Below are 57,671 nucleotides of genomic sequence, written 5' to 3'. Positions count from 1 at the left end.
GACCGTGACACCTGTTTTCTTGGACAACTGCCCGATCGAGTACATTGACGCACCCCTTTCTTTGAGTTATCCCAAGTATAAAACAACACGTTACGTGTGATTCAAGGGAAAAATAATAAATATGTAACCAGAGGGGGATTACTAGGCATTTTCAGTAAATGTTCACAACTAGGACCGATACGAGAGGAAACGGTAAAAAGCAGCCCACGGTTTGCGAGCCGCTCTTAACCGATCAAGGAGATTCAAGGTACGTTCGCTTGATCATACTGCATTCTGTAGAACTTGGCATAGATCCCGTTGCTTTCCAGAAGCTTGACATGCGTGCCTTCTTCCGCAATCCCTTGTCCCGAGAGGACAATAATCCTGTCCGCGCTTCGGATAGTGGACAGCCTGTGTGCGATGACGAAGGTCGTGCGGTTCTTGGCCAGCTTGTCAAAGCTTTCCTGAACGACTCTCTCGCTCTCATTGTCCAGGGCGGAGGTGGCTTCATCGAATATAAGGATAGGAGGATTTTTCAAAAATACACGAGCGATGCTGATGCGCTGTTTCTGACCACCGGAAAGCTTGATCCCGCGCTGCCCGATATAGGTATCGTAACCATCCGGAAGCTCCATAATAAACTTATGGGCATTTGCATGCTTGGCAGCCTCTATCACATCCTCATCCGTAGCTCCGGGCTTCCCGTATAATATATTCTCTTTAATAGTGCCAGAGAACAAATACACATCCTGCTGTACGATCCCGATCTGGTCACGTAAAGACTTCAGCTTGATCTTTTTTATATCCGTGCCGTCAATTTCAATCGTCCCTTCGCTGGTTTCGTAGAAACGCGGAATTAAACTGCAAAGGGTCGTTTTGCCAACTCCGGATGAACCTACAAGCGCAACATATTCACCGGGATTTACCTTCAGGTTTATACGGCTGAGCACATAATGCGAACCGACGGCATACTGAAAGCCCACGTTGATAAATTCCACTTTTCCTTTTACACGGCTTGACACGAGCGCATCCGGGGCATCTGCAATATCCGGTTCAATGTTCAGAATCTCCATAAAACGTTCAAATCCGGCGACCCCATTCTGAAGATTTTGGGTAAAGTTCACTAATCTCTTCACCGGATCGATCAGGGTGTTGATGTATAGCAAGAAGGTAAGCAGTTCGGTCACAAGCAGCTGATGATAACTGATAAGAACGGCGCCCACAATCACAACGGAAATATTAATGAAGGCAGTGAACCCGGTCAAGCCATTAAAGAACAGGGCCTCTACCCAATAAGTGTTTTTCCTGCTTTCCAAAAAACGGCTGCTGCTGCTTCTGAATTTATCCATTTCGATTTCTTCGTTGGCGAAGGCTTGGACCACTCGGATTCCGGCCAGGCTGTCCTCGATTTGAGAGTTGATGTCCGCTATCCGTTCCTTGTTCTTTTTGAGAGCGTGTTTCATCTTGACGCTGTAGTGATATGCAAAAATAAGCATTATAGGTAAAATGAGGAAAATGGTTAAAGTGAGCGGCCAGTTAATGCTTAGCAAAATACAGAACGATCCTGCAATTCTCACTAGAGAAATAACCGTATCTTCCGGCCCATGGTGTGCAAGCTCCGATATATCGAATAAGTCTGTCGTTATACGTGACATGAGTTGTCCTGTTCTAGTGTTGTCGTGATAATTAAACGAAAGCTTCTGAACATGCTGAAACAAATCGCTTCGCATGTCGGACTCCATCCTGGCCCCCATCACATGCCCGAAATAGTCGGTATAGAAGTTACTGGCATACTCCACTATCATCAATAACAAAAAGATCCCGGCCATTTTAATAACCAACTCTGTAGCGATTCCCTCATCGCTTATGGCTTTGGTTGTTATTTGATTAATCAGCAAGGGATAGGCAAGCACGGTAATCGAAGCCAGCGAGGCAAAGAACAAATCCGCAAACAATACCTTTCTATACGGTTTGTAGTAGCTTAAAAACTTCCCGAGATTATTTATAAAAGATACCTCCAAACTTCAGTCTTTATTAAAAATCTTGTCCCTTCCTCATAAGAATGGCGGTGTTCAGCGCAGCGGTTATTTGATAATTTTCCATCCTTTATCACTCCAGTCATTTTTGCATTTATTCTAGCACCCCAAATACGATGCGGACAATTTAACAAATCGTTATAATGAATGATTATCATCTTTTTTTGCTAAACCCGGGGTAACCTTTAAAGGGCGGGGACGGCAAGCATTTGGTCGTCTTTGGGAAGTCGGGATATGAGATTGCACGGGAGAAAATAAATAGGAGAAAGATAATGAGGAAATTATAGAGTTGAAAAAGGAACTTGCCAAGCTGGGAATCATCGTCCGAGAGGAGGGGATCCGACAGTATTGGAGGCAAGTTCCAACGATTAAATTTTCACAATGATAGCTCGGCTTGGGCACGATACTATTCAGATAGAAGCGGCATAGTCCAATCGAGGCCGTTAGCCGCGCTTCAGGGCTGGACGCCCCGGTCTTGCCGGACAGCGTCCGTGGTCGGCTTCGCGGATGGCCGGTGCCATAAGGCGATAAGGAGAAGAACGATCGCGCTTCCCAGATAAAGATACAACATTCCGTTAGGCAGGCCGACCAACAAGTATGTCAACATCGGGCCCAGCGCGGAGCCTAGATCGGTAGCCACCGAGTAAGCGGTCATGACCGCTACGACGGAAGAGAGCCGGGCGACATCCGACGCCAAGGCGTCCAATAAAGTGGAGACGGCTGTGCTGGCCGCCATGATGAACAAGATAATCGCGCACCAAGCGTACAGCGGAAGGTTCCAAGGCACCAAGGCGTATCCGGCCGCCGAGACGACCAGCGCCAGGCAGAAGAGGGGCAGCCGACCCTTCGGGCCGTCCGAGCGCCTGCCGACCCAGGCGGCGAGGAACGGCTCCCACGCCCAGCGGGCCGCCTGGAGTATGCCTGCCAGCATCGTGCTCGTCATGACTATGCCGATCAGCATCATTGGCTGAGTATAGTTGGTTTCGATCAACAGACTTAAAGTGGCGACCATGACTGTCTGGATAAGATAAAGCAGCAGGCCGGTAGCGATGATTATGATAACTGGCTTGGTCCAAATCCTTCTGCTTATGCTCCGGTCTTCCTTCTGCATCTGCGAAGCTTCGGTATCATTTGCTTTACCGCCGGTAATGTAGAGGGCGACATAGGGAAGACCTGCCAGCATGAACAAGCCGAATACGATGGAGACGGCATCCATGCCGCACAATGGAACGAGAATGCCGCCGGCCAGCATGCCAACGAGGCTTCCGAGCCGGGATATTCCGTTAAAGCGTCCCATCAATCGCCCCCGATTCGAATCGTCGGAGTAACGGATAACGGTTAAATAGCCGCCCATACGCAGGAAAGACCAGGCTATCCCCCACAGGCCTCGGAGAATGAGCCATATGGCAAATCCATCGAAAAGTCCGTAACCGACTGTCGTTGCAGCAGCCAGCAGCACGGCAAGGAATAGTCCGATGCGTAGAGGCATTTTTCTGTAAAGCAGACCGATTAGCGGCGTCGATGGCAGGCGGATAAAACGGTTCACCGACAGGAGAACGCCGACCTCCCATAATGCACTGAGGCCGGCTTCTTTCCAGTAAATAGGCAGTACGATGTACAGCATGGAATCTCCGAGCAGACAGAGTGCGGTAACAATAGCAATGATCGTAACCGGCCGCTGCCCGTTGCCGGTCGTCGTTTCTTTCAATAAATTAAGGTTCATAGATTGTCATGAGGGTCAGAAAGGCCGTCTGTTCGTCACAGGGTACCTTGTACCTTGTGCGTAAGACCTGAAAATGCCCAACCGGTTCGATATGAAGCAAACCGAGAATGTGGGCGACCTTCATTCTTCTCCTACATGCTCCTTTTTCTGGGAAAACTTTCTTCACTCCCTTCTTTTTACCCCTTTTTAACATTTCGGTCAAGACCAGACTTATAAATAGCCGATGAAGCCTCCGTGAGGGCGCTGCTTTCCGGTGTAGTCAAACAGGGTCCGGGCCTTCGCAAAAGCGGAAAAGCGCCGAAGGAACCGGGTTGGTTCCTTCGGCGCCCAAGGCTCTTCCGATTATTCCTGCAAGCTTTCTCCCATCGGATTCTCCTTCCACATCATTGTAATCCCGAGTCCGATGGCCATAATGACAGCAGCGAAAAGATAAGGATAATGGATGTTTAAGTCAAATAATATTCCAGCGACCGCAGGCCCGACGATATTACCCAGGCTCGTATAGGTGGAGTTCATTCCCGCCACAAATCCTTGCTCTTTGCCGGCAGACCTGGATAGGGAGGTTGTCAATGCCGGACGAAGCAGGTCAAAGGCGAGGAAGATGAAGCAGGTTACGGCCAGCACGACCCAAAAGTTCGAGATTACGGTAGATACGACCGCCATTATGGCGCCAGAAATCAAACATAATTGGATCAGCTTCTTCTCACCGAGAATATCGACCATTTTTCCAAACATGAAGATTTGCACAACAACGCCGAAGATGGAGCTTATCGTAATAATGGTGGCTATGTCCTTGGGCGTAAAGCCGAATTTATGATCGGAAAAGAGGCTAAAAACCGTTTCATAGGCCGATAATCCGAAAGCAAGAACAAACACGATGATAAAGGCAATAATGTAAAGCGGATTAAGCGATTTTCTTAAATCTGTAATAAAGCTAGTATGCTTTGCAGCCGCAGAGATTTCCTTAAGCTGTTCCTTGGTAAGCTGCTCCTTTAGGATAAAAATAGATGAGATACAGGCTATGAAGGCAATCGCCGCCGCAAAGAAGAAAGGCATGCGAACGCCATATTCGGCGATAAAGCCACCGACGCCCGGCCCTATAATAAAGCCGGTGCTGATCGCCGCGGAAACGTAACCCATCGCTTTGGGTCTCTCCTCGAGAGACGTAATGTCTGCCACGTATGCAGTAACCCCGGGCATAATAAAGGCGGCGCTGATTCCTCCCAAAATCCTGGACAGGTAAAGCCACAATACCTCCGTAGCCAAACCGAAGATAAGTTCCGAAACGCTGAAAAGGAGCAGGCCGATGGTGATGATTTTCTTCCTGCCATAACGGTCAACCCATCGTCCTGCGAACGGAGATGTCAGAAGCTGTGCCACCGCGAAGATCGCTACAAGATAGCCCATCGTCTTTCCCGACAAATGCATGATATTCATAAAAGACGGCATGACGGGGATGACGAGGCCGATGCCCAGAAATGCTATGAATATATTGCTCAGAAGTATGACTAATACCATTTTTTGTTCTTTTATTGTTTTTTTCATGGATCAACACTTTCTTTCTCTAAGTATCAATGATGCGAAATTCCTCTCCAGAATACCGTCCAGGAGGCTTCCAGCTTTTCTTTCAGCCTTCTCTTATCATTGCCGTATACTAACTCAATCATTATGGAATCGACGACTCCCAAGAAGGCGAGGGTCGGTGTTTTCGCTGCCTCTCCGACAATGGCATCGGCATCGATCCAATCCCGGAATTTGCTCTCCAGTACCGCCTGTACCTTCTCCTCGAGATCAATCACTTCCTTCTCGATAGCTTGAGCCAGATGAGCCGGCGGGAAGAAGGACATCCGCAGCCAAAACGTTAACTGCTCATTTTTTTGGAAAAGATCTATGACCAGCTGCAGAAAACCATATAAATTCTGTTCAGGATGGCGGGAATCCATATTACGAAAATATTCTAACTTGGAAGACAGCTCCGTCTCTTTCGCATCACGTAAAACCTGCAGGAAAAGATCATCCTTCCCTTTGAAATGGGCGTAAATGGATTGCTTCTTCATGCCGACTTCTTCAGCGATTTGAGACAGGGAGGCTCCTTCATAGCCATGGATGGTGAAATATTTTAACGCGGCTTCTTTAATTTCATTGCTTTTCAACCCTATCACCTCAATTAACGAACGTTCGTCAGTCATCATAGCAAAATAAAAAATGATATGCAAGCAAAAAATAAGCCCGCCCGGCATATTGGACAAATGTTGCGGACATGAGAGACCTTATTTTGCCCATGGGCTATTTTGTTGAAAAATATTTGCCATACCTATTTACAAACCGACGGTCGGTTTTTATAATTAGAGTATGTAAAATGTCTGGAGGAATGATTATGAAGAATGAGGATCGCAGGAAACAAACCATCCGGCAATTACTGGATGCGACAAAACAATTGCTTAGGGAGAAAAGCTGCCACGCTATAACGATGAAGGATATTATGGATCAATCGCAGTTGTCCAAGGGGGCCATCTTCCATTATGTGAAGAGCAAGGATGAAATTTTTGCCTGGGTGCTGCAGGAACGGCTGGAGGAGATCCACGAACATTTTATGAGCGAAGTTGAGAAGGGCGGAAGAACGTTCGACGGACCGATGCAAATCATCTCGAACAATCTGGCCGGCTTGGAGGATGCAGAGGAGGTAACCAATAAGGTTCTCGTGTATTTGCTGGGCAGGGAGGATGAACCCGCCGTCGCGGAAGTGCTCCGGAGCTTCTATGAGAGATCGGTGCATCTGTCCAAACAATGGATTATGATCGGCCAACAGCACGGTGTGATACAGGAGTCGGTCGATCCGGACAAGACGGCGGAATTGTTCGTTCTGCTCGCTTTCGGTCTGCGCGTTCGGGCTTCGCTGCCAGCGCTCCCCGTTTCATTCGCTGCCGGGGATTTATCGGCGTTCATGGCCCATCTGTTGAAAAAATAATAGCTTCATAGAAAGGAAAATGCGCTATGCATTTATGGCTGTTACTGCATTTGGCCGGTGTCGTATTATTTGTCGGAAATATCGTTACGGCGGCGTTCTGGAAATTCGCGCGGACCTGCACAAAAATCCGGTCGTCATTCACTCTGCGGTCAAAAACGTCATGCTTGCCGATTTTGTGTTCACTCTGCCGGGACTCGTCCTGATCATTCTATCGGGGATTGTTATGGCTGTTCAGACGGAAATGCTCGCTCAGGGATTTAATTGGCTAATGGCGTCGTTGATCTTGTTTGCGGTTACCGGCGTAGTCTGGCTGGCGGTGCTCCTTCCCCTGCAGCGGGCCATGATCCGTTATAGCGCCGCATGTGTGGATCGCGGGTACATCACGGAGGAGTACGCCCGAGCTTCCCGTTGGTGGGCTGTCTTCGGCACCATCGCCACTCTGCTGCCGGTTGTTATTCTTTATCTGATGATTGCAAAAAGCTTCTAAATCCGGGGAGGGATAACAATGGCTCCGTTTATCGCTCTGCTTTCATCCTTTGTGCTCTTTCGGGGCATCGGCTTGCTTGGCTGGCCTTATTTCGACGGTTGGCATTCTTCCCTGCGGGCGGCTGTAGTGGTCATGCTGCTGCTTGCCGCCTCCGCCCATTGGGGCAAGAGGCGTCCTGATCTGATACGGATGGTCCCGCCTTTTTTTCCAAAAAGAGAATGGATTGTGACCGTGACCGGTTGTCTGGAAATTGCAGGGGCTATCGGCCTGCTGCTGCCGGCTTTCTCGTTTGCTGCATCTGTGTGCTTGACCGTGCTGCTTCTTGCCATGTTTCCCGCCAACGTATATGCCGCCCGGGAAAAATTGACGATCGGCGGCAAGCCTGTGCCAAAGCTGTCTTTCCGTATTGTGCTGCAGATTGTTTTCATAGCGGCGGTCCTGCTGTCATCACCGATGTTCGGTCCAGAGCTTGGATGACAGGCAGGGTTAGAACAATATCATAGGCAATCGGCTATAAGCCTCCTGGACATTCTCATTGAGAAGCTTCTCTCCATGTGATTGTAAGGGGGCTTTTATTTATGGGCATCAAAGGACGGGCATAATTTTTGCAAAAATAAAATTTGTCCCGCAAATTCCTGACAAACGGATGTCAGGGTCGTAGGTTTATACTTTTAGATAAAAAGCGAATGGGGGAGTTCCATGTCACAGCAGGAGTACATTGTCATACGGGGAGCCAGGGAAAATAACTTGAAAAATGTATCGCTTCGAATCCCCAAACGGAAAATAACGGTTTTTACCGGAGTGTCGGGATCGGGTAAATCATCGATCGTTTTCGATACGATAAGTGCGGAAGCACAGCGGCTGTTAAATGAAACATTCACGGCGTTTATCCGAAATCGTCTACCTAAACACAGCCGGCCTGATATGGATTCGATAGAAAATCTGTCCACCGCCATCGTTATTGATCAGAGACGTCTGGGGGGCAACTCTCGTTCGACATTGGGCACTATTACCGATATTTATTCGATGTTCCGCCTGCTTTACTCGCGCGTAGGCAAGCCATTCGTCGGGTACTCCCACGTCTTCTCCTTTAACGATCCGGCAGGCATGTGTCCGGGATGTCAAGGCCTCGGCAAAAAGGTGGAGCTCGATGTTCGCAAACTCTTTGATCCATCGAAGTCATTAAATGAAGGAGCGATATTATTTCCCGTGTTTTCCGTAGGGTCGTGGTATTTAAAAACATATACCTTGTCAGGTTTATTCGATAATGACAAGAAGCTTGCGGACTATACGGAGCAGGAGCGGGAGCTGCTGCTGTACGGCAAAGGCAAAAAAATAAAGCTTCCGTCCAAGGGAGGACCGATCCAGTCTGATTATGAAGGAGTCGTCCACAAATTCAACCGTCTGTATATTCAAAGAGACAGCAGCGAATTGTCCGAGAGTACCCGAAGCAAGGTGAACCGCTTCATTACCCTTGTCGCGTGTCCGGAGTGCAAGGGCGCCCGTCTTAATCAGGCGTCTTTAAGCTGCACCATCAACGGACTTAACATAGCGGAATGCTCTGCGATGGAGATAAGCGAGCTTCATAAAGTGATAAACCGTATCAAAGATCCGATCGCGGCCCCGCTCGTATCCGCTTTGGCGGAGCGGCTCCAGCATCTGATCGACATAGGGCTGGATTATCTCACCTTGAACCGTGAGAGGCGCTTGAATTTTTTGATAAAGAAGAGATACGACGCCAGCTGCAGGCTATAGATGATGTTGGTTTGCATTATTTGACACTCGGCCAACCGTTAAGCACGCTGTCCGGAGGGGAATGCCAGCGTATTAAGCTGGCGGGCGAATTGCACAGGAAAGGAAAAATCTATGTCATGGACGAGCCGACAACGGGACTTCATCTATCGGATGTGGATCATTTGTTGACCATTCTAAACCGACTTGTGGATAATGGCAGTACGGTCATTGTTATTGAACACAACCTGGATATCATCAGACAGGCGGACTGGGTGATCGACCTTGGACCGGAAGGCGGTCATAAAGGCGGACAGGTTATTTTTGCAGGAACGCCAAGGCAGCTATCTGACGCTCAGGGATCGTTAACAGGTATGTATATAGGAAAATGAAGAATGCTCAAGATGGATGAAGTACACTTGGGTGTCAGCCGTTGCTGGGATGATGGCTAAGTGGTTGACCACCGTCATGCGACGCCAAACACCGCGCGCCGGGAGTCTGGAGCGTTGCGGAAGGCTGGGGGGCCGCTCGTGCTTTTGGTCTGTTGCCGATATAATCGGGATAGGGGGGATTTTGCTTGAAGCTGGATCGATTACTTGCTATTACAATGTGTCTGCTCAGTAATAAAAGAGTGACTGCCGCCGAGTTGGCGGACAGGTTCGAGGTATCCTTAAGGACTGTCTACCGGGATATCGACGCGATTAATCAGGCTGGAATTCCTGTTGCTTCCTATCCCGGTCCGGACGGAGGGTATGAAATTATGCCGGGCTACCGGATAGATAAACAAGTATTGACGCTGGAACATTTAGTTGCGATCTATACTTCGTTGCGAGGCATTCAATCGGCAACGGATAACTCCGAGCTGACCGAGCTGCTTGAAAGAATCGGGGCTTTGATCCCGGAGGATTTCACAACCTCTGCCTCATTCAGCCTCGATTTCCGGCACTCTTCGAATGCGGATGTCAAGGAGAAGATACGGTCTCTTCAGCTTGCTGTCCGGGAGATGCATACAGTGAAATTTGACTACATGGATAGTAGGGGAGCAGAGACGTCCCGAACGGTTGAGCCCATGGGATTGTACCTGAAGCGGAGCGCTTGGTATTTATGGGGGTTCTGTCGTATCCGTTCGGCCCTCAGGGTCTTTCGTTTATCCCGCATGAACAATTTGAAGCTCTTATCTGAAAGGTTCGTCCGCCGCAACTTGACCATTGAGGATATAGATAAGGACCGCAACATAAAGCCGCCGGATGGCGTGGATGTAATGCTATGCTTTAACCCCGCGGCGAAGGCTAGGGTCAGGGAAGAGTTCGAAGCCGCCGATATTGCGGAGAATCCCGATGGAACCTTGCTGATAAAGGCCTATTATTATTCGAGGGAGAAGGCCGTACAGCATCTTTTGAGCTTTGGGATTCATGTAAGGGTGCTGGCACCGCCGGAGTTTATTGATGAATTCCGCTGCCAAGTGCTTCAAATTTCGCGTCTGTATCAGCATTGACGGTTTGGCCGTAGAAATGTTGTTGTTTATTTTATTTAAGTATTTACTTTATTAAGGAAAAGATTTAATATGAAGTCAGAAATAACCGGAAGGGAGGAAAACGACTAACGATGCCTGTCGATATATTTTCTGCACTTGCCGACCCGACCCGGCGCAGGATTCTGGAGATGCTCGCTGATCATGACGGGTTATCTGCATCCGAGATTTACGATCAATTCAAAGTCAGCCCGCAGGCGATTTCCCAACATCTGAAAATTCTTCGCGGGGCGAATTTGGTAGAGGTGGAAAAGCGGGCACAGCAGCGCATCTATCGAATCAACACTAAAGCAATGGTCCAATTCGAGGAATGGTCCAAGGGGATGAGACAGCGCTGGAGCCGAAGACTGGATACCTTGGATGCAGTATTAAAAGAAGAAATGAAGAAACATGCAAATAACCAAATTGAAAAGGAGAAACCCGAATGAATTCAAAAGAGAATCAGCAAGCCCTTGTCATTACCCGCACGTTTGAATACGGCTGGACAGTGCTTGGGCCCATGTCAGACAATGCCGTTGCCGGCATGAATCAATCGCTGGATAAGCTCGTCCAAGCCATCGCGTGAGAAGGGGAGCCGATCCCGACCGTAATTAACAAGTTTAAACATTACTACGGATTAGCTCCAGGCCAAGTATTTAAATCGATTGTCCGTTTTGTACAATGATTATGGACCTAAATATGCGATGATTTGCTGAAAAGATTAAACATCGACACAGGAGGAGAATAATGAAGCCTCGAATTTCCGTACTCACATTAGGCGTGGACGATTTGGAAAGATCATTAAAATTCTATCGGGATGGACTGGGCCTGCCGACCCAAGGGATCATAGGCAAAGAGTTTGAACACGGGGCGGTCGCCTTTTTCGACTTGCAGGCCGGTGTCAAACTGGCCATCTGGAACCGCCGTGATCTCGCCCATGAGGCGAAGGTCCCTCTGGGATCGCCGAGCCCGACGGAAATGACCATCGGCCATAATGTAGGCAGCAAGGAAGAAGTGGACAGAATTATGGAACAAGCCCGGAATGCAGGGGCTGTCATTACGGATCCCGCGCATGACGCTTTCTGGGGCGGGTACTCGGGACACTTCCAGGACCCCGATGGCCATTTATGGGAAATCGTCTGGAATCCTGCTTGGGAGATCGAGGATTGATCTATCGTCCCGCTCGCATAGGGCGGGAAAGAGCAGCCCAACTATAGGAAATAACACATAGGCAACAATACTCTCCAGACGATTGGTTGCAAACATCCATGCATGTATAATAGTAGCCAGAGGAACAAACGCATTATGCATAATGAAAAGAAGCGGAGAGGAAGAGATGAACCACTCGAGTCACGGCGGACCATACCATGTACGTCCATACCGTCAGGAAGATCGGGAAGCATGTATGGCTTTGTTTGAGAGCAATGTACCGAAATATTTTGCGCCCGAGGAGCTTAAAGATTTTGTTTCTGATCTGGATGATTTGAAGTGGCCGTATTTGGTCATGGAGGATGAGAACGGGAAGATTGTCGCCAGTGGCGGTTATGGCGCTATAGGAGAAGACGGGACCGTTGCCGCTCTCTGTTGGGGGATGGTCCGCCGGGATCTTCATCGATGCGGGCTGGGCAGGCGGCTTCTCGTCGAGCGATTGAAGAGGATCGCGGCGGAGCCGAAATTTACCAGAGTAACCATTGAAACGTCGCAGTACAGCCGCGGCTTTTTCGAACGTTTCGGGTTCGTCGCAAAGCGGGTTTGCCCGGATGGTTTTGCCCCGGGCTTGGATCTAGTAGAGATGGAGCTTGATCTTTCCCGGTTGAAATTATAGCTCGACTTTCGGTGCGAGATCGCATTAAACCTGAAAGTTGAGTATTAAGATCTTTGGGATAAGCTGCCGTGAAATTCAAAGATCATGTACGGTTACACAAAGTTGGATAACGATCCCAAATGGATCTTGTAGTACAGCATATCCAGGACTAAAGTAAAGTGCATCGTTTACTCCAGCCTATGCAGAACATTCGGATGATCCTCTTTAGCGAGAGAGAAAGCGGCCGTACCGATAATTCAGTAAAAATTACCGGCTTTCGCGGAAGCGCGAACGGCTGAGGGGTATATGGCCGAGGAATTCTTCTCTGCATGTCAAAATCGACTCTGGCGGCGGGCGGCTTTCGCTTGCCTTAACGGCGATGCAAAAAAAAGCGAGTGTTTGTGGGTACCCGACCACGAACCTCGCTCTTTTATTTTCCTTCTTCGATCATTAAACCGATTCCGCAGGCAAGTTCCCGCCATACACGTTGCGAGCGATAATTTTCGCCACTTCCGATTTATGGGCTAAATAAGCATCCGATTTGGTTTCGATAAAATCGGCTTTTCTCATTTACGTCTGTTCCTAACTATTATATAATGAGTTAAAGTCCTATATAGGTATAGCGTCTCTATATATGAGACGAACAAGATTCTCCTTTTCAGAATTCCATTAAATAAGAGCGAACGAGTCAAGACTTTTCAGAGAACTAAGAGTGGGGGATTGAATATGACCAACGCTTTGGTAAAGAGGGAAGTTATTCGTTTGGCGATGATCGGCATGGTTGATGGCAACGGGCATCCTTATTCCTGGAGCGCCATCTTCAATGGATACAATGAGAGGGCTATGCAGAACTGTCCTTATCCCGGCATTCCGGAGTATTTGGCTAAAGAGCCTAAGGAGAATTTGCGCATCAAGGGAGCTAAGGTGACTCATATTTGGACGGATTCGCCGGAAGATGCCCGGCTTGTCGCGGAGGCGTCCTTAATTCCCCATATTGCAAGCTATCCGGAGCAGGTTATTGGCCAGGTGGATGCGGTCATTATAGCAACCGACATAGGGGGAGAGCATGTGGAGCGGTGCCGGCCTTTCGTGGAGGCAGGTCTTCCCGTGTTCGTGGATAAGCCGCTGGTGGATAATGAAAGCGATTTAGCGATATTTGCCCAATGGGCGAGAGAGGGTAGGGCAATCCTGTCCTCCAGCAGTATGAGGTACAGCAAGGAATATATGCCTTATCGGCTGTCAACGGCAAATTTAGGGCAGCTGCGCTATGTAACGGTGGCTATGGCCAAGTCTTGGGAACGGTACGGTATCCATGCGCTGGAAGGAATTTATCCTATTGTGGGGCCGGGTTTCTTGACGGTGCGGAATACGGGCACCGAGGACAGGAACATCGTGCATCTTAAGCACCGGTGCGGGGCGGATATAGTGATTTCCGTTACAGCCGATATGTATGGAGCTTTCGGCCCCGTGCTTCTGTGCGGTACATCGGGGCATGCGTATGTTTCCTTTCAAGATACTTTCTATTCGTTCAAAGCCCAGCTTCAAGCTTTTATCGATTATTTGCGCACAGGCGAAAGGCCCTTTCCGTTTGCGGAGACAGCTGAATTGATGAAGCTTGTCATAGCGGGAATCCGAAGCCGCGAACAGCAGGGAGCGGAAATTGCGGTGAAGGATATAGCACCTTCCCTTGCTGGGTTAGAATGATAGAACTGCTTAATTCTGTCAGGGAATCAGGTTGTCGGCCGGGCAGCCGTTGACAGATCAACCGCCTGTTTGCCGTTGACGATCCGTCGAACGTTAGCCTGTGACGGATCAGCTTACCGTTTAGCTGGAGTTCTAGGCCCCTCAGTTAATACTTTGCTGCCAGCCATAACAACTCAATAATCAGGAGGAACCGCTATGTCCGTAAGAAAGTACGCAATGCGGCCTAGTAGAGTACTGAGAAAGCTGCATGCAGGAGAAGTAGCTTATTGCACCAAACTTAATCTGGCCGATTCCCGTTCGGCGGAAATAGCCGCTATGTCGGGCTTTGATTGTATCTGGACCGATATGGAGCATGTGCCCAATGACTGGTCTGCGGTAGAAAAGCAAATTTTGGCCGCCAAGGCTTACGATGCGGATACGATTGTCCGAGTTGCACGCGGAAGCTACAGCGACTATATCCGCCCGCTGGAAATGGACGCGGCCGGCATTATGGTGCCGCATATTATGAGCCTGGAGGACGCGCAGCGGGTGGTCCGCAGCACGAAATTCCATCCGCTTGGCATGAGGCCGGTCGACGGGGGCAACTCGGATGGAGCATACTGCAACGTGGACTTTAACGATTACATCAAGCAGGCGAATGAAGAACGCTTTTTGATTCTGCAGATTGAAGATGTGGAGCCGTTGGATGAGCTGGAGCAGATCGTTGCTTTGCCCGGGGTTAATATGATCTTTTTCGGTCCGGGCGATTTCAGCCAATCGATCGGGGCTCCCGGCCGGATGGATCATCCCCTGCTGTTGGAAACGCGGAAGCGGATAGCCGATCTTGCCAACAAATACGGGAAGTTCGCAGGCACCGTAGGGACCGTGGACAACCGCGAGGAGCTGATCGGGCTTGGTTACAGGTTCATCAGTATTGGGGCGGATGTAGTCGCTTTAAGCCAGTATTACAATGCCATTATGAAGCGGCTGTTGTCGTCTTGCGGAAGACCGGCAGACAGCATTTACTCGGAAAGCTCGAAGGAGGGAACAACATGAACGTTATGTCATCTTTTTCACTCGAGGGTAAAGTAGCTGTTGTAAGCGGAGGCAGCGGTTTGTATGGGCGGCAAATCGCCTCCGCGCTCGCTCAGGCGGGGGCGATTACCCAGGTGACTTCCCGCAATGGCGACAAGCTCGCCGAGATCGAGGCAGACTTCGCCGCTAGAGGGGTGCAGGTTACCGCCCGCCAGCTGGACCAGGCCGAGGAGCCGTCTATTCTGGCCCTAAGGGACACGCTGCTGGACGTATACGGACGCATCGATATCCTCGTCAACAATGCGGTGCTGCGTACGATGGGCTCTTGGCAGGACCCCTTGGAGACGTTCACCAAGAGCATGGAGGTTAACGCAGCGGGATTATTTGCAATGACCCGCGCTTTTGGTGATGTGATGGCCCGACAGGGAGGGGGATCTATTATTAATGTAGGTTCTATCCAAGGCATGGTGGGGCCTGACGCCGAAATATACCGCGATGTCGAATTCCATGGCTTTGTTCCCGACTACTTCTTTCATAAAGGCGGCATGATTAATTTTACCCGCTTTACGGCCAGCTATTATGGAAAGAGCGGGGTGCGCTGCAACTGCATTAGCCCGGGAGGAATGGCCTCCGAGCGTACGCCTCCGGCTTTTATTGAAAGCTACAGCAGACGGACCTTCCTCGGGAGGATGGCGGGGGAAAGCGATCTGATGGGCAGCATCGTTTTTTTGGCATCGGATGCTTCGGCTTATATCACCGGGGTCAACCTTCCCGTAGACGGCGGCTACACCGCCAAATAGCGGGTTTGGATTGCATAAGCTCAGCCCGGTAAGGTAACGACCGGCATGGATTTGATAATCGAGGAGGCTCGAAGAATGTACAGTTGCTTGTTTTCCATGGAAAACAGAACCGTTGTCGTAACCGGAGGAAGCGGTTATTTAGGTCGAGAAATCGTTCGCGCCATGTCTGATTTTGGCGCTGCGGTTGTATCGGCTGATTTGCAGCCCGCAGAGCATACGGGAGAGAGAATCGTCAGTGCGGTTTGTGATGTCTCTGATACCGAATCGATTCGCCGCCTGTTCAACGAAGCTAGGGAAACGTTCGGCCGCATCGATGTCTTGATCAACTGCGCCACTTACGGGGCCGGCTACGGGCCGCTGGGCACCGTGGAGCAGATGTCCGACGAGGATTGGGCGTACGGATTGGACGGGGCGGTGGGTACCTGCTTCCGCTGTACCCGTGAAGCTGTGCCGCATTTGGAGGCTGCGGGGGGCGGAAGCATCGTCAATATCGCTTCCATGTATGGAATGGTTTCGCCCGACCCGTCCATCTACGGAACCAGCGGGGCGAACAACCCTGCCAATTACGGAGCCGGCAAAGCGGCCGTCATCCAGTTTACCCGTTATTGTGCGGCTCATCTGGCTGCGAAGGGCATCCGCGTGAATAGTGTTACCCCAGGGCCGTTCCCGAATCCCAACATCCAGCAGGATGAAGCTTTTCTGACCCGTCTGAACAGCAAGACGATGCTTGGCCGAGTAGGACAGGCGCATGAAATCGTAGGAGCCGTACTCTACTTGGCATCCGGCGCCTCCAGCTTTGTAACCGGATCCAACATCGTAGTGGATGGCGGTTGGACCGCCTGGTAGCGTCTCGATTTCGTTGTTAGTTGTCCATTCGCAATTTTGGGATAGCAAGTAACTCCGTATTTGTTATTCACCAGCGCCCTCATTTTAGAGAATAATGCATTTGCTTTACTTATGTTCACATGCACTACTTGCATCTGTCACCGGACAGCTTGTCTTTCGAAGGGGGGTGGGGACGAGCCGACAGGGAATAAATGAACTTGATTCATTAACGGATAAATAGAAGCGATTTCGGAGCGGAGTCATCGGAACCTGCTGAATGGAAGCCCTACGCTATGGTGTCAAGGAATGCCAAATCTAATTCGGAGGATGCTCATATGAGAAAATTACCGATGATCATGCTGATGAGCTTGCTAATGTTGATGATTCCCTTGGCCGCATTGGCAGCCGTACCAAATCCGTCAGAGCCGGATGTGATTGTAGCGGCAAAGACGGCTGATGGTTACAATACCTATTTTCCTTCTATGGAGCAATTGCCGTCCGGCAAGCTTGTTGTAGTCTACTACAGTGCAACCGCACATCAAGGCACGAATGGCAGAATTGCTATGGTAGAGAGCACGGATGAAGGACTGACCTGGTCTCAACCGCGGATCATCATGGATACGCCTGAAGATGACCGCGATCCTTCCATTACCCTGTTGTCTGACGGAACGCTGCTTCTGAACTGGTTCAAACCTGATAACGGAGTCAATCAAGTATACGTATCCCGAAGCACGGATGAGGGCTTGACCTGGAGCGCGCCGACCAAGGTGCAAACGAATCTGATAAACGCTGCAGTTTCTTCCAAAATGGTTGAATTGGATACCGGAGAGCTCCTGCTGCCTATCTATGGCTCTTACGCCTCCGATCAAGGGGTTAGCCGATCGGTAGTTGTTCGCAGCTCGGACGGTGGCTTGACCTGGAATCCGTCGTTGGAAGCGACGATGGCCGAGCCGATACCCTTGCCTCAGCCGAATCTGTTTCCAGCTATCGGGTTTGTTGAACCGGTTATTGCCGATTTGGGCGGCGGGCACCTGATAAGCATGCACCGAACTTATTCAGACAGCGACAATGGGATTGCCTGGGAATCGGAGTCTTTTGATAACGGGCACACTTGGAGTGCCGCGGTCAGAACCACGATGTACGCCCACTGCTCGGATCTGCTTGTGCTCAGTAATGGTACTGTGCTTCATACGTGGGGAGACCGCAAATTTGACTTCAGCAGCGGAAGAGCTGTAGTAGGGCGGGTAATGGAGCCCGGAACCGATTGGGAGGACTGGGAGGATGCTCTAATTTATAAAAGCCCCGGCTCTACGGACATGGCTTATCCGAGTGCGGTTGAGCTTTCCGATGGGCGGATCTTTATTGTCTTCTACGATGCTCATTCCACCAAGGGCTTCATAGGCGGAAAGTATTTTAACCCGGAGGATGTAACGGTTGAGAAACGTACCGACCGTATGGAGCTGCTTGCCATGTATAATAGCGGAAGCCTGCAGATTGATACCAATATGACTTATGAGGATCCGGGTACTCCTAGCCGCGTGAATGTCAAACCAACAGGAGCCATTGATGGGGTGGCTAGCTTGAATTATGCTGCCTGGGGAAGCGTCCCCATGCCGCCGGAATCCTATTACTACACTCTTATTTTACCGAAAACTTACAAACTTAACGCTATCGGGATCAACTTGAAACCGCAAGCCGGAAGACCGGAGAGCGCGGTTGTCGAATATAAAGATGCGCAGGGTCAATGGCATTCCTTGTTTTCTTACACCGACGTTGTTCATGAGCAGGGGATTCTTGATATCCATGAATATGATCCGGGGCTTCTGGCCAAGGAAGTTAGGGTAAGAATTACGAAAGCGTCCGGGCAAGCGGTTCTGAGCGAAATAGCTTTGTACGGTGAGCCTGCGTTATCCCAGATCGATCTGCTGTCGCTATACAATAACGGCCAAATTCAAATTGATACCGATATGACTTATACATCGGGCAGGGTGGGCATTACCGGACCGCTGGACGGCAGTCTGGATTATTGGGATTCCGCCACGCGAAATTCACCTACACCGCCACCGGCATACTATACCGTTGAATTGGATACTGTGAGGGAGCTTAGTGCCATCGGGGTCAATTTGAAGCCCAGAGAGTATGCGGAGGACGCTATCGTATCTCTATCCGTAGACGGTACGACATGGACACCGGTCATTTCCTACACCGGGGCCAGGCACAACAGCGACAGTATGGAAATCCATCATTTCGACACTGTTCAAGCGGCCAAGTACGTTAAGGTGGAAATAACAAGATCCGAGGGCTGGCCTCAGCTGAACGAATTGAGGCTTTATGAAGAATACTAACACTCCTTGTAAAGATTCGTAGTTATACAACTATGGGGCAGGGGAAGAGGAGTTCCCCGTTAGGCCGGCTTTTATATAAACCATGAATAGGCTGCCTCTAATCGTCCTCTAGTCAGACAGGGCCATTGCCCCCCTAAATATTTAGGAAGACAATGGCCCTGCATTTTGTGTGGCAAAAAGACAGCGAATTTCTAGCTCGACGGTTGTTGAGTGAAGCGTAGAGGGGAGCATAATGATGAGACCAACTGCTGAACGGAAGATATCGAAGCTTACTTTGGGTACGGTGCAATTGGGGATTCCATATGGCATTAACAACCGGGAAGGCATGCTTACGGAGGAACAGGGGCTGCGGCTTCTGGAGCTGGCCTGGAGCGAGGGCATAACTTCATTCGATACTGCTGCGGGGTACGGCCGCGCGGAAGCGCTGCTTGGCCGGTTCAGCCGAGGCAAGAGTCCCTTCATTATTACCAAGCTGAAGACGGGAGTCGGCGGGAGGATTGATCCCGATAAGCTGGAGCAGAACATGCGTAAGGAGGCCATCGATTCCTTGAAACTGCTGGGTGTGTCCTCCATTCCGCTGTTAATGCTGCATAATACCGATGTTTTGAAGGAGCATGGGGACGCTATTGAGGCCGGCTTGCGATCCCTGCGTAAGGAAGGCTTAATCGAGCGTGCCGGCATTTCCGTTGCATATAACACCGAGGAAGAGTATTCGCTGATCGGCAGCCGTTTGCTTAACGATCTTTATGAAGCGGTCCAGCTGCCTATGAATTTGCTTGACCACCGCCCCTTGCGCAATGGCTGGCTGCGGAAACTGAAGGAGAGGGGAAAGCTGGTGTTTGTGCGCAGTGTTTTCCTGCAGGGTCTTATCCTTATGCAGCCGAATGAGCTTGGGAAAACGATGGCCAAGGCAAAGTCGCCGTTGATGGAGCTTCACGACCTGGCCGGGAAGTACAGGTTTCCGCTGCCCCAGATGGCGGTTTCGTTCGTCAGGGATTGCGGCAGCGTAGACAGCCTCATTATTGGTGCGGAAACAGAGGGGCAGATTAGGGAGAACCTGCGGCTGATGGCCGGACCGCCATTGCCTGAAGAGCTTAGGGAAGAGATCTTGAACCGTTTTGCAAATATAGATGATGCAGTCATCACCCCCCATTTGTGGGCGCCCCGCTAACATATAAAACTCGCCACTGTCGAAGAAACGAGACAGCGTATTTCTTTTTTTCTTTGGTTTGTGTATACTTTTATTAACCGTTTCTGCGGATTTTTATTGTATGTCATGAAGCTATTGTATATTGCACAGCTTTCACTACACTGGGGCCTTACTGAACTTATATTTAAATACAGCGGGAGCAGGTGACTTGTCATGAGTGACTCATCCATCAAATCGAAAGATTCCCCCTATTTCCTGATCCAGTCCGTGGACAGGTCGTTGACAATTCTGCAAAGCTTTATAGAGGAAAGGCGCCCTATGGGGGTAACGGAAATCGCCAAGCGGCTCGGGCTGCACAAGAGCGTCGTTCACCGTTTAATGCTGACCCTGCAGGCACATGGTTATTTGGAACAGGTTCGGGATACCGACAAATATATGGTAGGCCCGAAGGCATTTGAGCTCGGCTCCGTATTTACAGGCTCCACTTCCCTGGTAGATGAGGGCAAGCAGATACTAATGCAGGTGGTCGAGGAAATAGGCATGACTGCGCACCTGGCCATCCTTGACAGAGACTCCGTGCTGTATATGGTGAACGTGGAACCGGATCACTTCAAGTATTTATTTGGAGCCGTCGGACAAAGGAAGCAGATCTATAATACCGCCTTGGGTAAATCCTTGACTGCCTGGCTGCCGGAGGAAAAGACCAGGAAGCTGTTGGAAAACTGCAGCTTCGAGAAGCTGACAAGCACTACGATCGGATCGGTAGAGGAGTACTTGGAAGAGCTGGAGAGGGTAAGACAGAACGGTTATGCGATTGATAACGAGGAAGCGGTAGTGGGTGTGAGATGCGCATCCGCACCGGTATGTGACCGTGGAGGCGATGTCATTGCGGCAATCAGCGTCAGCGGCTATAACGTCTCGTATGAGCAGATCCATGAAATCGGGATCAAAATTAAGGGCCTCGCCGCACAATTGTCCCGCAGGCTGGGGTATTTTGGAGCAAGATAGGAATTGCAGCACCACAAGGATATGAACAACAAGCCGGAGTTCCCACAAGGAACCCGGCTTTTTTTCTAAATATAAGAAAGTATAAGCTTTAAGAGCTTATTCAGGTCATCCACCGGATTATGTAAAAGACAATCAATACAGCAGGTCTTTTTTGGAAAAAGACGCACGATGCCTAATTCTAGAGCGATAGTGCAGGTCTTTTTTGGAAAAAATCGCGAAATGCCTAATTCTAAAACGATAATGCAGGTCTTTGGAGCGATTTTTGCGGAATGGCCCCATTTTGTCAAAAAGACCTGCACATTTGAGCGTCCTTCGCTCTTTTTTGGGGAAAGGGGCGGATTTTAATGCACTTTTGCTCGTCTTTACGACTTCCTTACCGACCCGGATGCGGCATGAAGGCGATTTCATTCCGTGCTTGACACTAATTAGGGTCTATAATAGAATATAAGTAATAAAAGAGACTATGTCTCTCATTGTGATACGAACGACAATGGCATCTTTAGTCCTCCAACAACGGATCGGCCCGGTGTTCCTTTTATAGCTGCAGGTTCGCCTGTTTCTATACATTAATTATTATGACTTTTGGGGGGAGATGGATGAGAAGGTTTCGCCTACCGATTATGAGCGGACTGCTCGCGATCTTATTAATGGCCACGGCTTGCTCCGGTCAGCAGGGAAAGGGCACCGGATCAGAGGGGAATGCCGGGGGAGATGGGGACTCCAAAGAAAAGCCGGTCACAATCACTTATTGGATTGACCCGCGTTTCCAATTAATTGAGGGAATGGAAGATGAGACTAAAAATTACGGCGACTACGAGAAGATTCAAGCGCAAAAATTTATGGATCTTCACCCTCACGTAACCATCGATATTCAAACGCTTACATGGGATGATCTTCCAAAGAAAGTGCCTGTAGCTATTGCTGGCGGAACACCTCCGGATATTTTACGTGATTACCTTGGAAGAACTGCACAATACGCCTATGAAGGGGTGCTGGAGAATTTAGAAGACTTGCTGCCTAAGGAGGAGCTGGATGATTATATTCAGGATTACCTGGATTTGTATACCATCGATGGGCACCTTCATGCGCTCCCAGCCTATGCGTGGGCGGCAGGCCTTGTCGTCAACAAGGAATTATGGTCGAAGAAGGGCAAGGAGAATCTCCTGCCGACACCTGAAAACCCTTACTGGACGATAGAGCAGTTCGATGAGGCGATCCAAGCGATTGCCGAGAAGAATAAAGTCTTCCCTTATGCCGTACAGATTGCGGTTCCTCAGGGCGACCAAGGCATCCTGAACCTTCTCTGGGGCTTCGGAGCCAAGCTGTTCAAGGACGGCGATTACAGCAAGACAGCGTTAAACAGCCCGGAAGCTGTCAAGGCGCTGGAATATCTGGTCAAGCTGAACGATGAAGGCAAGCTGCAGCCGAGTGCCGTTACGACTCAAGCCGGGGAAATAGATACGCTGATGTGGCAGGGGCAGTTGGGCTCGGTTAGCGATACTTTGGCCGTCTGGGCGAGGCTGAATGCCGCCAAAGAAGAAGGCAAGACGAACGGGGAGCACGATCTGGTCATGGTCCACCAGCCTAATGACGAAGGAGTCAGCAATGGGGTTCCTGTAGGACCTACCGGATTCGCTGTATTCAAGCAAGATGACGAGTATAAATTGAAATGGGTTATCGAATTCCTGTTATACCTGAACAATACGGAGCATCAGCAGGTATATGCGAAGAGCGCTGGACAATTCCCGGTGAAGAAATCGGCCGGAGTCCCTATGAAGGATGACGCGAACTATAGGGTGCTGCAGAAAATCATTGAAGAACGAGGGCTGGAGGATATGGGCGTGACTCATCCGAAATATGCGGAATTCCGCGTTCTATTGCAGCCGGAAATTCAAGCGGTTCTATTAAAGCAGAAAACACCTGCTCAAGCGCTGGAGGATTATGAGCGGGCAGTCAATAAAATACTGGCGAAATAACATGGGGAAAAGTGTGGAATGCCTGGGTGAAGGGCATTCCTTACCCCTGTCTTAAGGTTTCGAGTGCTTAGGGGATAGAATAGGAAGGAGGGCATTAAGGTTGATCAGAAGAATCATACAGGCTAGATGGGCATATTTTTTTCTCCTTCCGGCTTACTTCTTTTTTGTCATCTTTACATTGTTGCCTTTGGTTCAAGGAGTAGGCTTCAGCTTATATGACGTTAAGCTGAACACAAGGAAATTCGTTGGACTGCAGCATTATGTTGCCCTCTATCATGACGACGCCTTCTGGAAAGCGTTAGTCAATACGCTGCTTATTACACTGGGCGTTGTTCCGGCCGTAGTCGTTATTTCTATCCTGGTAGCCGTAGTGGTTCATCCGTTAAACAAACATGTCCAGACCTTCTTCCGGATGTCTTTCTACATGCCAGTTGTAGCGAGCGGAGTAGTCCTCTCCATGGTTTGGCTTTGGATTTATAATCCCACTTACGGGCTTTTTAACTATTTAATCGGTCTGATAGGACTGGAGCCGGTTGCATGGCTGGGAACCCCCGGCAAAGCGCTCGTTTCGATTATTATAGTTGTTATTACCCTGGTGCTTGGCCAGCCTATCATTCTGTTTCTGGCTGCCTTAGGGGGAATCCCCCAAGATTTGCAGGAAGCGGCAATGATAGATGGGGCAAACAGCCGTCAGCGGTTTTTCCGGATTACGCTTCCTCTATTAAAGCCGACAACGCTGTTTGTTATGGTGACGCAGACGATAGCCGTTTTCCAGGTATTTGTCGTTATCATGCTCCTTACCAACGGGGGGCCGGCCAACGGGACGCAGACGATTGTTTACCGCATTTATCAGACGGCATTCGATTTTTTTAATTTCGGTTACGCCTCCGCGCTTGGTGTGGTTATGCTGGTCATTGTCAGCTTCCTGGCCTGGTTTAACTTCCGCTTGCTCGGACAGGACACGGAGTTTTGACTTCTGATAAGACCGCTGATGGAAAAGGAGGGCCCGTTAAGATGAATTACCGCAAAATGAGTGCGCCAGAAAAAGGCTGGAGTATATTGGGGTTGGCGGTCGTGATTGTTCTCGCCCTATTTTCCCTAATGCCGCTGTATTGGATGCTGACCGGCTCTTTTAAAATTTTGTCAGACACGATGAAGATACCTCCGGAATGGTTCCCGAAGTCACCGACGCTGGCCAACTATTATCAATTGTTTACAAATAATCCGGCCTTCCGCTGGTTGTTCAACAGCATTTTTGTTGCCGGCTGTGCGTCGATCGGGGCTATTCTTACCAGTACGACGGCGGGGTATGCTTTTGGCAAGAAGCAGTTTCCCGGGAAGAAGCAGTTGTTTTGGCTGATGCTGATCACGATGATGCTGCCGCATCAGGTTCTGTTGATTCCGCTCTACCTGCTAATCGCCGACTTGAAATGGATCAACACTTATGCCGGTCTGATCGTACCGTTTATCGCTTATCCGTTCGGGGTATTTCTGGTTAAGCAGTTTATGCAGTCCGTGCCCAACGAGCTTCTGGAAGCGGCCCGGATCGATGGAGCGGGGGAAATCCGAACGTTTATCAGCATAGTGCTGCCAATAATTAAGCCGGCGATCGGCGCACTGGGGATTTTCTCGTTCGTGGCGGTATGGAACGAGTATTTATGGCAGCTGGTCGTCACGGACAAGAGGGAAATGTTCACCCTGCCGCTTGCGGTATCGAAGCTGGCTTATGGGACGCAGAGCATTAATTTGGGGCTGGCAATGGCCGGGGCGACGGTCACTTTTATCCCTATGCTGCTGTTTTTCCTTGCTTTTCAGAGGTTTTTCGTCAAAGGAATTGCGGTAGGCGCCGTTAAAGGATAACGGTATTCCGGCTGAATCGGTGTGGCCCTTTAGAAAATACAAATTCAAGTTCAGAAGACCCCTACAAACTAACGAGGTGACGGACAGTGATAGAAACGATAGCTGGTATTCAAGCGGTTCTGGGGGAAGGGCCGACATGGGATGGACAGCGGGAAGTGCTGTATATGGTGGATATTATCGGGCAAACGATTTACGAATACGACCCGCATAGGGAGACGATACATAAGACCGCATTGAATCAGATGATCGGCGCACTCGTTCCTCGCCAGGCGGGCGGCCTGCTGCTGGCGCTTCAGCATGGGTTCCATACCTACGATCCGGATAGTGGAAAGCTGACGGCCATTCATGATCCCGAACAGCATCTGCCGGGCAACCGCTTTAACGACGGGAAATGTGATCCGGCGGGCAGATTCTGGGCCGGAACGATGTCGTTAACCGGGGAGAGCTTCCAGGGAGCCTTGTATCGCCTCGACGAAGACTGGAATGTATCGCGGATGGTGGAATCCGTATCCTGCTCCAATGGCTTGGCCTGGAGTCCGGACGGGGGCACTTTCTATTACATTGATACGCCAACGAGGGAGGTGGCTGCCTTTGACTATGAGGCGGCGACAGGAGCAATCAGCAGCAGACGGGTGGTCATCCGCTTGGAACAAGATCAGGGCTTGCCGGACGGCATGACGATTGACGAGGAAGGAATGCTTTGGATAGCTCATTGGGGCGGAGCCCGGGTGTCCAGATGGGACCCCGGAAGCGGCAGGCAGCTTGGACAGATTGAGCTTCCGGTTCCTTTGGTCACCTCCTGTACCTTTGGCGGCCCTAATTTGGATGAGTTGTATATAACTTCGGCACGAGTAGGCATGTCCGAGCAAGAGCTGGAGGAGTATCCGCTAGCGGGCAGCCTCTTCCGAACAAAGCCGGGAGTAAAAGGGATGCGAACGATTGCGTTTCAAGGATGAGAAGTTCTCAGTTAGTTAACCAACAATGCTTATATCTCCAGGAATGGTTAACCCAAGCTTTCCTGCCGTTCTCACGGCTCCTAACACTTTGTAAACATTTGCTGCGAAAATAATTGTAGGCGGGTTTGGCAGGTCAAGCCATTGGCTGGTCCCTGCCTTCCCATTTCCTCCATCTCCTGAATGACTTTGTTCAGGGTACCCCGGTAAGAAGTCCCCCTTTATCAAAAATACATACCTAACGAAATAATGACATCTTTACGTTGTTCAAAGTTTATTTCATAAGTTCCCGCCGTAAACGCTGCGCTCGATAATATCCGCCACTTCCGATTTATGGGCCAGATACGCTTCCCGAGACAGGCTGCCGTTTGCTAGACGTGCGTCCAGTTGTTCGGTCAATTCGGCGATTTGCAGATCGATGACGTTCTGTACATCGGCATTGTTAGCGGCGGCGATGTCAGCCAGTGATTTGCCATCATATAACGAATAGTAGACTTCCTCATCCGACGCAGCGCCAAGCGCATGAAGCAAAGGATCTCGAACGGCGGCGTCTTGCTGTGTTCCGTCGCCGCCGGAGATTTTGCTTAGAATTTTATATTTATCGACGCATGCTGCAGCGCTTTTCTCCTCATTCCATACGATGCCAATGGCGATGGCGGCAGCCATCGTACAGACGATCACAATTCGTTTGGAACTCATAAGTAAAAATCCTCGTTTCCGGGGCCGTATTATGTAAGCACTTTTTCCCCTGGAATACTTCTACGGATAGGATTTGATTTGGTTTCGATAAAATCGGCTGTTTTTGAAATAGGGTAAAAATATTGCACACTTCAGCTAAAATTTGAACCCGCACCGCTCTTCTTATTTCGCTAATATGGGTAGAAAGCAATGTAAGAAAGCGAAGGGAGCTTGTTATGGTGTGGAAAAAAGCGATTGAAGACGCCGTCGCCAAGACGTTAAACAACATCGACCGGTTCGGGGACCGATTCCCCCATGTCAGCCAAAACGGGGTTTACCGGCAAATCGAGAACAACGATTGGACGAACGGATTTTGGTCCGGCAATGTGCCGGGGAAAGCGGGAGCCGATAAAGTGTACGCCCGCTACGTCAAGGTCGAATTCCCGGTCAACGTCTGGGTCTTCCTTGATGAAATCGAAATTCTCGGCATTGACGGCAAGGCGAATGGAGCCGTAGTTTTGCCGCCGAGGCGGTAAAATATGATTTCCCGCGCGAGCTCAGAATTCGATGGCATCCGGCCTGACTTCCATGATATTGACTTTGGATGAGGATAGGGCATTCCATGACAAATTCTGCCGCGCCACGATTTATGCTAATTTATGTTTCGTAATAAAAGCCATGGACGCAGCGTTATTTTCACGCTGTGATCTGTGGCTTTTGCTTTTGAATCACTATATGACTGGTCCGTTATCTAGTGCAGCGGCATTGTCCCCGTTTGCTCATCGATCCGGCCAATCTCAATTGACAATGATAATCGTTATCAATTAAGATTATGGAGTCTAGAGAATTAACTACTGTTCGGAATAATGATGAATACTTCCGCCTAGTACTGGTCTAAAGGGGGAATAAATTTCATGGGTGCAGATGACCGCAGCTCTGTCACATCGTCAGATCGACCCTCCGGGATGAACTTGCAGCAGATTCGAGAGTATATGGAGAATCATTATCATGAGCCTCTGTCCATTGCGCAATTGGCTCATATGGCCAATCTGAGTCCAAAATATTTTGTGTATGCATTCAAAAAGACCTTTGGCCAAAGTGCCATGGATTACTTGACGGACCTGAGAATCAATCGGGCCAAACGATATTTGCTCGAATCGGAATATCGGATGCGTGAGATCGCCCATAAGGTAGGTTACAGCGATGAATTCTACTTTAGCCGGAAGTTTAAGAAAGAAGTGGGGATTTCCCCGTCCGAATTTGTCAAGAAACGAAAGATACGGGTTGCTGCATGCTCCCCGTCGGTTATCGGACAATTACTTGCTTTGAAGATCATTCCGGTGTCGGCTCCCTTAAATTCGAAGTGGACGCCTTATTACTACTATGCTTATCGTTCACAAATTGAAGTATGTCTGGAATATGACGGCCTCCGGGAAGCTGATTGGCGTCAATGGGTCAGGTCGCGGCCTGATGCCATTGTCGGGGATGTGCATCTATCGGAACATGTACGACGGAAGCTTGAAGATACGGCTCCGGCGCTTTTCCTTCCCTGTCCACCGCTGAATTGGCGGGAGCAGCTTCATCAGATTGCGTTGTTTCTTGGGAGGGAGGAGCAATGCAAGGCCTGGATTCAAAGCTATGAGCAAAAAGTGCAATTCGCGCGAAAACAGCTTGCCCCCGTTCTCGATACGGATTCATTTGTAGTGCTGCGTCTTTGCGGCGAAGTCCTGTACATATATTGCAATCAGGGAATCCATGATTTATTGTATTACGATTTGAAGGTGACGCCTGCTTATCCAGCGGAAGCTTTATATAATACAGAATTAACGATCGAACAACTGGACCGGCTTGATCCGGATCGTATTCTGGTCGCAGTCTGTCCCGAACCTGTATCACGGGCTTATTGGCTGTCGCTTCAGCATAACGAAGCATGGTGCAAGCTTAAGGCGGTGAATCGCGGACATGTTTATACCATTCCTTCCGATCCGTGGTTTGAATATTCGGCAACGGCTATCGACCGGATGTTGGATGAGATTTTGCTTTTCTTCACTGGCAAAAATCCAAAACGGATGTGGCGAAAGTCCATGGAGACTTCGATGAGCATCATATATAATCTCCCATATTGAGAATGATTATCATTGAGAGGAGATTTATGAATGCTGTACAAAATTCGTTCGACAAGGGGACGATTTGGAATCAGTGTGCTGCTGAGCATGAGTCTGCTAGCCGCATGCGGTTCCAATCAAACGGATATGAGCGGTTCAAAAGCGAATCCAACGGTTGCGGCAAAGAATCCCGAAGCTGCCGTTTCCGCAGAACGGGTATTTACCGATGAATTAGGACATGAGGTGATTCTGCCGAAACCGCCCGTCAGAGTGTTTGCTCCATATATGGAAGATGCGTTGCTAAGCCTTGGCGTTAAACCTGTTGCGCAATGGTCGAACGGAAACCAGGGTCATCGTTATTTGCAGAACGAACTGCAGGACATTCCAAAGCTTGATTTTTCAGGCGGGCTGCCGTCCTCGGAGGTGCTGCTGTCGTATAACCCCGACCTGATCATTCTGCATACGGCGAATTATGCGGATAACGGCGTTTATGAGAATTATTCCAAGATCGCGCCAACCTATGTGTTCAGCAACGCAGCGGGTGATGTCGAGAAATCACTCGAAATATTGGGAGAACTGTTAGGCAAGACCGATGAGGCCAAGCAAGCACTGGACAATTATCGCCGGAAAGTCGAGGACGCCAAAGCGGCTATCGAGAAGAACGCAGCAGACAAGAAGGTGGCGATCATCCGGTTTGCCAATAGAGGCGTGAGTTTGATGGGCGGGAATTACTTTTGCGGGTATGTCATTAATCGGCATTTGGGCATTGACATGACCAAGCTGACGGAGAACGAGAACAGCTTGAATTTCTCGTTGGAAATTCTTCCGGAATTGGATGCGGATTATATTTTCGTCATCAATGCTTATGGACAAGGGACGGAACGGATGAAGGAGATGACGGAAAGCAGCATCTGGAAGAGCGTTCCAGCCGTTCAGCGAGGCCATGTGTACGAAGTAAACGATGAATACTGGCTTGGAAGCGGCCTGATTGCATATGAGAAAGTCGTAGAGGATGTTGTAAGGGTGTTGTCGCCATGAACATGGACAGAACAGAAAAATACTGCATGCCCGGATGTGTTGAACAAGTTCTCTGCTCCAGCCATAAACAATTGGAATACAGGATTCTGATTGCAGTACCCGGTGAAGATCCTCCCGAGCGTGGTTATCCTGTAATTTATGCTCTGGACGGAGACGCGGTATTCGGAACCTTGGTTGAAGCGGCTCGTTTGCAAACCCGTAAACCTCATGGTTTTGATCCGGCCATGATCGTCGGGATCTGCTACCCGTCCAGAGAGCCGTTTGACCGGAACAGGCGCTATTATGACTTTACGACGCCGGCTCAAGCGGAGCACTTGCCGGAACGGCCGAACGGGTGGGAATGGCCCGATCTTGGAGGGGCGGATGCTTTCCTCGACTTTATGGAAGCGGAATTAATGCCGAAGATTTTCGGACAATATCCGGTTGATCGCGAGCGGCAAGCGATTTTTGGACATTCGCTCGGGGGATTGTTAGTTCTCCATGCCTTATTCAGCCGCCCGCAATTGTTCCAGCATTATATTGCCGGCAGCCCCTCGATTTGGTGGAACAACCGGGCGATTCTGCAGGAGAAAATAAAGTTCGAGACGACGCTGGCCGAAGCTCGTATCTACCCGCGCCTGTTGATAACGATAGGAGCCGATGAACTGGACTACATGGTCAAGGATGCGGAACAACTGGCGGAGAGCCTAGAGCCTCTTGCTGCCTGCGGATTTCATTCGGAAATGGTGAAATTCGCTGATGAAAACCATGTTAGCGTACTGCCTGCGGCCCTAAGCAGATTACTAAAATTTACACTGGGCGGAGCATAAGTGTCGGCCTGTGGGAGCCGGTCCAAACCGATCCAGGTGACCGTTCCTTATTCGATACGGTCACTTCGCATCAAACAGATTGCGGAACCATTGCAGCAATGGTTTTATAATTTCACGCGTCATCCAATGGATCGCCGGAGACACTACATGTCTCCACCCCCATCTCAACGGATAATATATGATGTGCATCCATAACCGCCCAAGCACGCGAAACAGCCATGCTACTGCAATGCCGCTATAGCGCAGCACCGGAAGCAGAACTTCCCGCCAGAACCAGCGTAAACCATGGTTCCATAATATAAATAGCGTACGATATATGCCGTAATACATGACAGGGTACAGGACATACTTCCACAAAAATATCAGAGTCGGTTTAATGGCGTGCTTCCATAGCCATTCAAGCGGACCTGAGGCAGCCTCAAACACAGGCACGATAATATACTTGATGAGTGCCAGCACGAACGGGATGATGATTTTGTTGAACAGCCATTCTATGGAAGGAGAAAGAACGTCTATAACAGCGCTAATCAGGCGAATCAACAGGTAGAATGGAAAATAAACAGCAAAGACAATACCGCGGAGTACGTATTTAATCGCTTTTGATAGAGCTTCCATAGGCGGTTACTCTCCTTCCGAATATGTAATAACAATTCAGCTAATCTTTGCCGGTGTACATCTTTCTTTATATATACTGCGGAATTATTTGGATGGTTTCATAGGAGCGTGTCACGGAAGCTGCAAAATCTTCCCCGGTTAATCGGCAGCTTCCAGTGTAACTTGGACACATAGATTTATAAGAATGAGGAGAACGGGTATGCCGGAATGGACAGAAAGAGCGAACAAGAATGAATCAGGTGTAGAAACGGCGAAATTGCGGGTAAGGCCGCTCGCTGCGATCTTAATTATGTTGGGAGGAACCGTAGCATTATTGCTCGGGATTGCGATCTCTGTTTCCTTTGGTGCTGCCGATATAGGGCTTGGCACTGTATGGGAAGCTATAGTCTGGTTTCATCCGGATATCACCCAGCATCAAATCATTCAAGAGCTTCGTCTGCCGCGTGTGCTTGGCGGAGCAATGGTGGGTGCGAGCTTTGCGGTAGCGGGCGCACTGATGCAAGGCATGACCCGCAATCCAATGGCAGATTCCGGAATACTCGGACTCAACGCCGGGGCCGGCTTCGTTCTGGCGATATGTTTAGCCATTTTTCCCGGGCTGCCGTTTATGGTTCTAATCTTATATTCATTCCTCGGCGCCGGTGTGGGAGCAGGGCTTGTGTTCGGTATCGGCTCGCTGGCCAAAGGGGGATTGACGCCTGTACGTCTTGTATTGGCCGGAGCGGCAGTCAGTACGCTTCTCGCAGCGCTAAGCGAAGGTATCGCCCTCTATTTCCGCATCGGGCAGGATTTGGCATTCTGGTATGCAGGCGGCGTGGCGGGCACGAACTGGTTTCAACTGAAAATCATGTTTCCCTGGGTTGCGGGAGCAATGCTCGCGGCGATCATGCTCTCCCGATCCGTTACCATGCTAAGCCTTGGGGAAGAGGTCGCTACCGGTCTCGGACAACGGACGGGGCTCGTCAAGCTTGCGGGAACAATCATCGTTCTCATTCTGGCCGGTTCCGCTGTTTCGGTAGTCGGCGCCGTCAGCTTCGTCGGCCTGATTATCCCGCATTTGACGCGGTTTCTGGTTGGAGTGGATTATCGTTGGATTATTCCTTGTTCTGCAGTGCTTGGCAGCTTGCTTGTCGTGTTCGCCGATCTGGGGGCCAGAATCATCAACCCTCCGTATGAAACTCCAATAGGGGCGCTGATCAGCTTGATCGGAGTGCCGTTCTTTCTATATCTGGCACGTAAACAGAGGAGGGAGCTCTCATGAAAACGGGGCAAGCCGTACCCTCCGCCCGAACTAGAACGGCCCGGGGGATAACCGTCATGGTCGTTCTGGCTGTGCTAATTATCGTTTCTTTCGTCATTAGCATGAATACCGGCTATATTCGCCTGTCTCCATGGGATGTACTCAAGACGCTGGCAGGCTTGGGCACGGAGAAGCAGTCGCTCGTATTGTTCGATTTCCGGCTGCCTCGCATTGTCCTGTCCATTCTGGTCGGTGCAGGATTGGCCGTGTCGGGCTGCATCCTGCAGGGCGTCTCCCGCAATGCGCTGGCAGATCCGGGGATTTTGGGGATCAATGCCGGGGCCGGACTCATGGTCATGCTGTTCATTTATTTCTTTCCGGCAACGACAGCGGCCCCGGTATTCCTGCTGCCGGTTCTAGCCTTGGTCGGGGCCGGGTTGACGGCCTTGCTGATTTACACGCTTGCTCACCAACGGCATGAAGGCGTCTCGCCGACCAGGCTAGTGCTTACCGGAATCGCGGTAGCTGCGGGGATTAGCGCGGCCATGATCGTGCTGACGCTTCGTCTCGATCCCGCCAGGTATCAGTTTGTGGCCACTTGGCTGGCCGGCAGCATCTGGGGAACGAACTGGACATTTGTCCTCGCCCTGCTGCCATGGATAGCTGCGCTTCTCCCATTTGTTTTTAGCAAAGCCCGGGTCATGAACGTATTGAACCTTGGTGAGCAGGCGGCGACCGGACTTGGCGCCCCGGTGGACAAAGAACGGCTTCAGTTGCTTGCCGCAGCAGTAGGCTTGGCCGGTTCCTCTGTGGCAGTGAGCGGCGGGATCGGATTTGTCGGCCTGATCGGTCCGCATTTGGCCCGCCGGCTAGTCGGCCCGAAGCACGAGCTGCTGCTGCCGGCTTCGGCTTTGACCGGAAGCTTGCTGATGATCTTGGCCGATACGATCGGACGCTGGATCTTCCAGCCGGCGGATATTCCGACAGGTATTGTCGTTGCGGTCATCGGTGCCCCGTATTTTTTGTATTTGCTGGCGAAGGCGAAAGCCGGATAAGCAGTCCGGAAGCGAGGCCGGATTTGAAGAAACGGCGGTTTTGCAAGATCATCCCAGGCAGAATATGACCTTATTTGGTAAAATAGAGAAAATGTTCATCCTCATGGATGATTGCCAAAAAGGAAGTGGTCATGTAATGATCATTGCTACCAAATTGCATATTCCCCGGCCACGAACTGCGCTTATTACGCGTCCTCGTCTCATCCATCGTTTAAAAGAAGGACTGAATCGCGCACTCACGTTGGTCACAGCCCCTGCAGGATACGGCAAAACCACACTGCTCAGCGAGTGGGCGGAAGTGTTGGAAAGCCCCGTCGCCTGGGTATCGCTGGATATGGGAGATAATGATCGATTGCGCTTCTGGGCACATACGATTGCGGCGTTGAAACAAGCTTACCCGGCCTTCGACGAACAGGCTGTGCTTCGTCATGCTGCGGAAGACGCATCCGGTTACTCGCTGATTGCCGCACTCGTTAACGGGCTGCATCGCTTATCGCAGACGATAGTACTTGTGTGGGATGACTTTCACCAAATCGAAGAACCAACGCTGCTGAAGGGAATCATCTACCTGCTGGAACGACTTCCTTCTCACGTTCATCTCTATATCGCAAGCCGAATTTCACCATCGCTTTCCCTTTCCAGAATCCGGGTGGGAGATGGGCTAAATCAATTAGAAGCGAGTGATCTGCGTTTCGATCCGGAAGAGACGAGCGAATTTTTCACAAAATGCTCCGGGGTGGAATTGTCCAGCGTAGAAACGGCAGCCGTTCAGGAACGAACGGAAGGGTGGGTAGCCGCCATGCGGCTGGCTGTCTTGTCATTGAACGACAATTTCGATCCAGCCGCGATTATCCGGAAGATGACGGGAACGGAGCGTGACATTTCGGATTATTTCTTCGAAGAAGTGTTATCCCGGCAGCCTGAAGCGCTGCAGCAATTTCTGCTTCAGACGTCAATCTTGCAGCGGATGAGCGGCGAACTTTGCAAGGCGGTTACCGGAATGACCGAAAGTGCCGCATGGCTGCATTGGTTGGAGCAGGAGAGCCTGTTTATTGTGTCTTTGGACGAGCAGAGGAATTGGTATAGGTATCATCATTTGTTTCAGCATTTTTTGGCAGGGCAGTTGAAAATAAAAGAACCGCAGTTATGGGAGACGCTTCATATCGCGGCAGGAAGATGGTTAGAGGAAAACGGATATCCTCATGAGGCGGTAGAGCATTATTTGACGGCAGCGAGTTATGAAGATGCGCTTGTTATATTGGAAGCGATGGCGCCGGAGTTGATGATGAACGAATGGACGATGCTCTGCAAGTGGCTAAGCGATATTCCCGATTCGTTGTTGTTTGCCAAGCCGATGATGCTGTTGACTAAACTCGCTTCCCAGTATTTAGCCGGGCATACCGAGGCAGCCACGGACGGGTATTGGCGGGCGATCCGCAAGCTGGAAGAGGACGCAGGCTCCCTTCATGCCGACGAATCCGAGACGCTGCAAGCCGGCCTGGCTTTTCTGGCTGCATTCCGTACGTTTTTGGATCGGGATTTCGAATATGCCGTTCAATTCTCCAAGGAATTTGTTGAGAGACACCCACAAGGTGATTTATTCATCGGCTTTGGCAACGATTCGGACGGTTACCATCCCGTTTGGGACATCTATGTATCGGAAGACAGTCTTCGATTGGCCGATCAGGTACTGACACCTTTATTGTCCATTTGGTCCAAAACACAAAATGTATATTTTGTCGCTCACCTGAGTATAGATTTCGGAAAGCTGCAGTACGAAAGGAATCGCCTGGATGAAGCCAGGACGTATATGCAGCGGGCATACGATATCGGAAGATCCAATGACAACCCCAGCCTTGCTGCGACAGCCTCGCTGTGGCTTGCCCGCATTGCTGCGGTGCAAGGCAACTGGGAAATTGCAAGCTCTATACTTCAGGAGTTGACGGAACATACGGCTCCGAAGGTCAAGCCCCATTTGTCCAGGAAAATCATATGGTTCCGGGCAATGCAGGGCAGGATGCAAGGGAAAGAGAAGCCGGTGAGGCAATGGCTGCGAATGAGCGATCTTCGCTCCGGGGATGAAATTCCGTTATCGATGATCGGGGAATATGACTTGCTGGCCACCCTGTTGGCAGAGCAGGGGAAGACAGAGGAAGCAGTGGCTTTAACGGAACGGCTCATCCTCATCGCGAGCCAGGCAGGACGGCAAAGCGACAAGATCCGTTTGCTCATTCATAAAAGCCGGTTGCTTTCTTTGCAGGGCAAGCATGTACAGAGCATGGATGCGTTGGAAGAGGCGCTCGCCTTGGCTTGGCCCGAAGGGTACATACGCACCTTTGTTGATGAAGGGGTACCGATCGGGCAATTATTGAGTCGATTTATACATTTGCGTCAAAATCAACATCACCGTCCCGGAAGAAAAGTTCCTTTACCTTACGTGAAACGACTGCTGCGGCTCATCTCTCCAATCGAAGGAGGGAGGTCGGTTTCCAACGAGGGATACATGCCTTCTATAACCTCCAAAGAACAAAGTGTTCTTCGGCTTATGCAGACCGGGATGTCAAACAAGGAAATTGCGAATGAATTAAACGTTTCGTTATCGACCGTTAAAACTCATATTAACAATATCTATGGCAAACTGCAGGTCAATAGCCGTTTGCAAGCTTTGGAACGTGCCAGAACACTCAAGCTGTTCTGATCCGTTCCTTCTTTTTTTTGCGGGGATTATCTCCACCCCCCTTGCTCCACCCCGGATCGTTTTATGACAAGAGGGGTTGATCACAACCGGGAGGGAAGTTTGTATAATCTTCTGGATGAAGCCGTTAAGAGCTCAAAGAGAGGAGGGGTTGTAAGAGATGAATCCACGTGGAAAAAGCATGAAACAATCATACAAATGCAATAGGAGGAGCGGCTTGGCGAGGTTATGCATCTCTTTGCTGCTCATACAGTCGTTTCTGATCGCGGTACCTTTTGACAATGTATCCGCTCAAGGGAGCTTTCATCCAGCCCTGAGTGATCGTTGGGGCGGGGGCCAGCAAATCGCGGGAGGGCGGTACCATTCCTTAGCCTTAACATCGGATGGGGAAGTGCTCGCTTGGGGATCGAATCAAAGTGGCAGAACTACGGTACCTATTGAAGCGCAGTCCAATATTGTCCAGGTGAGCGCAGGACAGGATCACTCCCTGGCTCTTACATCTGACGGCAAGGTCATTGCCTGGGGAGGGGGAAGATTTGGCGAAGCTGATGTACCCGAGGAGGCGAAAAGCGATATCGTAGCGATTGCATCAGGTAACAGCGCCTTCCATTCGTTAGCCCTCACATCGTCGGGGAAAGTCATTGCCTGGGGCAACAATTCTTATGGTGTATCGGATGTGCCGGAAGAAGCGGAACGTGGCGTTGTAGCCATAGCGGCGGGGTATAGGCATTCCTTAGCATTAACTTCAGCTGGTGAAGTGGTTGCATGGGGAGGAGACCCGTACCAATCTGGAGTGTTGGATATCCCCAATGAAGTGCAAGGTCATGCAGTGGCCATTAGCACAGGAAAGCATCATTCTTTGGCGTTAACTGCTTCGGGCAAGGTGGTTGCTTGGGGGAGCAACGATTATGGACAATCGTCTGTGCCGAAAGAGGCGGAAAGTGGTGTCATCGCCATTGCGGCAGGGAGAGCGCATTCTCTTGCCTTGAAATCTGATGGTTCGGTCATTGCCTGGGGCATTTCCAACGGTTCGTGGGATGACTACGGACAAACGGTTGTACCCGAAGCTGCGAAAAACGGTGTGATTGAGATTGAAGCGGGATATGAATATTCCCTCGCCCGAAAAGCGGATGGAACGATCGTTGCTTGGGGGGATAACGGATCGAGACAGATCGATGCGCCGGCACGTATCGCTGCGCCCGTGAAAGCAAAAAAACTGGCTGCGGGGGCAGCTCATTCTCTCGCTTTAACATCCGATGGCAAGGTGTTCGGTTGGGGACTCAATCTCGATAAGCGGCTTGATATCCCTGCAGATTTACAAGCTATGCAAGCGATTGGCACGGAGTTTTCTTATTCCCTGGCGTTACAAGCCGATGGTTCGATTGTCGGCTAGGGAGACAATAGGTATTTAGACATTCCAGATGAAGTGCAAGGGCGGACAGTTTCAATTAGCACTAATTTATATCACGCGTTAGCGCTTACGTCAAACGGTAAAGTCTTTGCTTGGGGTAGGATTTATGGGAATGAGGAAGATAAACGGCTCGAAGTACCAGACGATCTGGAAGATGCGATCGCCGTTAGCGCAGGACAGAATCACTCCCTAGCGCTAAAGGCAGATGGAAAAGTGGCGATTTGGGGGGATAATATCGATAACCTGTTGGATATACCAGGTGATTTGCAGGATGTAAAAGCAATTAGCGCAGGAGGTTATCATTCCTTGGCGCTACAAACGGACGGTACCGTGGTCGCCTGGGGATCTGATAAAAATAACCAGCTAGATGTGCCCGAAAATTTACAAAATGTTGTGGCCGTCAGTGCAGGCCTCATGCATTCCGTCGCTTTAAAGTCGGACGGCTCGGTGGTCGCCTGGGGAGATAACACATTTAACCAACTCGAAGTTCCTTCTAATTTGCGTGACGTTGTAGCGATTTCGGCAGGTAATTATCACACGCTAGCCTTGCAAGCAGACGGAACAATTGTCGGCTGGGGCCATAATGCCTCCGGTCAACTCGATATTCCAAGAAGCGACCTCGTAACGATGGAACTAAGAGATCAGAGCGGGGAAGAAGTAGAGCTTCCATTTGATACTGCACAGCAGGAATACACGGTTTTAATTGACAATCATGTTACATCGGTGAACGTGCTTGCGACACTGGAAAACGCGGAATATGCCGATGTGTATGTGAATGGCGAGCGACAGTCTGATCCGGCAGAAGGAGTCAATATACCAGTAACCGACGAGCAAACGGTCATTAAAGTGGAAGTATCCCCGTACATGAAACAAAGTAAAACATATACGGTCACTCTGACAAAAGAACCGGAGCCGCCCGAGCAAGTCGTCAAGCCGGTTGCTAGTCCAGTCGGCGGTGAAGTCTCGCTGGGAACCAAGGTAACATTGAGCACGGCGACCGATGGAGCGACGATCTATTACACGACGGATGGAAGCGATCCGACCCGCAGCAGGATCGAGTATACCGCGCCAATCGAACTGACAATGAAGATGACGATTAAGGCGATTGCGGTGAAGGAAGGCATGCTCGACAGCGAGGTAATGGAGGAGCATTATACCATCCTGCCCCCAGAGCAAGTTGCGAAGCCAATTGCAAGTCCTGCAGGCAGTACGGTTCCATCAGGCATCAAGGTGACGTTAAGCACGGTAACTGAAGGCGCGACGATTTACTACACAACAGATGGCAGCGATCCGACCCGCAGCAGGATCGAGTATACCGAGCCAATCGAAGTGACAACGGAGATGACGATTAAGGCGATTGCGGTGAAGGAAGGCATGCTCGACAGCGAGGTAATGGAGGAGTATTATAAGATTACGCCGCTACCTGCACCAGCGAATCTGACCGCTTCGGCGGGTGATCGTTCTGTTACCTTAAAGTGGGAAGCTGTCACGGGAACAGGTAGCGTGACTTACGCGGTTTATCAAGTGGAAGGCACATCCGCACCTGTCGATCCGGCGAACTGGAAGCTCACCCAATCGAATGTTACAGCGAATTCCTTCATCGTCACGGGATTGACGAACGAAATGGCCTATTCGTTTGCCGTTAAAGCTATCTATGCAGAAGGCGTCAGCGACTTCTCCAACAAAGCAACGTCGACGCCAAGGGCGGCAGGAGGCGTTTCCGGCCATTCGGGCATTGTTGTCGGCCCCATCTTATCCGGCAACGCTGATCTGGCAGATCTGCAAGTATGGGCCAATGATCAGAAGCTGAAGCTGGACCCATCGTTTGCTTCGGAAACGACAGATTATACAGCACGGACAGAAGCCAAACGGGTCGAGATTGTGGCGAAACAGGAGCACTTCGGGGCGAAAGTGATGCTGGAGGATAATGTCTTTACGGACAGCATCCGAATCGATTTGGAGGAAGGTAATAATACGGTTGTGCTGACGGTACAAGCGATGAACGGGACGAAGAAGAAATATACGTTGACCATTTACCGCGAAACGCCAAAGCCAACCGAACCGGTCATTAAATTTACGGACATCGCTGGACATTGGGCGGAAGGCTTCATCAAGCATGCCGCGGCTAAAGGCATCGTCTGCGGTTATCCCGACGGAACGTTCAAACCGGACCATCCGGTCACTCGAGCCGAGTTTACAGTGATGCTGGCTGGCGCATTGAAACTGAAAGGTGAAGATGCCGCGCTTACGTTCACCGACAACGAACAAATCGGTGAATGGGCAAAACAAGCCGTTGCACAGGCGGTAGAGTCAGGAATTATTGAAGGATACGATGATGGCAGTTTCCGGCCGAACAACCGCATCAGTCGTGCAGAGATGGCGGCGATGATCGCCCGGGCGCTTAAACTGCAGCTTAACGCTGATGTGTCAACCGGATTTGCCGATAACGAGACGATACCGGAATGGGCAAGAGGTGCGGTCGAGGCGATTCGCGAGCTGGGCATTGTCGATGGCCGTGGCGAAAACCGTTTCATGCCGAACGAAACGGCTACCCGCGCGGAAGCAACGGTGATGCTGCTTCGGATGTTAGAACACAAATAATCGAGTAACAATCGTCGTGTAAAATAGACATTCGATGATATGTTGCATTGCTCAGACGTTAAAAAATATGTGAACGGATAGTAAGATTGTGACAGGGGCATTTCCGGTTGTAGTGGGGAAATGTCCCTTCTTTTCGATAGAGGACGGTGGCTCGGATTCGAAAACAGTAACATTGATGACCCGACAATTTTGGGTTTTTCTTTTTGCCCCGGGGTATGCTACGCTCTATTTATCAGCAAACGAGAAGGAGGAGATGCGCTTGAACCGCAAAATTATCTATGATGTAAGGGCCGTATGCGGGAATGAGGCGCTATGGCCGGCTAATGTTTGGATTTGTGACGGATTAATAGAAAAAATCGACACCCGGCGTCTATCTTCGGGGCAGGTACAAAATTACGAGCTTATCGATGGTCAAGGAATGCTGCTCATTCCCGGAATGATTGATGTACATATTCATGGAGCCAACGGTTTTGATATGATGGATGGTACGGCACAAAGTGTCCAGGAAGTTTCCCTTGCCTGTGCATCAAGCGGATGCACTTCATTTCTGGCCACTTCCGTAAGCTCATCGATAGAAGATTTGCTGGGGATGATTCAAAGTGTGAAGCGGGTCATCGGTCATGAGGAAGGAGCCGCGATCGCGGGTATTCATTTGGAAGGTCCCTATTTAAACGAGAAACGGAAAGGAATGCAGAACGAAAAATTCCTCCGGCATCCCGATATCGAAGAGATGAGGAGAATTTACCGGGAAGCGGACGGTTGGATTAAAATGGTGACGATTGCTCCCGAATTACCCGGCGGAATGGAAATGATCTCTTACTTGCGGGAACAAAGGACCATTGTGGCGGTCGCACACTCCGATGCAACCTATGAAGAGGCGAAGCTTGCCTTCGCCCGTGGGGCCAGTCACGTGACTCATTGCTTCAACGGCATGCGGCCCATTCATCACCGGGATCCCGGACTTGTCGCAGCCGCCTTTGAGGAGGAGCATGTGAGCCTGCAAGCTATAGTGGATAATGTCCATCTCCATCCGGCCATCGTTCGATTGATGCATCGTGTGAAGGGCGCCGATAACATGGTTTTGATTACGGATGCTCTTCAAGCCATGGGGTTGGGAGACGGAATTTATACTTTCGGAGGGCATCAAGTCGAAGTAGCCGGCGGGATTGCCCGTTTACAGGACGGAACGTTAGCATCGAGCACGATTACAATGAATAAAGCATTGCAATTGACGGTCGAGCTCGGAATTTCCATAACCGATGCGGTTCAGATGGCATCGACGACGCCTGCGAATATATTAGGCTGTCGGCATAAGGGACGAATCGCTGCCGGCTGCCAGGCCGATCTCGTATTGCTCAACGACAACTTCGACGTGCAGTGGACGATGATCGAAGGAAACTTAATCCCCTCTACCATACGGACTTAATGTTTAACGCCATGGGAAAGTTTCCGGCTCGGAATCATCCCAGGATCTGGCCGGGTTAAAGTGATAAGCACCTCTCTTCGACGTGATCGGTGGGAGGTGTTATTTCATTTGCTCCTGATATTTAATTCAGGTAACGTCTATTTTTCGAAGAGGTATGCAGGAAACAAAATATGGCGGCAGACACCTGTGATTAAACAGCTGTTCATTTTTTGTTTAGTTTGACCTTGTATTCTATTTCAGGTTCAAGTATACAAGGGAAGGAGGAAAGAAATGTATCCCTCATGGAAAAAATATGCGGCCGAATTCATCGGTACGTTGGTGCTGGTGCTGATAGGCTGCGGAAGTGCGGCAACGGCCGGGGGCGAGTTAGGCTATCTGGGAATCGCCTTCGCGTTCGGATTGTCCATCGTTGCGATGGCTTATGTGATCGGCCCCATCTCCGGATGCCATATAAATCCGGCGGTTTCGCTGGCAATGCTCATCCGTCGCAAGATGTCGGGAAAGGAATTCATAGGTTATGTGATAGCTCAGACAGCCGGGGCCGTAGCGGGTTCGGTGCTGCTGTACGCTATTATTCATTCAACGGGTCTGCCCGTAACTGGTCTGGGACAGAACGGATTCGGTGAAGGGTACGGAATCGGAATCACCGCGGGCATGGCGTTCATCGTGGAGATCGTATTGACTTTCATCTTCATATACGTCATATTGGGCGTCACCTCCGATTCTGCGAATAGTCATGTAGCAGGGCTGGTTATCGGGTTATCGCTGGTGCTCGTTCACATTCTGGGCATAGGCCTTACCGGCACGTCCGTCAATCCGGCAAGAAGCTTCGGTCCGGCCATTCTATTGGGCGGGGAAGCTCTGGCAGAATTATGGGTATTTATTGTGGCCCCTCTCATCGGTGCGGTGATGGCCGCCATCGTATACCGGCTGTTGAATGTTGGCAAAGATGCATAGCTGCCGCAAATGGGTTCAACCTAGATAGTACTAAAATATCATTACGAATACTTGCGGAATCGGGGAACTTGCAGCCTTCCCGAACAGATTGGCACTGCCTGGGAACCGACACCCGTTAATTCTGCAAAAAAAACCGCTCGGCACTTCATTGTGCAAGCGGTTTTTTTGCTAATTAGCCACTTAATAAGCAAGGGCAGGGCAGGAGTCGCAAAATAATGATTAGCACGTAAAAAAGCTGCCTATATAACGCAATAACCCGTTATAGGCAGCCGTGGTAGTATGAGTGGATTGATTATTCCTCGCGAATAATCGCGAACATTTCGTCTTCGACATCCAGTTCAATCTCGCTGCGGAAAACGCGGCGGTCGTACTGGGTAAGCATGTACCTCTCGATCGCTTCCTTCATGTTCGCTTCGATCAAATATTGGTTGCGTCCCTCTGCCGTCACTTCGGCGGAGAAGCCCAGCTCCTCATCCCACATGAGCTGCACCTGCACCTGAGTAGGCTGAATTTGCTTGCGCTCCGCAATGTGAAGGCAGATAGCGTTAATAAGTTCTTGTTCGTTCAGTATCATCTATCTTACCTCTTGTAGGGATCGTTGTGCATTTGCTGCTTCTTGCGGCGGTCCATGGCGTTGAAGATTGCCCGAACGATCGCAAATACGACAAAAATGACGATGAACAATGCAGCAAGATTAACCAGCAGACCAAGAATTTCTCCCATGAAGCCCATTCCGCCGAACAAGCCTCCGAACAGCATACCTGCGAGTCCGCCGATCATTAGCCCTTTCATAAAGCTGCCTCCGCTGAAGAATCCGCGGTTGGCATTGGCGGCCGTACCGGTGCTATTCGTAGAACGGTTGGTAGCAGAATCCTTGTTGACGCTATCCTGGCTCTTGGACGGTGTGTTCTGCTGCTGCTTGAAACTGCCGGTATTGGACCTATAGCTTCCGCCTCTCGGCTTCGCATCGACGATGGCCGGGGCCACTGAAGCAAACAGCACGAAGCAGGCCATAAATACTAGCATGAACTTTTTCATAGTTCCCCTCCTGAAGTTTGTAAAATCTATTTATACAATACTAAATACGGACGTCCAGAGCAACCGTTTCATTATAGTTAGAAAAAAGGTTTTATTACTTGGCAAGCAGGCCTCGGACCATAAACGGTTTTCCAAGTGCAAGGCACATCCGGTTCTTAGCGCTGCAGCCATTCACGCCCGGCTCCAAGCTTGCCGTTCTTGGGATTATAACAATCTATTGCGTTCTGGAAACGGACGAAGTGGTATTTCTTTTGTCCAGCAAGGTCATCGAGGCGTTGTAGATTTGCTGATTACTCTTGAGTTGGAACACTTTCTTCTCGGTATTATAATCCAGCCTCAGATTATCCTCGAAAAAAACCTCCTGTCTCTTCTCGTAAAGGATAGAGATTGGAGAATATGCGGCCGCAGGAGATTCCTCCGAAGGCTCCATCGGATCCACCACCCAAATTTGCGGAACCCCGCTCACAGCGCATCCGCATCCCTCCGAATCGTAGACGAGCTTCAGGGCATAGCCTTCTCTGCCGAACCGTTGTAAAATTTCGCTTTGCGCAGCCGGTCCCACCTCTATATGCATCATCATCACTCCTTGTTCTTATCGGCGCTCCTATGTAATTAATCTACATGTTGATTATAAAACGAAGAAAAAGTAATATCAAAGTGTACCATATAATGGGAAGGAGTTGTCGGAATGAGCGCCTTTGAACAGCGTTTGAATGATTTTCAAAAACTGATCAAAAAAATGATCGCTTATGGAGAAGCCGTCGGATTAATGCACTGGGATTTGCGGACAGGCGCCCCCAAGAAAGCAGTCGAAGGCCGATCGCAAGTGATCGGACAGTTGTCGGGGGAATTGTTCAGATTATCGACATCCGACGAGATGGGAGCCATCCTGGAAGAGCTGTCCCGGCCCGACCATGAAGAACGGCTGAACCGGACTCAGAAAAAAATGATCGCTGTGGCAAAGAAAGAGTATGACCGGAGCAAAAAAATTCCGCCCGATCTATACCAGCAGTACGTCGTCCTTACTTCACAGGCCGAGTCTGTCTGGGAGGAGGCGAAGGAAACCTCTGATTTTGCCAAATTCCGTCCCTATCTTGAAAAAATAGTGGCCACAAATCTCGAATTTATCGAGTTCTTGGGCTATGAAACTAACAAATATGATACTCTGCTGGACATGTACGAGCCGGGCATGACCATGGCTAAGCTGGATCAGCTGTTTGGAGCCTTAAGAGAGCGGGTAGTGCCGCTGGTAGCCGCAATACAGCAGTCTCCCCATCAGCCGGACACATCCTTCCTTAAGCAAACCTTCGATAAGGAGAAGCAGCGGCAGTTCAACCTGTTCATCCTGCGGGAGATGTGCTATGATCTGGAGGCCGGACGTCTGGATGAGACGGTGCATCCGTTCGCTATCGGACTTAATCCCGGCGATGTGCGGATCACGACGAAATTTGTGCTGGATGATCTGGCGACGGCGCTGTTCGGCACGATTCATGAAGGCGGTCACGCTTTGTATGAACAAAATATAACCAAAGACTTGATGGGCACTAATCTGTGCTCCGGCACATCGATGGGCATTCATGAGTCTCAATCCCGCTTCTGGGAAAACATGGTCGGCCGAAGCTATTCGTTCTGGCAGCGGTACTACGGTGAGCTTCAGCAGACATTCAGCGGGCTCCTGGATGGCGTGCCGCTTTCCGACTTCTATCGGGCTATCAACGAATCCAAGCCATCCTTGATCCGTACGGAATCGGATGAGGTCACTTACAATTTACATATCATGATCCGCTATGAAATCGAGAAAGCACTGTTTGAAGAAACGGTGAGCGTTGCGGATCTGCCCGAATTCTGGAATGAGAAATACAGGGATTATTTAGGGGTTGTGCCGGCGAATGACGGGGAAGGCGTACTGCAGGACGTTCACTGGGCCGGAGGCATGTTCGGCTACTTCCCGTCCTATGCGTTAGGAAATATGTATGCGGCCCAATTCCGCCATACTCTGCTGGGTCAGATGCCCGATATGGAAGACAAAATAGCGAAAGGGGACCTGCTGCCGATCAAGGAATGGCTGACCGAGCAGATTTATCAGTACGGCAAGCTGCTGGACCCCGGAGAGATTGTGCTTCAGGTGACAGGCGAGGAACTGAATCCGGATTACCTAGTCCGGTATTTGGAAGAGAAATATAAACCGATCTACAAGCTGTAAGCAGGTGGATCGCATGAATATGAAGCGCCCTTATTCCGGGGCGCTTTTTCTCATATGGAGGATACAAGGAGTCGGTCAGACGGATGAAAATGGATTCCTGCCTAAGGCGTCCATTCCGTTCCGAAGGAAAGTGACGAAGCTTCAAACAACGAATCAGTGACCGGCGCATGCTGAAATAGAATTGAATGTGGCTAACTGCCGGGTCATGAAGGAAGGTTATCGCGACACTCCAGAAGAAGTGTTGTGATGATTGGTTATTCACTCCTTGATTGGAAGGGATAACGCTCAGATGATGAATCCGGATAGAGCATTCGGGTTCATTCTTTTTTTCCAGGTATACAGCAGGAAATAGGGAAAAAGTCGGCTGAGGTTAAACCACTTGCTGGGCTTCTGCATATGATACAGGGAACAATCACTAGCGGGGAGGAGAATGATGTTCATGAGTAAACGGGGATGGCAAGCGTTCCTTGTGCTGATGCTGGCGCTCGGGCTTATACTGCCCGCGTGCTCGCAAAACGGAGGAGCAACGAAAATCCGACTGGGAGAAGTAACCCGTTCGATTTTTTACGCTCCCCAGTATGTAGCCCTATCAGAAGGTTTTTTTAAAGAGGAGGGGCTGGAGGTGGAGCTGACGACTACCTTCGGCGGAGATAAAACGATGACCACGCTGCTTTCCGGAGGGATCGACATTGCGCTGGTCGGTTCGGAAACCTCCATTTATGTCCATCAGCAGGGTAGTGATGATCCGGTCATGAATTTCGCCCAGCTGACGCAAACGGATGGGACGTTTCTGGTAGCCCGCAAGGAGATGCCGGACTTCAAATGGGAGCAGCTTAAAGGGAGCACTTTCCTTGGTCAGCGCAAAGGCGGAATGCCGCAGATGGCGGGTGAATTTACATTGAAGAAGCACGGAATCGATCCGCATAAAGACTTGAACCTGCTGCAAAACGTCGAATTCGCCAACATCCCGACAGCCTTCGCTTCGGGCACGGGAGATTATGTCCAGCTGTTCGAGCCGCAGGCATCCGTGTTTGAGAAGGAAGGCAAAGGCTCGGTCATAGCATCGTTCGGAGTGGAGAGCGGACGTTTGCCTTATACCGTTTTTATGGCCAAGAAAAGCTATATCGACAAGAACGAAGAGATTATTCAAAAATTCACTAACGCGGTCCAACGCGCGCAGAAATGGGTCGACAGCCAGCCGGTAGAGGCCATAGCCGAATCCATCGCTCCTTTCTTCCAGGATACGGAGAAGGACATTATAATCCGCGTAGTTCAGCGTTATAAAGAGCAAGGAAGCTATGCAAGCGATCCTATCATCGATGACGAGGAGTGGAATAATCTGCTTGATGTCATGGAGGAAGCCGGAGAGCTGAAGGAAAGAATTGAACCGGCTGCACTGGTTAATAACAAGTATGCGGAACAGGCCAAACAGAAGGAGTAACAATTCCTGAGAGATTTGAACAAGAGTGGTGAAGTAAATCTATATTTACGGGCAAAGGGGGAATCGGAATGGAAGCCGCAGTTCGTCTGAATGAGATTACTCAGGTATACGTAACCGAAAGAGGCGCCTCCCTCGCCATCGAAGAGATCAACCTGTCGCTGGAACCAGGTGAGTTTGTCGGTCTGGTCGGTCCAAGCGGCTGCGGAAAAACAACCCTGCTTTCGATAATCGCCGGGCTGATCCGGCCAACATCCGGGACGGTGCAGATTTTTGGAGAAACGGTAGAGAGCCCGTCAGGCAAGGTCGGCTATATGCTTCAGCAGGATTATTTGTTTCCCTGGAGGACTATTTACCAGAATGTTTTGGTCGGGTTGGAACTGACCGGTCAGCTTACGAAGGCTAACCGGGAGTATGCCCTTCATCTGTTAAATGAGCTGGGGCTGGCCGATACGAAGGATCAGTATCCTTCTCAATTGTCCGGAGGGATGCGGCAGCGTGTGGCTTTGGTGCGGACTCTTGTGACCGAACCGGATATTTTGCTTCTGGATGAGCCTTTCTCGGCGCTTGATTATCAGACCAAGCTGGAGCTGGAGGATTTGCTGTCCGCTACCCTGAAGGCCAGAGGCAAAACAGCCCTGCTCGTCACCCACGATATTTCCGAAGCGGTGGCGATGAGTGACCGCGTACTGGTTATGGGCCGCAACCCCGGCATATTGCGCAAGGAGATTATCATTCCGGAGCCGATAAGGCATGAGACGCCTTTCAAGGCCAGGGAGGCGGCTGAATTTCACCCGATCTTCAATCAAATTTGGAGGGAGCTGGAGACTCAAGAAAGAAAGAGTGGTGTCAATGATGCTAACCGGTAACAAGTCATCTATGCGGACAGCTTTGACAGAATCGATCTTCGGACAATATTTGGCGCAGCGCAGAAGAATGAAGTGGCTGGTATGGTTGTCCCAGCTGGCGATCCTTGCGGGCGGGTTGATCCTATGGGAAATGGCGGGAAGGAATAAATGGATAGATGTATTGCTGTTCAGCTACCCCAGCAAAATCATCGAGCTGTTGTATTCCAAGCTGCTGGACGGCAGTCTGCTTCCGCATATCGGGGTGACGGTGCTGGAGACACTGGTCGGCTTCATTCTAGGTACGCTTGTGGGTACGGCTATAGCGATCTTGATCTGGTGGTCGCCTTTTTTGCAAAAGGTTCTCGATCCCTACATCGTCGTCCTGAACAGTATGCCCAAGGTAGCGCTCGGACCTCTTTTTATTGTCGGTCTGGGTCCCAATGTCCTGTCCATCATCGCCATGACATTGGCTATAACGGTCATAGTAACGACACTGGTCATCTACTCGAGCTTCAACGAGGTGGATTCGAACTATGTGAAGGTGATCCGGATCTTCGGGGGGCAGCGGACCCAGGTGTTTCGCAAGGTGATTCTGCCGGCTTCCTTTCCGACGATTGTTTCCACTCTGAAGGTGAATGTCGGTCTGGCTTGGATCGGGGTGATTGTCGGGGAATTTCTTGTGTCGAAACAAGGACTGGGCTATTTGATCATCTACGGTTTCCAAGTGTTCAACTTCTCTCTGGTTATCGGCAGTCTGTTTATTATCGCGATCGTAGCGACCTTGATGTATCAAGCGGTAGCCTACTTGGAAGGAAGGCTTGCAAGGAAGAATTAAAGATTTGCTTCAGCAGGCGGACTTCGTCGGGAACCGGCGGCCCGGAGGGGACTCCCACGCTGCAGGGGGGATTCCTTCCCTCCGTCGACATCCGGTTTAAGAATAGAAGACAAAAAGAAGGAAGAAAGCCGAGGGTTGTCCGACAAGGCAAGGGCAGCCGCCAAAAATCCTAGAAAAATCAGGAATGAACAAGTTTGGCGTGGTTTCTCGGATTCTCAAAAATTTTTGTCACCCTAGACGAATGTCCTGCATACAATTTAAAAGAATGATTGTATGGAGGAGGTTGAAACGATGTCGATTACAGATAAAGATCTGCAGTTTAGAGAGATCATAACAAAAGCAGTTTGCGGCAAAGGACGTAAATTCAGTCAGGTGAGCCATACCGTAACTCCGTCTCATGCTCCAACCAGCATCCTAGGCGCGTGGATTATCAATCATCAGTACGAAGCGGCCAAAGCGAGCGACGGAGTAGAAGTAATAGGTACTTATGATATTAACATCTGGTATTCGTATGATCGGAATACGAAGACGGACGTAGCCAAAGAAACGGTTTCGTATGTCGATGTCATCCCGTTATCTTACATTGACAAAAAACATAGGGCTTCCACGGCAGAAGTATCTGCTACTGCGACACAGGAACCGAACTGCGTCGAGGCGAGCGTATCGGCAGACGGTAGCTGTGTCATTATTAGGGTAGAGCGGGAGTTTATGATCGAAATGGTGGCGGAAACGAAAGTATGCGTCCTTGTGAATCCGAACGGATGCCCGGATTTCCATGATAAATCCTATGACTTTGATGGCGAGGATCTCGGCGAATATGAAGATCTGGATCCTGAACTGATCGACGAGGACTACACCTGACTTATTAACCATTATATGTAACAGGCTTTATTATGCTGAGGGCGGGAGCCCTCTTTTTTACCACATAAGGGTCTTATTTTTTTACAGCATAAATAATTCGTAAAATAAGACTCTTATTGGCATAAAAAGCTACCTCTAAAGAAGGATTCGACAACATCTCCGAGTATGCATCAATGGAGGCTTTTTTTCGGCATCAGGGTTGGTGCCGGCAAGGAGGGGCGGTTATGGGGATTTTTGTGCTGCATGGCCGGGAGAGAGAACTGGAGCCTCTTCTGAAGCAGTTGGACCTGCCGCACGGAGATAGGCTGCCGGAAGACTTTCCGGTAGAAGCGGTCATTCGGTGGGGGACGAAGGTGGAGGAGCCGGAAGGAGTGCTGACGCTCAATCGGCTGAAACCTGTGCTGCGGGCCGGTAACCGGCCGGAGAGGGAAGAGATACTGAAGCTTCACGGATTAAAGCCGGGAATACTTCAAACGAGGGCGGAACGAAGCGGCTTTCCTATGTATACACATGAGTATATGATCCCCGTCTTTCATCTGGAAGTGTTGACCGTCTACGAGAAGAAGGCCGCTCAACCTCTGCTGGCTCGTTCGGCCTCCGCCATCCGTCCGGCTTTCCGTGAGCTGGGGGAGGAGAACTGGAGCCACCCTGTGCGCAGAGCGGTTAAGGATTCTTTAAAAGCGGTTTATGCTTTGGGCCTGGACTTTGCACTGGTACGAACGGCGGTAACGGCGGACAGCCGGACCGTCATTGTTGATGTGGAGCCCAATCCGAAGCTGATGGGCGGCTGGGTCCGAAGGCTTGTCGAGGAGATCCGTCAATTTGCCGCGGATGTCAGGAAGCAGGCGGGAGGGGCACCTGCAGCAATGCTCGGGGCGGACCCGGAATTCGTGCTGCAGAATCGGGAAGGGAAAATTACTCCCGCCTCCCGTTTTATGGACAAGGAAGGGGCAGTCGGCTGCGATAACGTGATTGTGCGCGGACAGCGAACGTTCATGCCGCTGGTGGAGCTGCGTCCGGAACCCGCCTCCGATCCGAGGCAATTGGTCCGCCATCTGCGGAGAAGTCTTCTGCAGGCGACCCGGTTGATTACGGACCGCGATCTTGCCTGGGTAGCGGGAGGCATGCCCGTGCGCGGGATTCCGCTCGGCGGCCATATTCATATTAGCGGAATCTGGCTTCATTCCCGGTTGGTCCGGATGCTCGATAATTATTTGGCCCTCCCGATGCTGCTGACGGAGGAAGAGCGTGATCGATATCGCCGGCCCCGCTATGGCTATCTGGGAGATATTCGCCGCAAAGCCCATGGCGGATTCGAATACCGCTCGTTGGCGAGTTGGCTCGGTTCCCCCCGTCTGAGCGCAGGGGTATTGTGCCTGACCCGCTGCATCATGGATCACTATGGCGAGCTAAAGCAGGAGCCGCTGACACGGTTCGAGGTGCAGCAGGCATTTTACGAAGGCAACAAAACGTATTTGCGCCCGGTGGTCCGCGAACTATGGGGAGAGCTCGAACGATTGCCCGCTTATTCCACCTACAGGAAAGAGCTGGACGCATTGAAGCAAATCGTATTTGGCTGGAAGGTTCTGCCGGCGGGTGATTTTCGCAGTGCTTGGAAACTCCCCGCCGCTTCGGAATTGAACCTTCCGGCAGGCCGGAAAACTTTGGAGAGGCTCTGATCAGTTTGGGCAAATATCCCTAGCCCGAGTTGCGCCATCGGCCAGGAGCGGTCTGGACCAACAGGCTTCACATTTACGCATTTCTGCCAAAGGATGCACAAGCTTTTCGAACGTGCGTTTTGGCATAATTTTTTGCGAGCTTCAAAAAAGGTGATGAAGAAAAGGCCTGCAAAAACAAAACGGCAGGTCTTTTGTAATATTTAACTTGAAATCAGCCAAAGACGTGCAAATGCTGTTGCTTGTCTTTTGGGACATCACCGGTACAGTTGTGGAGAAGGTTCGCGAAAATATGCATGACTATATCCCGAATAATCAGCAACGTCAGTGATTATCGGCACTTCATTCCTCAGCGAACATAAATTCCTGCGAAAGTACATCAATTATGTAGCGAATCTAGATTTCGGGAAGAAAAGCCTGCGAGAAAATACAGGAATTCTCGTTCGAAATAACCAAACCGCCGCTTCAACAAGCCAAAAAGATGTATCTTTGCAGGCTTTCCCCGCGACAGCTCGACAAACATTCCAAAAGATGTACTTTCGCAGGTTTTTGACTCCACTGCCCCTGATGGAACTCGTCGATTCTCCCACCTACATTATATTAATGAAGGTGCCGTCGCTCTCTGAACGGATGCCCTAAGCGACGTTTGCTGGCTCTATTAAACAGTTTCTTTTTTCACGGTCACGTTGTTCGAAAACTCGCTGCAAATCACCGACATGGCGCTAACGGCCGGCTGGATGTATACCTGGTTCAATCCAAGCTTGTCCTGGCGGACCTCTAAAGAAATGGAAATGAGTTGTCAAAAAATCAGGCGGGCCTCCAACCATTCATGTTATAATGAAATTTATACGCTGTTTCTGTTATGGGGGTTTGAAATGACTAAGTATACACCGATGATACAGCAATATTTGTCCGTCAAAGCCGAGGCGAAGGACGCTTTGCTATTTTTCCGGCTTGGCGACTTCTATGAGATGTTTTTCGAGGATGCGATCATTGCTTCACGGGAGCTAGAGCTGACGTTGACCGGTCGGGAGGGCGGGGCGGAAGAGCGGATTCCGATGTGCGGCGTTCCCTATCATTCGGCCGATAACTATATTTCCAGATTAATAGATAAGGGTTATAAAGTGGCGATCTGCGAGCAAGTGGAGAATCCGCAGGAGGCCAAGGGAATTGTACGCCGGGAAATTGTCAGGATCGTTACTCCGGGAACGGTCATGGAAGGCAAGCAGCTGCCGGAAGGCACCAACAACTATGTGGCCTGTCTTGCTTCTGTGGAAGGAAGCTTCGCTTTCGCGGCCTGCGACCTATCTACCGGGGAGCTGTATGTGACAGAGGTGGAGGCGGAGGAATCGCTTCTGGACGAGCTGTCCGTCTATTCTCCCTCGGAGGTGATCGGGGAGGAGGCGCTGCTGAACAGGGTTAGAACAGCCTTGCAAGGCCAGGCCAAAGCTCCGCTGTATACGGTCAGAGAGGCGGAGGATCCGGAAGCCGGCTCCTTCTTTGGAGAGCAAGAGTGGGGCACGCTTGGACAAGCCGAGAAGAAGGTCGTTTCGGTCCTCATGGCGTATTTGAGTGAAACGCAGAAGAGAGCGCTCGCTCATATTACTTCCATCCGGCGTTATGAGACGAATCAATTCATGGTAATGGACCCCTTCACCAGACGCAACCTGGAATTGGTCGAAACCGTTCGCGAACGTTCGAAAAAGGGCTCCCTGCTATGGCTTCTGGACCAAACCGTGACCTCCATGGGGGCGAGGATGCTGCGCCGATGGATAGAGAAGCCGCTGATAACGCGCGGGCCGATCGAGGAAAGGCTAGAAGCCGTGGAATGCTTACATAATCAGGTCATCGTCCGCGATGATCTCCGCTCGGCTCTGAAGGAGGTCTACGATCTGGAGCGGTTGGTCGGCCGGATCTCCTACGGCAACGCGAACGGCAGAGACCTGGTGGCGCTGCAGCATTCGCTCAGGCAAGTTCCGGCGCTGCGGGAAGTATGCGTCCAATCGGGTTCTTCCACACTACATAAGCTCGTTGAAGGAATGGACGATTGCCAGGACATCCGCGCATGGATCGAGGAAGCGATCGTTGACGAACCGCCGGTATCCGTAAGAGACGGGGGACTGATCCGTGACGGCTATCACGAATATCTCGACCAGCTCCGCGAAGCCGACCGCAACGGAAAGCAATGGATTGCCGAACTGGAGAGCAGGGAACGGGAGAAGACCGGAATTAAATCGCTGAAGGTCGGATATAACAAAGTATTTGGATATTACATAGAAGTAACCCGTTCCAATCTGCATTCGATCCCCGAGGGCACCTACGAGCGCAAGCAAACGCTGGCGAATGCCGAGCGGTTCATTACGCCCGAGCTGAAGGAGAAGGAAGCACTCATTCTGGAAGCCCAAGAGAAGATTGTAGTCATCGAATACGACTTGTTCCAGCAGCTTCGCGGGCGAATCGCCGGTCAGATGGACAGGCTGCAGAAGCTGGCAGGGATCATCGCCACCATCGACGTTCTGCAGTCTCTGGCAACGGTCGGCGCCGAACGGCGGTTCTGCCGTCCGGTCTTGGCAGAGAGCGGCGATATGTCCATCAAGGCGGGGAGACATCCGGTTGTCGAGGCGGTGCTGGAGGAGCGTGCCTTTGTCGCGAACGATACGGAGCTGCAGATGAACGAAGGCCGGATCATGCTTATTACCGGTCCGAACATGGCCGGTAAAAGCACTTATATGCGGCAGGTGGCCATTCTGTCGATCATGGCGCAAATCGGCAGCTTCGTCCCGGCGGAGAGTGCGGTCATTCCGCTGGTTGACCGGATTTTTACGAGGATCGGGGCGGCTGATGATCTGATCGGCGGGCAGAGCACCTTTATGGTCGAAATGATGGACATTCAGGTGATGACCGAGAAAGCGACGGATCGCAGCCTGGTCATCATCGACGAGTTGGGCCGCGGGACATCCACGGGGGAAGGAATGGCGATAGCCCAGGCGGTGATCGAATACCTGCATGACCAGGTTGGGTGTAAGACGCTTGTTTCAACTCATTTTCATGAGTTGGCACATTTGGACGAGAGCCTGCCGCACCTGCGTAATTTCTGTATGGCGGTTAAAGAAAGCGGGCAGCAGGTTACCTTCCTGCGCAAGCTGATCCCCGGGGCTGCGAGCACGAGCTACGGAATTTATTGCGCACAAATTGCCGGCCTCCCGGAATCGATCATCCAGAGATCCTACACGCTGCTTAACGCCTTCGAGGCCAGAGCCGCCGTACAGCATGCCGAGGAGGAAGCGGCGGCAGCGGCGGTCCAGTTGAGCTTCTTCCCGCCGGAAGCTTCCCTATCCGAAGCAAAACCGGGAGCCTCGGGCTCGAAATCCCGGGAACTAGAAGCAGCCCGGTATAACGCCGCTTCAGACGGTAAATCGTCAGGCAAGGCGGAGCAGGTGATGGAACGGTTGAAAAATGCCGATTTGATCAATATGACTCCTCTTCAGGCGATGAATTTTCTATATGAACTCAAGAACGATTGTTAATTTATACCCGAAAGCTGCAATCCAATGGAGGAGGAATCAGATTGAAGAACAGGACTTATCGCTGGAAATCGCTTATGCTCGCCGTCATTATGGCATTGACGCTTGCGCTTCCGGCTTATGCGGAAGAGGCAAACGAAGCACTATATGTGGATGACCTGGAGTATCGTGTACTTGAAGTTTATGAGCTGTTGAAGAATCTTCATGTGAGCGGTGTGGATACTGAGACGCTGTCGGAAGCTTCTATCAAGGGCATGCTGCAAGCAGTCGATGATCCTTATACCAGTTTTATGACGGTTGAGGAATGGGAAGCTTTCCAGAACACAATAGACCAACAGTATACCGGATTGGGGATCGTAGTGACGAAGATTCCTGAAGGAATCGCCATTGAACGGGTGATTCCCGGTTCCCCCGGGGAGGCAGCCGGCTTGATGGCAGGTGACCGGGTACTGTCTGTCGCGGGCCAGCCGGTGACGGAGCAAATGACTCTGGATGAAATGGTTGCCCTTATTCCGAAAGAGGAAAATGCGGAAGTGGAGCTTTCCGTTGGCCGGGGCGAGGAAACGCTGCAAATCAAGGCGACGGTGAAAAAGGTAACGGTGCCTGTGGCAACGGGCAAACTGCTGCAAGGAGGCATCGGTTATATTGAACTGACCATGTTTTCCACGGAGTCGGCAGCGGAGTTCTCCAAGATTATGGAGCAGTGGAAAAACGAGTCCATCCGCGGCTTGGTCATAGATCTTCGGGATAATCCCGGAGGGCTGTTGGATGCTTCGGTTGAGATAGCCAAGCATTTTGTGAAGGAAGGGGTCATCGTGCAAACCCAGGATCGCAGCGGGAAGAAGGCTGAGATCAAGGTTGACGGTGGTTCTGAAGTGAGCTATCCGGTCGTTCTTCTGGTCAACGAGAACAGCGCCAGCGCATCGGAATTGTTGTCCGGAGCATTGAGGGATCACGGCAAGGCAACCATTGTAGGTACGAAGACATTCGGCAAAGGTAGCGTACAGGCTTCTTATGAGCTATCCGATGGCAGTGTCCTGAAGCTGACGATAGAAGAGTACTTGACTCCGAAATCGGATAAAGTGAACGGAGTCGGAATTACGCCGGACGTTCACGCAGAGGGAGATCTTCCTCAATTGTTAACCGCACTTCGTACGGCCGGTGCAGACAATTTGCAGGTAAGCCAGTCGGAGGGACAGGCGGTACGGATTAACGGAGTGGAATTTGCCGGGAGCGTGCCTGTTCTTCGCGAAGAAGGCCGTACGTTCGTTCATTCCCGCATTCTTGCTTCTCTGGCCGGCGGCACCATCGAATGGAAGGCCGACCGGCAAATGGTTGAAATGACGCTAGATGGCCATGCGGTTCAATTCCCGCTCGGAGCGGAAATGAAGATGAAAGAAGACATGACGTATATTGAACTGAATGCCTTCAAGCAATCGTACGACAAATTCGATTGGTCCGACGAAGCCGGGCAGTTGACTCTTACGATATCTTAATGCACAAGCTATCCGATCAGAAATGAAGTCCCAATCGGCCGGATCGGGCCGCTATTATGTGGCACTTATAAAATTTGCATTAAACGATACGCTTGGAAAATGAGGAAAGGAGGCGGTCCGGATGGGAATTATCCGACTGTTGGACGAGCATATCGCTAACCAGATTGCAGCAGGTGAAGTGGTGGAACGGCCATCCTCGGTCGTGAAAGAGCTGGTCGAAAATTCGATAGACGCCGGAAGCACCCGGGTGGACGTCAGTCTGGAGGAAGGCGGCATTCAGTTGATCCGGGTGACGGATAACGGGTCGGGGATGGCGGCGGAGGATTGCCGGACCGCTTTCTTCCGCCATGCGACCAGCAAAATCTCGAGCGGCAAAGATTTATTTCACATCCGTACGCTCGGCTTCAGAGGGGAAGCCCTGCCAAGTATCGCTGCCGTAGCCAAGGTGGAATGCCTGACCTCCGACAATGAATCAGGACTCGGCCGGCGGATAGTGGTGGAAGGCGGAACGGTCGTTACAGAGGAGGAGGCAGCGGCCAATAGAGGCACGGATATTTTGGTGAAGGAACTGTTTTACAATACGCCGGCCCGGCTTAAGTACATGAAAACGATCCAGACCGAATTAGGCCACGTGTCGGATTTCATGTACAGGCTGGCGCTCGCACACCCCGAAATAGCTTTCTCCCTTAAGCATAACGGCAACTCGCTGTTGAGGACGCTGGGCAACGGAGATCTGCTGCAGGTTATCGCAGCCGTCTATGGAAGTGCGGCAGCCAAGAAAATGGTTCCCGTCTCCGGGGAGACATTGGATTATACGCTGACCGGGTTCATTTCGCTGCCGGAATGGACGCGGGCGAACCGACTCGGAATCTCTTCGTTGATTAATGGAAGGTATATTCGCAATTATGGACTCGTTCAGGCTATTTTGAAGGGCTACCATACGTTGCTGCCCATTAACCGGTATCCGCTGGCCGCTGTCCATCTGAAGATGGACCCGAGCCTGATCGATGTCAACGTTCATCCTTCGAAGCTCGAGGTCCGGTTCAGCAAGGAAGCGGAGCTGATGCAGCTGCTGGAGGAGGCGGTGCGCTCGGCCCTGCGGCAGGAGGTGCTGATACCAAGCGGCTCCAAGCCGGTGAAGCGCCAGCCTGTGGTGCACGAGCAGCTGGCGTGGTACGGCAGCGAGCCTGCCGCAGCGCCTGGCGAACCGCCGCTGCCCCCGCCGCCGCAGGCTGCGCCGCCTGCCGCG

At 50.7% G+C, this 57,671-nt stretch carries 50 protein-coding genes and 2 pseudogenes (1 of these 52 running past the window's edge); 42 read left to right on the top strand and 10 right to left on the bottom strand.

Annotated features, from left to right (window positions below; translation table 11 throughout):
- Nucleotides 1–45, bottom strand: partial view of a MerR family transcriptional regulator gene (locus ACFQ03_RS24560; protein WP_379291610.1) — the 5' portion only. Its footprint begins 717 nt before the window's first position; only the first 45 of its 762 coding nucleotides appear in the window; it begins with the start codon at nt 43–45; the stop codon falls past the left edge of the window.
- A gap of 197 nt (nt 46–242) precedes the next feature.
- A complete protein-coding gene (locus ACFQ03_RS24555) occupies nt 243–1,985 on the bottom strand; it encodes an ABC transporter ATP-binding protein (protein WP_379291672.1) in 1,743 nt (580 codons plus the stop codon).
- A 304-nt stretch (nt 1,986–2,289) separates the two neighbouring features.
- Here ACFQ03_RS24555 and ACFQ03_RS25930 point away from each other — a divergent pair.
- Nucleotides 2,290–2,400, top strand: a pseudogene (locus ACFQ03_RS25930) (CysS/YqeB C-terminal domain-containing protein); the annotation flags it as partial.
- A gap of 69 nt (nt 2,401–2,469) precedes the next feature.
- On the opposite strand, the gene ACFQ03_RS24550 reads toward ACFQ03_RS25930, so the two are convergent.
- The 3 genes from ACFQ03_RS24550 to ACFQ03_RS24540 form a co-directional block, all read right to left on the bottom strand.
- The gene (locus tag ACFQ03_RS24550; RefSeq protein ID WP_379291608.1) at nt 2,470–3,723 is read right to left on the bottom strand and encodes an MFS transporter; all 1,254 of its coding nucleotides are present in this window, start codon (nt 3,721–3,723) and stop codon (nt 2,470–2,472) included.
- 357 nt (nt 3,724–4,080) lie between these two features.
- Nucleotides 4,081–5,283: an MFS transporter gene (locus ACFQ03_RS24545; protein ID WP_144933433.1), complete on the bottom strand. Its 1,203-nt coding sequence runs from the start codon at nt 5,281–5,283 to the stop codon at nt 4,081–4,083.
- Nucleotides 5,284–5,309: 26 nt separating this feature from the next.
- Nucleotides 5,310–5,891: a TetR/AcrR family transcriptional regulator gene (locus tag ACFQ03_RS24540; protein WP_144933434.1), complete on the bottom strand. Its 582-nt coding sequence runs from the start codon at nt 5,889–5,891 to the stop codon at nt 5,310–5,312.
- 224 nt (nt 5,892–6,115) lie between these two features.
- On the opposite strand from ACFQ03_RS24540, the gene ACFQ03_RS24535 reads away from it, so the two are divergent.
- The 20 genes and pseudogenes from ACFQ03_RS24535 to ACFQ03_RS24440 all read left to right on the top strand — a co-directional run bounded on the left by ACFQ03_RS24535 (nt 6,116) and on the right by ACFQ03_RS24440 (nt 25,876).
- A complete protein-coding gene (locus ACFQ03_RS24535; protein WP_144933435.1) occupies nt 6,116–6,706 on the top strand; it encodes a TetR/AcrR family transcriptional regulator in 591 nt (196 codons plus the stop codon).
- A 19-nt stretch (nt 6,707–6,725) separates the two neighbouring features.
- Nucleotides 6,726–7,193: a DUF2269 family protein gene (locus tag ACFQ03_RS24530; RefSeq protein ID WP_379291605.1), complete on the top strand. Its 468-nt coding sequence runs from the start codon at nt 6,726–6,728 to the stop codon at nt 7,191–7,193.
- 18 nt (nt 7,194–7,211) lie between these two features.
- Nucleotides 7,212–7,670 carry a DoxX family protein gene (locus tag ACFQ03_RS24525; protein ID WP_379291603.1) on the top strand — a complete coding sequence of 153 codons (459 nt, stop codon included), beginning with the start codon at nt 7,212–7,214 and terminating at the stop codon, nt 7,668–7,670.
- Nucleotides 7,671–7,892: 222 nt separating this feature from the next.
- A pseudogene (locus tag ACFQ03_RS24520) lies at nt 7,893–9,316 on the top strand (ATP-binding cassette domain-containing protein).
- Between the two features lie 185 nt (nt 9,317–9,501).
- Nucleotides 9,502–10,419, top strand: coding sequence for a helix-turn-helix transcriptional regulator (locus ACFQ03_RS24515; protein WP_144933437.1), 918 nt, complete (start codon nt 9,502–9,504; stop codon nt 10,417–10,419).
- A 110-nt stretch (nt 10,420–10,529) separates the two neighbouring features.
- Complete coding sequence (locus ACFQ03_RS24510; RefSeq protein WP_150959990.1) at nt 10,530–10,883, top strand: metalloregulator ArsR/SmtB family transcription factor; 354 nt, start codon at nt 10,530–10,532, stop codon at nt 10,881–10,883.
- Nucleotides 10,880–11,020, top strand: a complete 141-nt coding sequence (locus tag ACFQ03_RS24505; RefSeq protein ID WP_191964363.1) for a hypothetical protein — start codon at nt 10,880–10,882, stop codon at nt 11,018–11,020. Before ACFQ03_RS24510 ends, ACFQ03_RS24505 begins: the two co-directional genes overlap by 4 nt.
- A gap of 161 nt (nt 11,021–11,181) precedes the next feature.
- Nucleotides 11,182–11,604, top strand: a complete 423-nt coding sequence (locus ACFQ03_RS24500) for a VOC family protein (RefSeq protein ID WP_144933439.1) — start codon at nt 11,182–11,184, stop codon at nt 11,602–11,604.
- 166 nt (nt 11,605–11,770) lie between these two features.
- Nucleotides 11,771–12,259 carry a GNAT family N-acetyltransferase gene (locus ACFQ03_RS24495; protein WP_144933440.1) on the top strand — a complete coding sequence of 163 codons (489 nt, stop codon included), beginning with the start codon at nt 11,771–11,773 and terminating at the stop codon, nt 12,257–12,259.
- Nucleotides 12,260–12,964: 705 nt separating this feature from the next.
- Nucleotides 12,965–13,942 carry a Gfo/Idh/MocA family oxidoreductase gene (locus tag ACFQ03_RS24490; protein WP_144933441.1) on the top strand — a complete coding sequence of 326 codons (978 nt, stop codon included), beginning with the start codon at nt 12,965–12,967 and terminating at the stop codon, nt 13,940–13,942.
- A gap of 195 nt (nt 13,943–14,137) precedes the next feature.
- The gene (locus ACFQ03_RS24485) at nt 14,138–14,977 is read left to right on the top strand and encodes an HpcH/HpaI aldolase family protein (protein ID WP_144933442.1); all 840 of its coding nucleotides are present in this window, start codon (nt 14,138–14,140) and stop codon (nt 14,975–14,977) included.
- Nucleotides 14,974–15,756 carry an SDR family oxidoreductase gene (locus tag ACFQ03_RS24480; protein WP_144933443.1) on the top strand — a complete coding sequence of 261 codons (783 nt, stop codon included), beginning with the start codon at nt 14,974–14,976 and terminating at the stop codon, nt 15,754–15,756. Before ACFQ03_RS24485 ends, ACFQ03_RS24480 begins: the two co-directional genes overlap by 4 nt.
- A gap of 75 nt (nt 15,757–15,831) precedes the next feature.
- Entirely contained in the window at nt 15,832–16,602 is a 771-nt protein-coding gene (locus ACFQ03_RS24475) for an SDR family oxidoreductase (RefSeq protein WP_150959988.1), read from the top strand.
- 314 nt (nt 16,603–16,916) lie between these two features.
- Nucleotides 16,917–18,926 (top strand): exo-alpha-sialidase, encoded by a 2,010-nt coding sequence (locus ACFQ03_RS24470; RefSeq protein ID WP_191964362.1) that lies wholly within the window; start codon nt 16,917–16,919, stop codon nt 18,924–18,926.
- A 232-nt stretch (nt 18,927–19,158) separates the two neighbouring features.
- A complete protein-coding gene (locus ACFQ03_RS24465) occupies nt 19,159–20,097 on the top strand; it encodes an aldo/keto reductase (protein ID WP_379291597.1) in 939 nt (312 codons plus the stop codon).
- Between the two features lie 192 nt (nt 20,098–20,289).
- Nucleotides 20,290–21,084, top strand: coding sequence for an IclR family transcriptional regulator (locus ACFQ03_RS24460; protein ID WP_144933447.1), 795 nt, complete (start codon nt 20,290–20,292; stop codon nt 21,082–21,084).
- A gap of 596 nt (nt 21,085–21,680) precedes the next feature.
- Complete coding sequence (locus ACFQ03_RS24455; RefSeq protein WP_186328203.1) at nt 21,681–23,060, top strand: ABC transporter substrate-binding protein; 1,380 nt, start codon at nt 21,681–21,683, stop codon at nt 23,058–23,060.
- A 100-nt stretch (nt 23,061–23,160) separates the two neighbouring features.
- Nucleotides 23,161–24,033: a carbohydrate ABC transporter permease gene (locus tag ACFQ03_RS24450; RefSeq protein ID WP_191964361.1), complete on the top strand. Its 873-nt coding sequence runs from the start codon at nt 23,161–23,163 to the stop codon at nt 24,031–24,033.
- A gap of 41 nt (nt 24,034–24,074) precedes the next feature.
- The gene (locus tag ACFQ03_RS24445; RefSeq protein ID WP_379291593.1) at nt 24,075–24,920 is read left to right on the top strand and encodes a carbohydrate ABC transporter permease; all 846 of its coding nucleotides are present in this window, start codon (nt 24,075–24,077) and stop codon (nt 24,918–24,920) included.
- An 89-nt stretch (nt 24,921–25,009) separates the two neighbouring features.
- On the top strand, nt 25,010–25,876 hold the full coding sequence (locus ACFQ03_RS24440) for an SMP-30/gluconolactonase/LRE family protein (RefSeq protein ID WP_144933511.1): 867 nt from the start codon (nt 25,010–25,012) through the stop codon (nt 25,874–25,876).
- A 276-nt stretch (nt 25,877–26,152) separates the two neighbouring features.
- Here ACFQ03_RS24440 and ACFQ03_RS24435 read toward each other — a convergent pair whose 3' ends face one another.
- Entirely contained in the window at nt 26,153–26,572 is a 420-nt protein-coding gene (locus ACFQ03_RS24435; RefSeq protein WP_144933452.1) for a hypothetical protein, read from the bottom strand.
- A gap of 215 nt (nt 26,573–26,787) precedes the next feature.
- Between ACFQ03_RS24435 and ACFQ03_RS24430 the strand changes: the two genes are divergently transcribed.
- From ACFQ03_RS24430 to ACFQ03_RS24415, 4 genes are all read left to right on the top strand, one after another.
- Entirely contained in the window at nt 26,788–27,087 is a 300-nt protein-coding gene (locus ACFQ03_RS24430; protein WP_144933453.1) for a hypothetical protein, read from the top strand.
- 378 nt (nt 27,088–27,465) lie between these two features.
- Entirely contained in the window at nt 27,466–28,677 is a 1,212-nt protein-coding gene (locus ACFQ03_RS24425) for an AraC family transcriptional regulator (protein WP_144933454.1), read from the top strand.
- 30 nt (nt 28,678–28,707) lie between these two features.
- Nucleotides 28,708–29,694, top strand: coding sequence for an ABC transporter substrate-binding protein (locus tag ACFQ03_RS24420; RefSeq protein WP_144933455.1), 987 nt, complete (start codon nt 28,708–28,710; stop codon nt 29,692–29,694).
- Nucleotides 29,691–30,503: an alpha/beta hydrolase gene (locus ACFQ03_RS24415; RefSeq protein ID WP_225312699.1), complete on the top strand. Its 813-nt coding sequence runs from the start codon at nt 29,691–29,693 to the stop codon at nt 30,501–30,503. The genes ACFQ03_RS24420 and ACFQ03_RS24415 overlap by 4 nt, the downstream gene beginning before the upstream one ends.
- A 60-nt stretch (nt 30,504–30,563) precedes the next feature.
- Here the strand turns inward: ACFQ03_RS24415 and ACFQ03_RS24410 are convergent, their stop codons facing one another.
- A complete protein-coding gene (locus tag ACFQ03_RS24410) occupies nt 30,564–31,118 on the bottom strand; it encodes a hypothetical protein (protein ID WP_144933456.1) in 555 nt (184 codons plus the stop codon).
- Between the two features lie 199 nt (nt 31,119–31,317).
- Here ACFQ03_RS24410 and ACFQ03_RS24405 point away from each other — a divergent pair, with 199 nt between their 5' ends.
- The 7 genes from ACFQ03_RS24405 (at nt 31,318) to ACFQ03_RS24375 (ending at nt 42,503) form a co-directional block, all read left to right on the top strand.
- Nucleotides 31,318–32,379, top strand: coding sequence for a FecCD family ABC transporter permease (locus ACFQ03_RS24405; RefSeq protein WP_150959977.1), 1,062 nt, complete (start codon nt 31,318–31,320; stop codon nt 32,377–32,379).
- The gene (locus ACFQ03_RS24400) at nt 32,376–33,413 is read left to right on the top strand and encodes a FecCD family ABC transporter permease (RefSeq protein ID WP_144933458.1); all 1,038 of its coding nucleotides are present in this window, start codon (nt 32,376–32,378) and stop codon (nt 33,411–33,413) included. The genes ACFQ03_RS24405 and ACFQ03_RS24400 overlap by 4 nt, the downstream gene beginning before the upstream one ends.
- A 136-nt stretch (nt 33,414–33,549) precedes the next feature.
- Complete coding sequence (locus tag ACFQ03_RS24395) at nt 33,550–36,111, top strand: LuxR C-terminal-related transcriptional regulator (RefSeq protein ID WP_150959976.1); 2,562 nt, start codon at nt 33,550–33,552, stop codon at nt 36,109–36,111.
- 214 nt (nt 36,112–36,325) lie between these two features.
- Nucleotides 36,326–37,501 (top strand): hypothetical protein, encoded by a 1,176-nt coding sequence (locus tag ACFQ03_RS24390; protein ID WP_379291587.1) that lies wholly within the window; start codon nt 36,326–36,328, stop codon nt 37,499–37,501.
- 33 nt (nt 37,502–37,534) lie between these two features.
- A complete protein-coding gene (locus tag ACFQ03_RS24385) occupies nt 37,535–40,120 on the top strand; it encodes a chitobiase/beta-hexosaminidase C-terminal domain-containing protein (protein WP_379291585.1) in 2,586 nt (861 codons plus the stop codon).
- Between the two features lie 259 nt (nt 40,121–40,379).
- A complete protein-coding gene (nagA, locus tag ACFQ03_RS24380) occupies nt 40,380–41,546 on the top strand; it encodes an N-acetylglucosamine-6-phosphate deacetylase (protein ID WP_379291583.1) in 1,167 nt (388 codons plus the stop codon).
- 270 nt (nt 41,547–41,816) lie between these two features.
- Complete coding sequence (locus tag ACFQ03_RS24375; RefSeq protein ID WP_379291581.1) at nt 41,817–42,503, top strand: MIP/aquaporin family protein; 687 nt, start codon at nt 41,817–41,819, stop codon at nt 42,501–42,503.
- Between the two features lie 292 nt (nt 42,504–42,795).
- Here the strand turns inward: ACFQ03_RS24375 and ACFQ03_RS24370 are convergent, their stop codons facing one another.
- The 3 genes from ACFQ03_RS24370 to ACFQ03_RS24360 all read right to left on the bottom strand — a co-directional run bounded on the left by ACFQ03_RS24370 (nt 42,796) and on the right by ACFQ03_RS24360 (nt 44,115).
- Complete coding sequence (locus ACFQ03_RS24370; protein WP_144933464.1) at nt 42,796–43,077, bottom strand: YxcD family protein; 282 nt, start codon at nt 43,075–43,077, stop codon at nt 42,796–42,798.
- A 5-nt stretch (nt 43,078–43,082) separates the two neighbouring features.
- The gene (locus ACFQ03_RS24365) at nt 43,083–43,541 is read right to left on the bottom strand and encodes a hypothetical protein (protein ID WP_150959971.1); all 459 of its coding nucleotides are present in this window, start codon (nt 43,539–43,541) and stop codon (nt 43,083–43,085) included.
- Between the two features lie 214 nt (nt 43,542–43,755).
- Nucleotides 43,756–44,115 (bottom strand): iron-sulfur cluster biosynthesis family protein, encoded by a 360-nt coding sequence (locus ACFQ03_RS24360; protein WP_144933466.1) that lies wholly within the window; start codon nt 44,113–44,115, stop codon nt 43,756–43,758.
- Between the two features lie 114 nt (nt 44,116–44,229).
- Here ACFQ03_RS24360 and ACFQ03_RS24355 point away from each other — a divergent pair, with 114 nt between their 5' ends.
- The 10 genes from ACFQ03_RS24355 to mutL form a co-directional block, all read left to right on the top strand.
- Nucleotides 44,230–45,744, top strand: coding sequence for a carboxypeptidase M32 (locus tag ACFQ03_RS24355; RefSeq protein ID WP_379291578.1), 1,515 nt, complete (start codon nt 44,230–44,232; stop codon nt 45,742–45,744).
- 13 nt (nt 45,745–45,757) lie between these two features.
- Nucleotides 45,758–45,904 carry a hypothetical protein gene (locus ACFQ03_RS24350; RefSeq protein WP_191964357.1) on the top strand — a complete coding sequence of 49 codons (147 nt, stop codon included), beginning with the start codon at nt 45,758–45,760 and terminating at the stop codon, nt 45,902–45,904.
- 279 nt (nt 45,905–46,183) lie between these two features.
- A complete protein-coding gene (locus tag ACFQ03_RS24345; protein ID WP_144933468.1) occupies nt 46,184–47,185 on the top strand; it encodes an ABC transporter substrate-binding protein in 1,002 nt (333 codons plus the stop codon).
- A 68-nt stretch (nt 47,186–47,253) separates the two neighbouring features.
- Complete coding sequence (locus ACFQ03_RS24340; RefSeq protein WP_186328208.1) at nt 47,254–48,051, top strand: ABC transporter ATP-binding protein; 798 nt, start codon at nt 47,254–47,256, stop codon at nt 48,049–48,051.
- Nucleotides 48,038–48,865, top strand: coding sequence for an ABC transporter permease (locus tag ACFQ03_RS24335; protein ID WP_379291669.1), 828 nt, complete (start codon nt 48,038–48,040; stop codon nt 48,863–48,865). Before ACFQ03_RS24340 ends, ACFQ03_RS24335 begins: the two co-directional genes overlap by 14 nt.
- 291 nt (nt 48,866–49,156) lie before the next feature.
- Nucleotides 49,157–49,726 carry an outer spore coat protein CotE gene (locus ACFQ03_RS24330; protein WP_379291575.1) on the top strand — a complete coding sequence of 190 codons (570 nt, stop codon included), beginning with the start codon at nt 49,157–49,159 and terminating at the stop codon, nt 49,724–49,726.
- A 224-nt stretch (nt 49,727–49,950) separates the two neighbouring features.
- On the top strand, nt 49,951–51,405 hold the full coding sequence (locus tag ACFQ03_RS24325; RefSeq protein WP_379291573.1) for a putative amidoligase domain-containing protein: 1,455 nt from the start codon (nt 49,951–49,953) through the stop codon (nt 51,403–51,405).
- 872 nt (nt 51,406–52,277) lie between these two features.
- Nucleotides 52,278–54,929, top strand: coding sequence for a DNA mismatch repair protein MutS (mutS, locus tag ACFQ03_RS24320; RefSeq protein ID WP_379291571.1), 2,652 nt, complete (start codon nt 52,278–52,280; stop codon nt 54,927–54,929).
- 41 nt (nt 54,930–54,970) lie between these two features.
- Entirely contained in the window at nt 54,971–56,422 is a 1,452-nt protein-coding gene (locus ACFQ03_RS24315; RefSeq protein WP_379291569.1) for a S41 family peptidase, read from the top strand.
- 121 nt (nt 56,423–56,543) lie between these two features.
- On the top strand, nt 56,544–57,671 hold a 1,128-nt coding region (gene mutL / locus ACFQ03_RS24310), incomplete at its 3' end, for a DNA mismatch repair endonuclease MutL (RefSeq protein ID WP_379291567.1).

This window comes from Paenibacillus residui (genome assembly GCF_042677205.1).
Taxonomy (GTDB): Bacteria; Bacillota; Bacilli; order Paenibacillales; family NBRC-103111; genus Paenibacillus_L; species Paenibacillus_L residui.
Note: the sequence above shows the minus strand (reverse complement) of the source record. Positions and strands in the feature narration are given on the sequence as shown.

Excerpts from the sequence above, each read along its gene's own strand:
- ACFQ03_RS24410 (WP_144933456.1), bottom strand. The coding sequence starts at position 31,118 with ATGGAAGCTCTATCAAAAGCGATTAAATACGTACTCCGCGGTATTGTC.
- ACFQ03_RS24535 (WP_144933435.1), top strand. The coding sequence starts at position 6,116 with ATGAAGAATGAGGATCGCAGGAAACAAACCATCCGGCAATTACTGGAT.
- ACFQ03_RS24505 (WP_191964363.1), top strand. The coding sequence starts at position 10,880 with ATGAATTCAAAAGAGAATCAGCAAGCCCTTGTCATTACCCGCACGTTT.
- ACFQ03_RS24370 (WP_144933464.1), bottom strand. The coding sequence starts at position 43,077 with ATGATACTGAACGAACAAGAACTTATTAACGCTATCTGCCTTCACATT.
- ACFQ03_RS24405 (WP_150959977.1), top strand. The coding sequence starts at position 31,318 with ATGCCGGAATGGACAGAAAGAGCGAACAAGAATGAATCAGGTGTAGAA.
- ACFQ03_RS24335 (WP_379291669.1), top strand. The coding sequence starts at position 48,038 with ATGCTAACCGGTAACAAGTCATCTATGCGGACAGCTTTGACAGAATCG.
- ACFQ03_RS24495 (WP_144933440.1), top strand. The coding sequence starts at position 11,771 with ATGAACCACTCGAGTCACGGCGGACCATACCATGTACGTCCATACCGT.
- mutS (WP_379291571.1), top strand. The coding sequence starts at position 52,278 with ATGACTAAGTATACACCGATGATACAGCAATATTTGTCCGTCAAAGCC.
- ACFQ03_RS24435 (WP_144933452.1), bottom strand. The coding sequence starts at position 26,572 with ATGAGTTCCAAACGAATTGTGATCGTCTGTACGATGGCTGCCGCCATC.
- ACFQ03_RS24485 (WP_144933442.1), top strand. The coding sequence starts at position 14,138 with ATGTCCGTAAGAAAGTACGCAATGCGGCCTAGTAGAGTACTGAGAAAG.
- ACFQ03_RS24530 (WP_379291605.1), top strand. The coding sequence starts at position 6,726 with ATGCGCTATGCATTTATGGCTGTTACTGCATTTGGCCGGTGTCGTATT.
- ACFQ03_RS24470 (WP_191964362.1), top strand. The coding sequence starts at position 16,917 with ATGAGAAAATTACCGATGATCATGCTGATGAGCTTGCTAATGTTGATG.
- ACFQ03_RS24545 (WP_144933433.1), bottom strand. The coding sequence starts at position 5,283 with ATGAAAAAAACAATAAAAGAACAAAAAATGGTATTAGTCATACTTCTG.
- ACFQ03_RS24395 (WP_150959976.1), top strand. The coding sequence starts at position 33,550 with ATGATCATTGCTACCAAATTGCATATTCCCCGGCCACGAACTGCGCTT.
- ACFQ03_RS24460 (WP_144933447.1), top strand. The coding sequence starts at position 20,290 with ATGAGTGACTCATCCATCAAATCGAAAGATTCCCCCTATTTCCTGATC.
- ACFQ03_RS24490 (WP_144933441.1), top strand. The coding sequence starts at position 12,965 with ATGACCAACGCTTTGGTAAAGAGGGAAGTTATTCGTTTGGCGATGATC.
- ACFQ03_RS24415 (WP_225312699.1), top strand. The coding sequence starts at position 29,691 with ATGAACATGGACAGAACAGAAAAATACTGCATGCCCGGATGTGTTGAA.
- ACFQ03_RS24340 (WP_186328208.1), top strand. The coding sequence starts at position 47,254 with ATGGAAGCCGCAGTTCGTCTGAATGAGATTACTCAGGTATACGTAACC.
- ACFQ03_RS24525 (WP_379291603.1), top strand. The coding sequence starts at position 7,212 with ATGGCTCCGTTTATCGCTCTGCTTTCATCCTTTGTGCTCTTTCGGGGC.
- ACFQ03_RS24455 (WP_186328203.1), top strand. The coding sequence starts at position 21,681 with ATGAGAAGGTTTCGCCTACCGATTATGAGCGGACTGCTCGCGATCTTA.
- ACFQ03_RS24355 (WP_379291578.1), top strand. The coding sequence starts at position 44,230 with ATGAGCGCCTTTGAACAGCGTTTGAATGATTTTCAAAAACTGATCAAA.
- ACFQ03_RS24400 (WP_144933458.1), top strand. The coding sequence starts at position 32,376 with ATGAAAACGGGGCAAGCCGTACCCTCCGCCCGAACTAGAACGGCCCGG.
- ACFQ03_RS24345 (WP_144933468.1), top strand. The coding sequence starts at position 46,184 with ATGAGTAAACGGGGATGGCAAGCGTTCCTTGTGCTGATGCTGGCGCTC.
- ACFQ03_RS24360 (WP_144933466.1), bottom strand. The coding sequence starts at position 44,115 with ATGCATATAGAGGTGGGACCGGCTGCGCAAAGCGAAATTTTACAACGG.
- ACFQ03_RS24350 (WP_191964357.1), top strand. The coding sequence starts at position 45,758 with ATGAATATGAAGCGCCCTTATTCCGGGGCGCTTTTTCTCATATGGAGG.
- ACFQ03_RS24430 (WP_144933453.1), top strand. The coding sequence starts at position 26,788 with ATGGTGTGGAAAAAAGCGATTGAAGACGCCGTCGCCAAGACGTTAAAC.
- ACFQ03_RS24465 (WP_379291597.1), top strand. The coding sequence starts at position 19,159 with ATGATGAGACCAACTGCTGAACGGAAGATATCGAAGCTTACTTTGGGT.
- ACFQ03_RS24425 (WP_144933454.1), top strand. The coding sequence starts at position 27,466 with ATGGGTGCAGATGACCGCAGCTCTGTCACATCGTCAGATCGACCCTCC.
- ACFQ03_RS24420 (WP_144933455.1), top strand. The coding sequence starts at position 28,708 with ATGCTGTACAAAATTCGTTCGACAAGGGGACGATTTGGAATCAGTGTG.
- ACFQ03_RS24445 (WP_379291593.1), top strand. The coding sequence starts at position 24,075 with ATGAATTACCGCAAAATGAGTGCGCCAGAAAAAGGCTGGAGTATATTG.
- ACFQ03_RS24475 (WP_150959988.1), top strand. The coding sequence starts at position 15,832 with ATGTACAGTTGCTTGTTTTCCATGGAAAACAGAACCGTTGTCGTAACC.
- ACFQ03_RS24325 (WP_379291573.1), top strand. The coding sequence starts at position 49,951 with ATGGGGATTTTTGTGCTGCATGGCCGGGAGAGAGAACTGGAGCCTCTT.
- ACFQ03_RS24480 (WP_144933443.1), top strand. The coding sequence starts at position 14,974 with ATGAACGTTATGTCATCTTTTTCACTCGAGGGTAAAGTAGCTGTTGTA.
- ACFQ03_RS24365 (WP_150959971.1), bottom strand. The coding sequence starts at position 43,541 with ATGAAAAAGTTCATGCTAGTATTTATGGCCTGCTTCGTGCTGTTTGCT.
- ACFQ03_RS24375 (WP_379291581.1), top strand. The coding sequence starts at position 41,817 with ATGTATCCCTCATGGAAAAAATATGCGGCCGAATTCATCGGTACGTTG.
- ACFQ03_RS24510 (WP_150959990.1), top strand. The coding sequence starts at position 10,530 with ATGCCTGTCGATATATTTTCTGCACTTGCCGACCCGACCCGGCGCAGG.
- ACFQ03_RS24330 (WP_379291575.1), top strand. The coding sequence starts at position 49,157 with ATGTCGATTACAGATAAAGATCTGCAGTTTAGAGAGATCATAACAAAA.
- ACFQ03_RS24500 (WP_144933439.1), top strand. The coding sequence starts at position 11,182 with ATGAAGCCTCGAATTTCCGTACTCACATTAGGCGTGGACGATTTGGAA.